Here is a 55,016-nt window from a genome sequence, read left to right as displayed (position 1 = left end):
CCAAGCCTAAAGAAGGCCGTTGGATCAACATCGGGCGCCTGGACATCAACACCACTGGCTTGCTGATGTTCACCACCGACGGTGAACTGGCCAACCGCCTGATGCACCCGTCCTATGAGATGGACCGCGAATACGCCGTGCGTGTACGTGGCGAAGTCGATGACGAGATGATTGAGCGCTTGAAAGCCGGTGTGGTCCTCGAAGACGGCCCGGCCAAGTTCACCGACATCAAGCAGGCTCCAGGCGGCGAAGGTTTCAATCACTGGTACCACTGCGTGGTGATGGAAGGCCGTAACCGTGAAGTCCGTCGCCTGTGGGAATCCCAGGGCCTGGTGGTCAGCCGCCTGAAGCGCGTGCGTTTCGGCCCGGTGTTCCTGAACTCCGACCTGCCGATGGGCCGCTGGCGCGAAATGAGCCAGTACGAAGTCGACATTCTCAGCGCCGAAGTCGGCCTGACGCCGGTCGCCATGCCGCAGATGAACGCCAAGAGCAAAGACAAGCTTGAGCGTATGCAGCGTAAATCGTCGCGTCCTGTGGCGCGTACCGAGCGTGTTGCGCGCACGCTGCGCCCAGCGTTGAATGCACCGGCCACCGGCGGTCGTATCTCCCGTGAGCCGCACATCGAAGGCGAGCGCCGCCCAACCGCGCCATCGCGTCAGGAAGGCGAGCGCGCTCCACGTGCACCGCGTCCGGCTCCGACGGGTGGTCGCAGCAACCGTGGTGAAGCCGAGCGCCCGGCCGACAACGCCAGCACCAAGCGTCCAGCCAAGCCGGCGGCGAACAAGCGCCCTGGCCCGAAACTGGTCGCGGACGAGCCGTCGGGCAAGCGCCGTGGCGCGCCGGCCGGTTCGGGCCAGCGTCCTGGTTTTGGTCGCAAGAAGCCGCAGTGATGTTTTAAGCGCGGCCTGAAAACGCCAACCCTCGGGTTGGCGTTTTTTTTTGCCATTCAAAAAATGTGTGTGGGGGCTCCCCAGCGCTGCTGATAGCGGGATTCAGAAGGCAAAGCTGCCATCAAACACCGGCTTGTCATCCAGTGCCAACACCCCGCTGGCGAAGATCAGGTCCAGATGGTGGCTGCCTTTCTGCCCGCCGCCCAAGCCCAGGTGCAAGCCGCAGTGGCGCTCCTCGAAGCCCGCATTGCGCGCATACAGATCCTTGACCCCTTCATTGGTGCCAATCCCCAATTCCTCCACGCGCCGGTTCGACGGGTTGGCGTTCAGGTACTTGTTGAAATCCTCCACCAGCCCCGGCACATCACTGGCCACGCTGCACACCGTCGAATTTTCGATCCACAACTGCAGTGGCGATTGCAGCACGCCGTACTTGCGCGCAAACGGGATGGTGCTGAGGAAAGTACCGACAAACCGTACCTGGCCATTGATGGCTTCGCTGTGGGTGGCGATTTCGCCGGGCGCCAGGTCGTGGTTGCCGACGCCGTTGATATTGGTCCACTTGCGCACGCTGCTCAGCGGCGCCTGAAGGCGTGAACCGTGCTTGTCGGTAAAGCTCAGCACCTGGGCCTGGGACAGGCGCCGGATCAGCGTGGCGTTGAGGTCGGCGATGCGCTGGGGCTCGACGCTGAAGGTGTCGTAGAAGTAGTCGCCGTAATCCTTGAACAGCAGGGACTTCTGCCAGTGCTCCGCCATCACCCCTTGCAGGTCGCGGATAAACGCCGGGCCTTGGGCGCTGGGGTTGGGCAGTGTCGACGAGTCGTACAGGAACAGGTACAGGTCGCAGCTTTCGATGGCCTGGGCCAGGGTCTCGCTGCTGGCCAGATCCAGGCGCTGCACCTGGAAGTTGAAACGCGCCGCGCTGGCGTGGGTGATGGCCAAGGCAATCGCCTCATATCGCGCGGTGTGGCCCAGCAGTACGGTGGGGCAGTTCAGGCCGGTGAGGGCCGGGTGGTGGGCGAGGTAGTAAAGAAAGTGTTCGACAGCGCGGGCCTTGTCCATGACGGGTGTCCTTGTGTGCCTTGGGTAAGGGGGGCAGGTGCCGTGCACAGCACCTGCCAGGAGCCTGTCGGGCGTTACGGCCACATCGCGGTGCCAAACGGCACCACGGCGTCGGCTTGCATCATTTCCACGGCGGCCTCATGGGTAGGGGCTTCAAACCAATCGTCGAGTTGCAGTTCGGTTTCCAGAGCGTTTTCCAGTGTGTGCATGCTGTCTCTCCTTGAAGGCATTTTCGGAATGGCTTGCCGACCGGCAAGTGGTTTGAACCTAGGAGAGAGTGTTTCAGAAAGCAAAAAATTTAATGACACGGTTCCATTGGCGATTTTTGTTGCGGTTTTCCATGGGGATTTTTTCCTGAGGAAATACAGCAGGCTGGCGGTGCTGATTTTGAACCAATCGGCGACCGCCAATTTTTCTAAAACTGACAGCCGTAACGTAGGTTTTCCGCCCTGTAACGATAAATTTACGGGTCTGTGGCGGGTTCATTGGCGTAGCGGTTGCCGTAAGGAATACCTGACAGTTCGTCGCACGCACCATTCGAGAGCGGCCCCAAGCAGTCGAGCGGTGTACAATGCGCCGCGTTTTACTGTGACCCCTCCTTGCGCAACCACGCGAAAGGCCAAGACCTCAGGGTTTGCCTACCCTGATCACTCCGTTTGGCTACGAGCCGGACGGGTTCGATTTCGTCACAGATAAAAACAAACAGGTGACGCATGACCCTTAGAACGACGCTGTACTCCTGGTGCCTGCGCTGGGGTTTGAGCGGGGCTGCTTGAGTCGAGATTCACGGCAGCTACGTGTATTCAACATCATCAAACCTTGCGTGAGACCCTTTTCATGAGTGGACCCCATTCCTCTTCAGGCGAGCTGAAACGCGGCCTGAAAAATCGTCATATCCAGCTGATCGCCCTCGGTGGCGCCATCGGTACCGGCCTGTTCCTCGGCTCGGCCGGGGTGCTCAAATCCGCCGGCCCGTCGATGATCCTGGGCTATGCCATCTGCGGCTTCATCGCCTTCATGATCATGCGCCAGCTTGGCGAAATGATTGTCGAAGAGCCGGTCGCCGGTTCCTTCAGCCACTTTGCCCACAAGTACTGGGGCGGTTTCGCTGGCTTCCTGTCGGGCTGGAACTGCTGGATCCTGTACATCCTGGTGGGCATGTCGGAGCTGACGGCCGTCGGCAAATACGTACATTACTGGTGGCCGGAGATCCCGACCTGGGTCTCGGCGGCGGCGTTCTTCGTGCTGATCAACCTGATCAACCTGGCCAACGTCAAAGTCTTCGGTGAGGCCGAGTTCTGGTTCGCGATCATCAAGGTGGTGGCCATTGTCGGCATGATCGCCCTGGGCAGCTACCTGCTGGTCAGCGGCAGCGGCGGCCCGCAAGCTTCGGTGAGCAACCTGTGGGAACACGGCGGTTTCTTCCCCCACGGCGTTGGCGGCCTGGTGATGGCCATGGCGATCATCATGTTCTCCTTCGGTGGCCTGGAAATGCTCGGCTTCACCGCTGCCGAAGCCGACCAGCCACGCACCGTGATCCCGAAAGCGATCAACCAGGTGATCTACCGCATCCTGATTTTCTACATCGGCGCGCTGGTTGTGCTGCTGTCGCTGACCCCGTGGGACAGCCTGTTGACCACCCTCAATGCGTCCGGCGATGCCTATAGCGGCAGCCCGTTCGTGCAAGTGTTCTCGATGCTCGGCAGCAACACCGCTGCGCACATCCTCAACTTCGTGGTCCTGACCGCGGCACTGTCGGTGTACAACAGCGGCACGTACTGCAACAGCCGTATGCTGCTGGGCATGGCCGAGCAGGGCGATGCGCCCAAAGCGCTGGCCAAGATCGACAAGCGCGGCGTGCCGGTGCGTTCGATCCTCGCCTCGGCGGCGGTGACCCTGGTGGCGGTGCTGATGAACTACCTGATCCCGCAGCACGCGCTGGAACTGCTGATGTCGTTGGTCGTGGCCACGCTGGTGATCAACTGGGCGATGATCAGCTTCTCGCACTTCAAGTTCCGCCAGCACATGAACCGCACCGGCCAGGTGCCGCTGTTCAAGGCGCTGTGGTACCCGTACGGCAACTACATCTGCCTGGCGTTCGTGGCGTTTATCCTGGTGGTGATGCTGATGATCCCGGGCATCCAGGTGTCGGTGTACGCGATCCCTGTGTGGGTGGCGTTTATGGCGGTGTGTTATGGCATCAAGAACAAGCGCAGTGCCGAAGCGGTGCAAGCCTCGGCGAATGCGGCGTTGAAATAAGCCAACGCCTGAAAACACGGAACCCGGCGCTTTGCCGGGTTTTTTGTGGGCGCCGGCAGGTTAGAATCGCGCCTCGTTTTAATGCCTGACCGGCACAGCGGTCCTTTAGACCTGATCGGCTTGGATTTGAGCGGTTTTCGCCTCAATGATGCCAAACTGTTCAAAGGCGCCGTGATTTCCAAAGCCCAGGCGTCGATGTTGTTGTCCCAGTTGGGCTTGTCCGTTGCTTAGGGTGTTTGATTGATGCTGGTGATTTCCAACAATGTGCACTTGCCCGATGCCGAGATCGAGCTGACCGCCATTCGCGCCCAGGGCGCCGGTGGGCAGAACGTCAACAAGGTATCGAGCGCGGTGCACCTGCGTTTTGACATCCCTGCGTCGTCGTTGCCGGAGTTCTACAAGGAGCGGCTGCTGGCGCTGCGTGACAGCCGCATCACCAGCGACGGCGTGCTGGTGTTGAAAGCCCAGCAGTATCGGACCCAGGAGCAGAACCGCGCGGATGCGCTGGAGCGTCTGGTGGAGTTGATCCTCAGTGCCACCAAGGTCGAGAAGAAGCGCCGCCCGACCAAGCCGACGCTGGGCTCGAAAAAGCGTCGCCTCGAATCCAAGACCAAGCGCGGCAACATCAAGGCCGGGCGCGGCAAGGTCGACTTTTAGTCGCCGCGCGTTTCGCGGGCCTTGGGCGCCTGGCGGTACAGGTAAACGCTGAGCAGCAAGCCACCGAGGGCAGCGAGGGCGGCGAACAGGAAGATCGATGCAAAGCCAAAGCCGGCCGCGACCGCCCCAGCCAGCGGTCCGGTGATCCCCAGGGACAAGTCGATGAACAACGAGTAGGCGCCCACCGCCGAGCCACGGCTGGAGGCGGGTACCAGGTTGACCGCCTCCACGCCCAGCGCCGGAAACACCAGGGAAAAACCGAAGCCGCTCAATGCTGCACCCGCCAGGGCCAGGTTGGCGTCCGGCGCCAGCCATAACAGCAGCAGGCCAAGGATCTCCACCGACAGGCAGGCAATCGCCACGCGAAAGCCGCCGATGCGGTTGATCAAGTTGCCAAACAACAGGCGCGCACCGATAAAGCTCGCGCCGAACAGGCTCAGGGCCCACACCGCGTTGTCCCAGTGCTGGGTGGTGTAATACAGGGTGATAAAGGTGGCGATGGTGCCGAATCCGATCGAGCCCAGCGCCAGCGCGCAACCGTGGGGCAGTACGCGGCCCAGCACGTTCATGAACGGCAGGCGCACGCCGGCGACGATGGGCGCGGCTTCCTTCTTCCAGGCCAGCAGCAGGCCGATGACGGCGAGCAGGATGATGCTGACGCCCATGCTCCACAGGCCCAGGCTTTTCACCAGCAACACGCCCAACGGTGCGCCGACGGCCAGTGCGCCATAGCTGGCGATACCATTCCACGAAATGACCTTGGCCGTATTGGCCGCGCCGACACGGCCGATGCCCCAACCGATGGCGCCAGAGCCCACCAGGCTTTCCGCGCTGCCCAGCACCAGGCGCCCGATGAGCAGGCTGCCCAGGCTGATCGCCGGCAGGCTGGAAAACCACGCGGCCAGCAGCATGAACACACCGCTCAGGCCACAGCCGACCAACCCGATCAATACCGCGCGCTTGCTGCCCAGGTTGTCGATGATTTTGCCGGCATACGGGCGGCTCAGCAGGGTGGCCAGGTATTGCAAGCTGATCACCAGGCCGGCGATAACGGCGCCGTAGCCCAGTTCACTGTGGACATAGCCGGGCAATACGGCGAGGGGGATGCCGATATTCAGGTAGCCGATAAAGGTAAACAACACGATGGAAACAACTTGCAGCGTGACCGCCATGGGGCGCTGGGTATCTGGCATGGGAGAGGTCCACAGTCGCAGCAGGTAAAGATAGGCTGCTAATGATACCGATGGTTTGGCCCACGCAGGGCGGTAAATTCCAAAAACGTCAGATCAGAAAGACGTCAGGACTTGGACGGGGCGAGCAATTGGGTGGTGACGAGGGCGGCCAAGGCGTTTTCCTGGGTGCCAAAGCGCTTGAGCAGCAGGGCTTGTTTGTCCGCGCTGAGGCGGTTCCAGACGTCGACCATCTGCAAGGCAGCGTCGAGGACGGCGGTATCCGGGGTATCTGTCATGGCGTCTATCCAGGTCTATTCAGGCAGTGTGGAAAGCGCGCAAAGCTGCGCTTTCCACACGGTCTGGTACGGCGTCAGCCCTGGCTTTTGCCGTCGACTGGTTTTGCTTCTTTGGCCTCAGGCTGCTTTGGGCTGGCCTGCTGCGGTGTTGGCTGCTCAGTTTCGTGCAGGCTTGGGAAGGGGAGATTAGGTATCTCGTGCATCGTCGTCGCTCCTCGCAAGGTCTGTTTTTTCAATCGCAGGTGATTCCGCGCTCTCAAAAAGCCTTGGCAGGATACAGCACTGCAAATGACAAAAAGATTTTTCTGTCGGCGGATGTCAGAACTTTGATCATTTAACGCAAGTGACATGGGGTCACACGTCTAGAACGGGACTTTGCCAAGGATCATGTCGCGATACATCACGAAATCCCCCAATAAGCTGTAGAACGGGTGCTTGAAGGTCGCCGGGAGGTTCCTTTCGAAGAAGAAGTGGCCGATCCAGGCAAAGCTGTAGCCGGCAATCGGTATGGCCAGCAGCAACGCCAATGAGCCCCGACCAATGGCATAGGCCAGGATGCCGATCACCAGGGTGGTGCCGATGAAATGCAGGCGCCGGCAGGTACTGTTGGCATGCTCGCCCAGGTAATACGGGTAGAACTCAGCAAAGCTATTGAATTGCTTGATATTTTCCACGATTGCCGGCCCTTTGATTGTTGTGCCGCCCAACAGATGTTCGGCGGGGAGCTTATTTGAGTCTAGAGTGATCAGTGGTAACGGCCAGTGACAATAGATGCCACTTTAGTATCCTTGGCTTTCCTGGCTGCCGTTTAAGCCTGCTTTATTAAGAAGACGCCATGAGCGAACGAACAACTTCTGCAAGCTGGGCGATGGGGATAGTCAAGGCATTGGAAATGGATGGCCTGGACTGCCGGACGCTGTTCAAGCAACTGGGCCTGGATTACGCCGCCCTGAATGACCCCGATGCACGGTTTGCGCAAGACTCCATGACCCGCCTGTGGCAGCGTGCGGTGGAACTGTCCGGCAACCCGGCAATTGGTCTGAACATGGGCAAGGTGGTGCGCCCGGCCTCGTTTCATGTGGCCGGGTATGCGTTGATGTCGAGCAACACGCTGGCCGAGGGGTTTATGCGCCTGGTGCGTTACCAGCGGATCATTGCCGAAAGTGCCGACCTGAGTTTCCGCCTGCTACCTGAAGGCTATGCGTTGATTCTGACGGTGCATGGCGATCACCTGCCGCCCACCCGGCAAAGCGCCGAAGCCTCGCTGGCCAGTGCTTTGGCGCTGTGCGGCTGGCTCAGCGGCCGCACCCTGCAGCCGCGTAAAGTGCTGTTGCAAGGCGATCACCCGGTGGACCTGGGGCCGTACAAACAAGCCTTCCATGCCCCGCTGGAATTCAACGCGGCCTACGATGCACTGATTTTCGAGCAGGCCGACATGGAGGCGCCACTGCCCACCGCCAACGAGGCCATGGCGCTGCTGCATGATCGGTTTGCCGGTGAGTACCTGGCGCGCTTCTCGGAAAGCCGCGTGACCCACAAGGCCCGGCAGGTGCTGTGCCGCCTGTTGCCCCAGGGTGAGCCCAAGCGCGAAGTGGTGGCGCAGACGCTGCACCTGTCCCAGCGCACCCTGCAACGGCGATTGCAGGAGGAGGGCACCAGTTTTCAGACCCTGCTTGATGACACCCGTCGCGAACTGGCCGAGCAATACCTGGCGCAACCGAGCATGACCTTGCTGGAAATTGCCTACCTGTTGGGGTTTGCCGACCCGAGCAATTTCTTCCGCGCCTTCCGTCGCTGGTTCGATGCCACGCCCGGTGAATACCGGACGCGGTTGCTCGAAGCGTCGACGGTCAGTGGCGCCAAAACGCCGGAATACACAGAACAAAGACCGTAATGATCTCCAGTCGGCCGAGCAGCATGCCGAGCGACAGGATCCACTTGGCCGCATCCGGCAGGCTGGCGAAGTTGCCGGCCGGGCCGATGGTTTCCCCCAGGCCCGGGCCGACGCCGGACACCGTGCTGGCAGCGCCGGTCAGCGCGGTCATCCAGTCCAGGCCGAGCAGCGACAGTGCAAGGGCGATGGCGCAGATGGTGATGGCGAAGAAGAACGAAAAAGTCAGGATCGAGCGTACGATTTCTTCGTCGAGACGGTGGCCGTTGTACTTCTGCTTGATCACCGCGCGAGGGTGAATCAATTGGTTCAAGTTGGCCTTGAGCAGGATGTAGGCGACCTGGAAGCGGAAGATCTTGATCCCGCCCGCCGTGGAACCGGAGCAGCCGCCGATAAAGCCCAGGTAGAAAAACAGCATCAGTGAGAAGTTGCCCCACAGGCTGTAGTCCCCCAGTGCAAAACCTGTAGTGGTCACCACCGAGGTAACGTTCAGCGCCACGTGGCGCAGGGCGTCCAGCCAATGCAGGTCGGTGGTCCACCAGTACCAGGTGCCGAGCACCAGCCAGGTTACCAACAGCAAGCCGAGCAAGCCCTGCACCTGCTGATCCTTGACCAGCGCCTTGCGGTTGCCGCGCAACGTGGCGACATACAGGGTGAACGGCAGGCTGCCGAGGATCATCACCACCACCGCGACCCAGTGCACCGCCGGTTGTTTCCAGTGGGCCAGCGACTCATCGGAGGTGGAGAAGCCGCCGGTGGAAATCGCCGACATCGCGTGGTTGATCGCATCGAACAAACCCATGCCGGCCCACCAGAACGCCAGGCTGCCCAGGATGGTGATGCCCACGTACGCCGCCACGATCAGGCGCGCCACCATGTGTGAGCGCGGCATGACCTTTTCCGAGCGGTCCGAGGATTCGGTCTGGAACAGACGCATGCCACCGATGCGCAGCAGCGGCAGGATCGCCACTGCCATGCCGATAAAGCCGATACCGCCGAGCCAGTGCAGCAGCGAGCGCCACATCAGGATGCCCGGCGACATGCTATCCAGCCCGCTCAATACGGTGGAGCCGGTGGCGGTGATGCCGGACATGCTTTCGAAAAACGAGTCGGTGTAGCTGATGTGCTGGGTCAGCAGGAACGGCAGCGCGGCAAAGATGCATACCACTACCCAGCTTGTGACGGTGAGCAGGTACATGTCCCGTGGGCGCAGGTGCACGTGTTCGGGGCGGCCGGGGATGACCAGGGCCAGGCCGGCGAGAAAGGTGATCATGCTGGCCCACAGGAACGAGGGCAGGTCGCGGGTGCGTTCGAAGATCACCAGGGTGGCCATGGGCACCACCATGGCGATTGCGAGGGTGATCAGGAAGATGCCGATGATGAAACCGATGATGCGTAGGGTCGGCAACGCCATGAAGTGAGCTCGGGTGATTGGGCAGAGGCGCCATTCTACCTGGGGTGCAGGTCTTGTAAACCGGCCCCTTCAGGCGATACCGAGCAAATGTGGGAGTGGGCTTGTGTGGGAGCGGGCTTGCTCGCGAATGCGGTGGGTCAGCCAAATATTCCAGTGACTGATACAGCGCATTCGCGAGCAAGCCCGCTCCCACATGGGGTTTGTGGTGTTTGATGCAGGCATTAAAAAGGCGACCCGAAGGCCGCCTCATTCAACTCGGCGTTGATCAGAACTCGTGATCAGCGTTGTCCGGGTTCAGGTCGCTGATGCCCAGCTTGCCCGCCGCCGCTTCGATCGAACCGGTCTGCTTGACCAGCGCCGCGATGGCGTCACGCACGATCTGGTTGCCCGCATCGTTACCGGCCGCGATCAACTGGTCGTAGTGCTCACCCTTGTTGGCGTGGTCAACCATGACTTGGATCTTCGCTTCGGTCGCTGCCAGGTCTGCCTTCAGCGCGCTGTCGGCAGCCGGGTCGACCTTGGCCACCAGGGACGACAGGCTGGCGCCGGTCAGCTTGGTGCCGTCGGTGCGGGTGTATTCGCCCAGGTAAACGTTGCGGATGCCCTTGGCGTCGTAGAAGTGCGAGTTGTGGGTGTTGTCGCTGAAGCAGTCCTGCTCGTCTTCCGGTGAGTTGGCTTCCAGGGACACTTTCATACGCTCACCAGCCAGTTCGCCGAGGGACAGGCTACCCATGCCGAACAGCATTTTGCGCAGGCCGTCGGTGGCCGGTTCAGCCTCCAGGGTGGCACGGTAGTTGTCGGCGACGTTTGGCTTCCAGTTGCCGACCATTTCTTCCAGGTCGCTCACCAGCAGCTGGGTCACGGCGCTCAGGTAGGCGCGGCGACGCTCGTTGTGGCCGCCCGTGGCGCCGTCGCCGGTCAGGTAGTCCGATGCTGGGCGGTTGCCGGCGCCAGGGCCGGTGCCGTTCAGGTCCTGGCCCCAGAGCAGGAATTCGATGGCGTGGTAGCCGGTGGCGACGTTGGCTTCGGAACCGCCCAGCTCGTTGAGGCTGGCAAGTTTTTCCGGGGTGATTTCCTTCACGTCGACCTTGTCTTCGCCGACCTGGACTTCGGTGTTGGCGACGATGTTGGCGGTCGCGCCTGGGTTACCCAGGGCGTGTTCGTAGGACTTGTCGACGTAGTCGATCAGGCCTTCGTCCAGCGGCCATGCGTTCACCTGGCCTTCCCAGTCGTCGATGATGGTGTTGCCGAAGCGGAACACTTCGCTCTGCAGGTACGGGACGCGTGCGGCAACCCAGGCCGCGCGGGCGGCTTTCAGGGTTTCGTCGTTCGGCTTGGCGAGGAACGCGTCGATGGCGGTCTGCAGGGTTTTGGCGGTGGATTCGGCGTCGCTGTAGACCGCGAACACCATGTCAGCGTAATGCGCGACCACGGCCTTGGCAGCTGCTTCGTCGACTTGGCCGGCAGGGGTGGCAGCCGCTGGAGCGGTAGTGCTGGCAGCCGGGGTCGGCGCCTGTGGCGCGGCGGCCTTGTCTTTACCTTCGCCGCAACCGGCGAGAGAAATGGCAATGGCCAGCAGACTGGCGGTGGCCAGGGGCATACGAATCATGGCGAACATCCTGCTTCGGTTGTTGATAGGGCGCGCGGGGGGAGCGCAAAACTGCGACATAATGCGAAAGATTTGCATTTTGTGTAAAGGCTTAAACGCGGGAAATATTCAGTATCGTTTTCTCGGTTCAAAGAATCGCGGCGTTATTGCGCTCTGACTGTTTCAGATACGCGGCCAATTCCCGCGCCGGCAGCGGTTTGCTGTAGTGATAGCCCTGCCCCTCATGGCAACCCTCGGAGATGATGTAGGCCTCTTGTTCCGCGGTTTCCACGCCTTCGGCGATCACCTGCATGCCCAGGCTTTTACCCAACTGGATAATCGCCCGCACGATGGTGGCATCGTCGTCGTCATCCAGCAGGTCCTGGACGAAGCTCTTGTCGATCTTGATCTTGTCCAGGGGGAGGCTTTTCAGGTAACTGAGGGATGAATAGCCGGTGCCGAAGTCGTCAATCGCGATCAACGCTCCGGAGCGGCGCAGGCTCAGCAGGTGTTGGGCGGCGGTGCTGATGTCTTCCATCAGGCCGGTTTCGGTGACTTCCAGCTCCAGGCTGCGCGGCGGCAGACGGTAGATCTGCATCAGGTTGTTGACCACTCGCGGCAACTCGGTGTGGTGCAACTGCACGGTGGACAGGTTGACCGCCATGCGCAACTCGGTGAAACCCAGGTCATGCCATTCGCGCAACTGCCGGCAGGCCTGGTCCAGCACCCATTCGCCAATCGCGATGATGGTGCCGTTCTGTTCGGCCAATGGGATGAACAAGTCAGGCGGCACCAGGCCATGTTCCGGGTGCTGCCAGCGGATCAACGCTTCGACGCCCACCACACGGTGGTCGCGGTAGCTGATTTGCGGTTGGTACACCAGGTGGAACTGGTTGCGACTCAAGGCGTCGCGCAGGTCTTTTTCCAGTTCGCGGCGGCGGCGCATTTCGCTGTCGACGCTGGCGATATAGAACTGGTAGCGGTTGCGTGACCGGCTCTTGGCCAGGGTCATGGTCTGTTCGGCTTTTTGCAGCAGCTTCTCGGTGCTGTCGCCATCTTCCGGAAACAGGGTGATGCCTATAGTGGCGCGCAGTCGGATCTGTTCGTGGTCGAGGGCGAATTCCGCTTCGAGGTCATCGAGGATGCTTTGCGCCAACTCCGCGGCTTCGTAGGGTTGGTCGATGTCGGCCTGCACCAGGGCGAACTGGTCGCCCCCCAGGCGGGCGAGGGCGCCGAGGCGGCCGCTATGGGCGCGCAAACGGTCGGCGAGGGCCAGCAGCAATTGGTCGCCGGCCTGGTAGGTGAACTGCTCGTTGACGCTCTTGAAGTCGTCCAGGCCCACGCACAACACCGCCACGCGGCGCTGCCGGCGGCCGGCGTCGATGAGGATCTTGTCCAGTTGTTCCTGCAGCTTCTGGCGATTGGGCAACCCGGTCAGGAAGTCGTACTGCGCCATGCGCCGCAGGCTGCTCTCGGCCTCGTGACGCAGGTGGGTGTTGCGCTCGATGGATTCGAGCAACTGGTTGGCGGTATTGATCCACAGCCCCAGTTCATTGCGTTCATGGCCTTTGAGCTGGGGGATCTTGTGTTCGCTGGGCCGGTCCGGGTTGATCGACGTCAGGTGCTCGATGATCCGCGACAACGGCTTGGTCAGCAGCCAGTGGTAGACCAGGTACAACACCAGGCCCATCGCCAGGGCCCGAAGCACTCCGGAGATAAAGATAATCACCGAGCTGACAATAAAATCCTTGCCGTACGTGGCGGTGTCGAGGGTGATGCTCAGGTCGCCGTAGTACTCGCTGTAGGGACCTTTGCCCACCAATGCCGTGGTGAACGTGCGTTCCTGGCCAAGAATCAGGTCGGTCAGCCAACGGCTGGGGGATTGCTGCAGGGCGCGGCTTTTTTCCGCGAGCATGGTTTCGTTGGGATGGCCGATGGACGCCATGCGTACCGCATCGTCTTGAAACAGGCCCTCAATGACCTGCATTCCCATCTCGCGGTCCAGGCTGTAGACGGCCTGGGTCGAGGGGTCGCGGAACATGTCGAGGATGCGCTGGGCATCGCTGGCCACGGCCTGGCGCGTTTTGTAGGCATCAAAGACGATCTGCGCCACGCTCAGCGCTACACCCACGACCAAGGCCGACAGCAGCACGACCCGTAGCAACTTCACCGACAAGCTGTTTTTGAGTTCCAGCTTCAAAGGGGGATTCCTTGTTCCATGCGGGTAGCCTCAATATGCCATGAGTATTGGCAATCTGAGGGTGGCAGTCAAAGGGACATTCGGTTAAGCGGGAAATGTTGAGAAAAGTGGAACCCAGCTCGCGGAAATTGCCACCCACGCGGTGAGGGGAATGAGCCTCTCGTTGAATACTGGAGTACTTATTTATGTTGACGGCATTGGCAGGCGTAGCGGTGCCTGCAGTGGTTGCGGCTGCAGCCCCTGTGGTTGGGCAGGGTTTGAAAATGTTAGGGGATGTTGGCGAGCAGGTCGTAAAAGGCGCGATGGGCGCAGTCTTGGGGGGGGCGGGTCTAGGGCAGTCAAATCCAACAATCAACTTTGGGGGCAGCAACAATCGCAATAACGTACTGGAGCAAATAGGCCTCCAAATGTTGGCGAATGCCGTGAAGCGTTAAGCCCACATATTCCCTGGCATGCCCCGTGCGATAGCGGAGTCAAAAGCCGCAGGAGCAGGAGCGGTCCCGCTCCTGCCCTGGCGCTATCGTTTATTTAATGAAACTGATCGTCTGCTTAGCCTTGTTGGTCAGGGCGGCAAACTGTATCGGTTCGCTGGATTCGCTCTTTGGACTCTCTGCGCCGATTTTCTTTGCTACTGCGTCGGCAAAGGGTTGGATCAGTGGTGCAATAGCTTTTACCACTTCGCCAACGACAGGAATTGCGGCTTTCAATAGATCGCCACCCAGCGAGATTGCGGAGGCTGCGCTTATTGTCATTGTGATTTCTCCGATAGGTTAAGGGGGCGTATCCCCTCACCGAATAAGTGGCGGCTGACGCTGTGAGAGTTCCTCGTGGGGTTTGCGCTAACCATGAAAAAGCCCGGCAATTCAGGCTGTGTGAAAACCTAGCAATCTGCCGCCCGGTTTAAGAAAAATGCCCGTATCGAAAGATACGGGCATTTTTCTTATGCGCTACATCCAAGGTGAAGACCGTATCCAAGGCATTCTGTTTCCAGTCTCACTGGACGAACTCATTCCCGAAAAAATGCCCGGTTCCTGTTTCGCCAACTCGACGGAACACGAACGGAAATGGCGCTAGCGATGCAGGTGTACAACCTGAAAAGAGCCATAAACGTGTTGGGTGTGCGAAAAATGATGGAGTTGATGGGCTGAAAAGCCCTTTTTTGCTATCCGAAACCGCAAAAGCAAATGCCCCGACAAGTCGGGGCATTTGCTTTAGACCGGTGTGGGCTGCGTTTTCACACAGCCTGCATTGCCGGGCTTTTTTTACTGCAAGGGCTGCTTAGGCAGTGAAGGTCTTGCCTTCGAACTGCTCAGCCACGAACTTCCAGTTGACCAGGTTCCAGAACGCTTCCACATACTTTGGACGCGCGTTGCGGTAGTCGATGTAGTAGGCGTGTTCCCACACGTCGCAGGTCAGCAGCGGGGTGTCGCCGCTGGTCAGCGGGTTGCCGGCGCCGATGGTGCTGGCCAGGGCCAGGGAACCGTCAGCCTTTTTCACCAGCCAGCCCCAACCGGAACCGAAGGTGCCGACGGAGGTCTTGGTGAACTCTTCCTTGAACTTGTCGAACGAACCGAACGCAGCGTTGATGGCTTCAGCCAGCGCGCCGGTTGGTTGACCGCCGGCGTTTGGCGCCAGGCAGTTCCAGTAGAAGGTGTGGTTCCAGACCTGGGCAGCGTTGTTGAAGATGCCGCCCGAAGAGGACTTGACGATCTCTTCCAGGGTCTTGCCTTCGAACTCGGTGCCTGGCACCAGGTTGTTCAGGTTCACGACATAGGTGTTGTGGTGCTTGTCGTGGTGGAATTCCAAGGTTTCCTTGGAGATGTGCGGCTGCAGGGCATCGTGTGCGTAGGGCAGCGGCGGCAATTCGAAAGCCATGATGATTCTCCTAATCAGGTCAGTTGCGGTGAGCGCAAGGCCGATCACGGGCGGCCAAACAAGCGCCGGGGAGTTTGTACTCTTTGCGGCGCAGGGTCCGGATCATAGCACCGGGGGTGCGGCAAAACCACGCAACAACTGTGTGGGATAGAGGTTCCAGAGCGTTTTGGAATATTCGTCAGGCGGCGATCAATTGATAGGCCACGCTGAACATCATCACCGCCACCAACAGGTCCAGCAGGCGCCAGGTGGCCGGGCGTGCCAGCCACGGCGCCAACCATGCCGCACCGAGGGCCAGGGTGGCGAACCACAGGAAGGACGCACTGGCCGCCCCGGCCACGTAGGCACCGGGTTCGGTTTGTTGCGCGCCCAGTGAGCCGATCAGCAATACCGTGTCCAGATACACATGGGGATTGAGCAGCGTCACCGCCAAGGCACTGAGCATCACCGCGCGCAACGAACGCACCTTGAGGTTGCCGCCCTGCTCCAGGCTTTGACTCGAAAATGCCCGACGCAGTGCCAGGGTGCCATACCACAACAGGAATGCCGCGCCGCCCCAGCGGGCAATCGCCAGCAGCAGCGGGTTTTGCGCCAGCACCGTGGCCAGGCCGAACACCCCCGCGGCCACCAACAACGCGTCGCATACCACGCACAACACCGCGACGGGCAAATGGTGTTCGCGGCGCAGGCTTTGCGCCAGCACAAAGGCGTTCTGGGTGCCGATGGCCATGATCAAACCGAGGGCCACCAACAGGCCGTTCACATAGCTTTGCCACATAGGATTTACTCCGCGTCCGCCGCCAGTTGCCGTAATACCTGCAAGGCACGCTCGGCATCGGCGCGGCCGACGAACAGGTGATCGTGGTAATAACCGGCAATCACATTGCAGCTGATTCCGGCCTGGCCCAGCGCGCTGGCAAAGGCGGCGGTGAGGCCGACAGCCTCCAGGGACGAATGCACGTTCAAGGTGATCCAGGCGGCCACGTAGTCGAACTGCAATCCTGCCTGTTCGGCTTGCTCGCGCTTAACAATCAGCGTCAGGCCTTCCTGTTCGCGAAAGCTGCCGATCACTTCACAGCCCGCCGGGATGCGGTGGTCGGGCAGGGTGCAGAACACATAGTCGCCGTCATTCAACTGCGGGCTCATGCTACTTAGCAGGGTCGCCAGGGCGGTTTCGCCAGTCATGTGAGAATTCCTTGAATAGAGAGAAGCAATGCTGGTCATTCTCACGGGCGAAGCTGTATAAGAAAAACCAATATTGCTGATCGCTCATTAGAGAAACTGATGTTCGACTATAAATTGCTTTCCGCCCTGGCAGCGGTGGTGGAACAGGCCGGCTTTGAACGCGGCGCCCAGGTGCTGGGGTTGTCGCAATCGGCGATTTCCCAGCGCATCAAGCTGCTTGAAGCACGCATCGGCCAGCCGGTGCTGGTGCGAGCCACGCCGCCGACGCCCACCGACATCGGCCGGCGCCTGCTTAACCATGTGCAACAGGTGCGCCTGCTGGAGCGCGACCTGCAAAGCCAGGTGCCGGCGCTGGACGCAGAGGGCATGCCCGAACGCCTGCGCATCGCCTTGAACGCCGACAGCCTTGCCACCTGGTGGGCCGAGGCGGTCAGCGCGTTTTGCGCCGAGCAGCATTTGCTGCTGGACCTGGTGGTGGAGGATCAGACCGTCGGCCTCAAACGCATGCGCGCCGGTGAAGTGGCGGCCTGTATCTGCGCCAGCGAGCGCCCGGTAGCCGGGGCCCGCAGCCTGTTGCTCGGCGCCATGCGCTATCGTGCGCTGGCCAGTCCGGCGTTTATCGCCCGGCACTTTCCCGGAGGGGTACGTGCCGATCAACTGGCGCGCACTCCGGCGCTGGTGTTCGGTCCGGATGATTTCCTGCAACACCGTTACCTGGCTTCGCTTGGTGTGGACGGTGGTTTCGAACACCATTTATGCCCATCTTCCGAAGGCTTCATCCGCCTGACGGAGGCCGGGCTCGGTTGGGGCCTGGTGCCGGAATTACAGGTGCGCGACCAGTTGGAAAAGGGCGTGCTGGTGGAGTTATTGCCAGATAAGCCCATCGATGTGCCGCTGTACTGGCATCATTGGCGCAGTGGCGGGCAATTGCTGGGCTTGTTGACCGACCATCTGGCCCAGGCGTGTGGCCAATGGCTGGTGCCGTTGGACTGACAGCGGGCGTCAAGGCAACAGCGATGAAAAATGAAAGAACATGGGGTAATACATGAAAATTCTGGTCACCGGCGCAAGCGGCTTCATCGGCGGACGCTTTGCGCGTTTCGCTCTGGAGCAGGGCCTCGACGTGCGGGTCAACGGGCGACGCGCCGAAGGTGTGGAGCACCTGGTCAGGCGCGGTGCCGAGTTTATCCAGGGTGATTTGAATGATGCCGACCTGGTACGCGAACTGTGCCGCGACGTTGAAGCCGTGGTGCATTGCGCGGGCGCCGTCGGGTTGTGGGGCAAGTATCAGGACTTCTACCAGGGCAATGTGCTGGTGACTGAAAACGTCGTCGAGGCCTGCCTTAAACAGCGTGTCGGCCGGTTGGTGCACCTGTCGTCGCCGTCGATCTACTTTGATGGGCGCGACCACCTGGGGTTGACCGAAGAGCAAGTCCCCAAACGTTTCAAGCATCCTTACGCCGCGACCAAATACCTGGCCGAGCAGAAGGTGTTCGGCGCCCAGGAGTTTGGCCTCGAAGTGCTGGCGCTGCGCCCGCGTTTCGTGACGGGCGCCGGCGACATGAGTATCTTCCCGCGCCTGTTGAAAATGCAGCGCAAGAACCGCCTGGCCATCGTCGGCGACGGTTTGAACAAAGTTGATTTCACCAGCGTGCACAACCTCAACGAAGCGCTGCTCAGCAGTTTGCTCGCCACAGGTTCGGCGTTGGGCAAGGCCTACAACATCAGCAACGGTGCCCCGGTGCCGGTGTGGGATGTGGTGAACTATGTGATGCGTCAAATGGAACTGCCGCAGGTGAAGCGTTACCGGTCCTACGGTTTGTCCTACGGCGTTGCGGCGTTGAACGAAGCGTTCTGCGCGATGTGGCCCGGCCGCCCGGAACCGGCGCTGTCGCGCCTGGGCATGCAAGTGATGAACAAAGATTTCACCCTCGACATCAGCCGTGCCAGGCATTATCTGGACTACGAGCCCAAGGTCAGCCTATGGACTGCCCTCGACGAGTTCTGCAGCTGGTGGAAGGCCCAGGATTCGGGGCTCAAGTAAGGTCACAACAGGCAACACATCGGGAACCGAATTCGTGGTTCCGGGTCGATCAGAGCGACAGGACTGCGGTTTATACTCCCTTCGCTCGCCACCTCACCGATTCAGGGTTGATTCATGCGTAACGATGCCAAAGACGATTTCGACGACGTTCCCAGCCTGCGCGCCGATGTAGGGGATGACGATGATTTCGAACCGACTCCCGCCACCTCGGTGCGTTCGCGCAACACGAAGGTGGTCAAGGTCAAGAGCGCCAGCACCGGGCCATTGTGGGCCCTGATCGGCGCGCTGCTCTTCGCCTTCGCCGGGCTGGCCTGGTGGAGCTTCCAGCAGATTTCCCTGATGGGTCAGCAACTGGTCGCCACCCAGGAAAGCTTTGCGCGCATCAGCGAAGAAGCGGCGGGGCGCCTGCAGGATATTTCCGGCAAGGTCGTCGCCAGTGAGGCCAGTGTGAACAACGGCAGTGAAGCGTTGAAGTTGCAGATCCGCCAGTTGGAGACCCAGTTGCTGGAGCAGGGCAAGCAGCAGGTCGGCGTGGCCGGCCAGGCCACCGAGCTCGACAAGCGCCTGGCGACCATGACCGCCAGCACCACCGAACTGTCGAGCGCCAACAGCAAGCTGCAAGGCCAGGTGCAGGCTCTGACCGACGCCGTGGCAACCCTGAAAGCGGCGCAAGGTGATGCAACCAAGCGCGATGCCGAGTTCAAGGAGCTGGCCGCCGATGTGGCTGCACTGAAGAAACAAGGCAACCCAAGCGCGGCCATTGCTCGTCTGGAGCAGGACCTGGTGGTGCTCAAGAGCGCCCAGGAAAACCAGCCGGCCAGCAGCGATGCGCCGACCAATAAAGAGTTTGATGTGTTCCGCATCCAGACCACCCGCAACATCACCACCTTGCAGAGCCAGGTGCAGAACCTGCAGCAGCAACTGAATGCACCGGCCAGGGTCACCCCGCTGGGGCAGTGATCACACCTGAGACAACAGGCCTGTAAACCGATCCAAATGTGGGAGCGGGCTTGCTCGCGAAAGCGGTGAATCAGCCAATGAATCCGTTGACTGACCCACTGCTTTCGCGAGCAAGCCCGCTCCCACATTTTGCACTGGGGCCAGGAGTTAAATAGTGCTCTTGGTCTCATTGTCACCGCCTGGTGACATTTCCCATCCCCTTCGTTACTTGCCCCCACGGCCCCCTTGTTTAGACTCCGGTCACCCCATAAACAATAATAAGGGCCACCCATGACCACCCAACCACTGCCTGCCAGCAGTTGGCTGAACGCGCCTGCCCATCACGCCTGGCTTGCCGCCGAAGGCCAGCGTCTGTTGGCATTCGCCAAGGCCGCGCGCCTGCCCGACGGTTTCGGCAACCTGGACGACAGAGGCCAATTGCCGGCCGATGCCCACGCCGAAACCATGAACACTGCCCGTATGACCCACAGCTTTGCCATGGCCTACGCCCTTGGCCTGCCGGGTTACGCCGAGTGGGTGGCCCACGGTGTCGCGGCCCTCAATGGTCCGCTGAAGGATGCGCAGCACGGTGGCTGGTTCGCCACGCCCCGCGCCCTCGATGGCAACCGTGGCAAGGCTGCTTACCTGCACGCCTTTGTCGCCCTGGCCGCCAGCTCCGCAGTGGTGGCCGGCGTTCCCGGTGCCCAGGCCCTGCTAAACGATGCGATCCACATCATCGACCAGTGCTTCTGGAACGAGGAGGAGGGCGTCATGCTCGAAACCTTTGCCCAGGATTGGAGTGGCGTCGAAGCCTATCGCGGCGCCAACAGCAACATGCACGCCACCGAGGCCTTCCTCGCCCTGGCCGATGTAACCGGTGACACGCGTTGGCTGGACCGCGCGCTGCGGATCGTCGAGCGGGTGATCCACACCCACGCCGCCGGCAACCAGTACATGGTGATCGAACATTTCGACGCCCACTGGCAGCCCCTGCTGGATTACAACGAAGCCAATCGCGCCGACGGCTTCCGCCCCTACGGCATCACTCCTGGCCATGGGTTCGAGTGGGCGCGGCTGGTGCTGCACCTGGAGGCCTCGCGCCTGCGCGCTGGGTTGGTCACGCCGGACTGGTTGTTGACCGACGCCAAAGGCCTGTTCGCCAGCGCCTGCGAATACGCTTGGGCGGTCGATGGTGCGCCCGGCATCGTCTACACCCTGGACTGGAACCAGCGCCCGGTGGTGCGTGAGCGCCTGCACTGGACCCACGCCGAAGCCAGCGCCGCAGCCCAGGCCTTGCTCAAACGCACCGGTGAGTTGCACTACGAAACCTGGTATCGGCGTTTCTGGGAGTTCTGCGAAACCCATTTCATCGACCGCATCCACGGCAGCTGGCACCACGAGCTCAGCCCGCGCAACCAACCCAGCAGCACGATCTGGGCTGGCAAGCCGGACCTGTACCATGCCTGGCAAGCGGTGCTGCTGCCTGCGCTACCGTTGGCGCCAAGCATGGCCAGTGCATTGGGGGCGGGGTCTTATGTCACCAGCTGGTGACATTTGTACGTCCCTTTGTTACCTGCGCCCTAAATATCCATGTTTAAACTCCGTGCAGCGCAAGCTCTAGACTTGCATGCATAACAACAAAAAAAGGTACTCAGATGAACGCGATTAATCGCCTCGCCGTCGCTATTTCCATTGCCTCGTTGTTTCCCCTCAGTGCATTTGCCGCCGACTCCAAAGGTACGGTTGAAGTGGTGCATTGGTGGACCTCTGGCGGTGAGAAAGCGGCAGTGGATGTCCTGAAGGCCCAAGTTGAGAAAGACGGTTTCACCTGGAAAGACGGTGCCGTCGCCGGTGGCGGTGGTGCCACGGCCATGACTGTGCTGAAAAGCCGCGCAGTTGCGGGCAACCCGCCCGGCGTTGCCCAGATCAAAGGTCCCGACATCCAGGAATGGGCGTCCACTGGCCTGCTCGACACCGACGTCTTGAAAGGCGTGGCCAAAGACGAAAAGTGGGATTCCCTGCTCGACAAAAAAGTCTCCGATACCGTGAAGTTCGACGGTGACTACGTCGCCGTACCTGTGAACATCCACCGCGTCAACTGGCTGTGGATCAACCCGGAAGTCTTCAAGAAAGCCGGCATCACCAAGAACCCGACCACCCTCGAAGAATTCTACGCAGCCGGCGACAAGCTCAAGGCTGCCGGTTTCATTCCGCTCGCCCACGGCGGCCAGCCTTGGCAGGACAGCACCGTGTTCGAAGCCGTCGTCCTGTCGGTGATGGGAGCCGACGGCTACAAGAAAGCCCTGGTCGACCTGGACAACGCTGCGCTGACGGGCCCGGAAATGGTCAAGTCGCTCACCGAGCTGAAAAAAGTCGCGACCTATATGGACGTCGACGGCAAAGGCCAGGACTGGAACCTCGAAGCCGGTAAAGTCATCAACGGCAAGGCCGGCATGCAGATCATGGGTGACTGGGCCAAGTCCGAGTGGACCGCCGCCAAGAAAGTCGCGGGCAAGGACTACGAGTGCGTCGCCTTCCCGGGCACCGAGAAAGCCTTCACCTACAACATCGACTCCCTGGCGGTGTTCAAGCAGAAAGACAAAGGCACTGCCGCTGGCCAGCAGGACATTGCCAAAGTCGTGCTGGGTGAAAACTTCCAGAAGGTCTTCAGCATCAACAAAGGCTCGATCCCGGTGCGTAACGACATGTTGAACAACATGGACAAGCTCGGCTTCGACTCCTGCGCCCAGACCGCTGCCAAGGACTTCCTGGCCGACGCCAAGACCGGCGGCCTGCAGCCAAGCATGGCGCACAACATGGCCACCAACCTGGCGGTGCAAGGCGCGTTCTTTGATGTCGTGACCAACTTCCTCAACGACCCGAAAGCCGACCCGGCCGACACCGCCAAGAAACTGGGCGCTGCGATCAAGTCGGCCAAGTAAGCGACAAGCTGCAAGTTATTAGCTGCAAGTGGTCTGCAACCTCTCTTGCCGCTTATAGCTTGTAACTTGCAGCTGCCCTCACTCTTTCATTGGATTTCCCCATGAGTTCTGTTGCTGTGTTCAGCAAAGCCTCGCCGTTCGATGCACTGCAGCGCTGGCTACCGAAACTGGTGCTGGCGCCGAGCATGTTCATCGTACTGGTGGGCTTCTACGGCTACATCCTGTGGACGTTTGTGCTGTCGTTCACCACATCCACTTTCCTGCCCAGCTACAAGTGGGCGGGGTTGGCGCAATATGAGCGCCTGTTCGACAACGACCGCTGGTGGGTCGCAAGCAAAAACCTGGCGCTGTTTGGCGGCATGTTTATCGGCATCACCCTGGTGATTGGTGTTCTGCTGGCGGTGTTCCTCGACCAGCGTATCCGTCGTGAAGGTTTTATCCGCACCATTTACCTGTACCCGATGGCGCTCTCGATGATCGTTACGGGTACGGCCTGGAAGTGGCTGCTCAACCCGGGCATGGGCCTGGACAAACTCCTGCGGGACTGGGGCTGGGAAGGCTTCCGTCTCGACTGGCTGATCGACCCGGATCGCGTGGTCTATTGCCTGGTAATCGCCGCGGTGTGGCAAGCCTCGGGTTTCATCATGGCGATGTTCCTCGCGGGCCTGCGTGGGGTGGATCAATCGATCATCCGCGCCGCGCAGATCGATGGCGCGAGCCTGCCGCGCATCTACTGGAGCGTGGTGCTGCCCAGCCTGCGTCCGGTGTTCTTCAGTGCCGTGATGATCCTGGCGCACATTGCGATCAAGAGCTTCGACCTGGTGGCGGCGATGACCGCAGGTGGGCCGGGCTACTCGTCCGACCTGCCGGCGATGTTCATGTACTCGTTCACCTTCAGCCGTGGCCAGATGGGCATGGGCTCGGCCAGTGCCATCCTGATGCTCGGTGCGATCCTTGCGATCATCGTGCCTTACCTCTACTCCGAGCTGAGGACCAAACGCCATGACTAGTCTCGCTTCCAAACCTGCCATCAGCTTGAGTCGCGTCGCGATCTACGCGGTGCTGATCCTCGCGGTGCTGCTCTACCTGGTGCCGCTGGTGGTGATGTTGCTCACCAGCTTCAAGACCCCGGATGACATCAGTAACGGCAACCTGCTGAGCTGGCCGACCGTGGTCACCGGCATCGGCTGGGTCAAGGCCTGGGCCACGGTGGATGGTTACTTCTGGAACTCGATCAAGATCACTGTGCCGGCCGTGCTGATCTCCACCGCCATCGGTGCGTTGAACGGCTATGTGCTGTCGTTCTGGCGCTTCAAAGGTTCGCAGTTGTTCTTCGGCTTGCTGTTGTTCGGCTGCTTCCTGCCGTTCCAGACCGTGCTGCTGCCGGCGTCGTTCACCCTTGGCAAGATGGGCCTGGCCAGCACCACCACCGGCCTGGTGTTTATCCATGTGGTCTACGGGCTGGCGTTCACCACGCTGTTCTTCCGTAACTACTACGTGAGCATTCCGGATGCGCTGGTGAAGGCTGCACGCCTGGACGGTGCAGGTTTCTTCACCATCTTCCGTCGGATCATTCTGCCGATGTCGACCCCGATCATCATGGTCTGCCTGATCTGGCAATTTACCCAGATCTGGAACGACTTCCTGTTCGGCGTGGTGTTCTCCAGCGGCGACTCCCAACCCATCACGGTGGCGCTGAACAACCTGGTCAACACCAGCACCGGGGCCAAGGAATATAACGTGGATATGGCGGCGGCGATGATCGCCGGGCTGCCGACCCTGCTGGTCTATGTGATCGCAGGCAAGTATTTCGTGCGCGGCCTCACGGCCGGCGCGGTCAAGGGGTAATCATGGCTACGCTTGAACTTCGCAATGTAAACAAGACCTATGGCCCCGGCCTGCCCGACACCTTGAAGAACATCGAACTGTCGATCAAGGAAGGCGAATTCCTCATCCTGGTCGGCCCTTCGGGTTGCGGTAAATCCACGCTGATGAACTGCATCGCCGGCCTGGAAACCATCACTGGCGGCGCGATCATGATCGGCGACCAGGACGTCAGCGGCATGAGCCCCAAGGATCGCGACATCGCCATGGTGTTCCAGTCCTACGCGCTGTACCCGACCATGAGCGTGCGCGAGAACATCGAATTCGGCCTCAAAATCCGCAAGATGCCCCAGGCCGACATCGACGCCGAAGTGGCGCGCGTGGCCAAGCTGTTGCAGATCGAACACCTGCTCAACCGCAAGCCGGGCCAACTGTCCGGTGGCCAGCAACAGCGTGTGGCCATGGGCCGCGCCCTGGCACGTCGGCCGAAGATCTACCTGTTCGACGAACCGCTGTCCAACCTCGACGCCAAGCTGCGCGTCGAGATGCGCACCGAAATGAAACTGATGCACCAGCGTCTGAAAACCACCACCGTCTACGTCACCCACGACCAGATCGAAGCGATGACCCTGGGCGACAAAGTGGCGGTGATGAAGGACGGCATCATCCAGCAGTTCGGCACGCCGAAAGACATCTACAACAACCCGGCCAACCAGTTCGTGGCGAGCTTTATCGGTTCGCCGCCGATGAACTTCGTGCCCCTGCGTCTGCAACGCAAGGACGGTCGTCTGGTGGCCCTGCTCGACAGCGGCCAGGCCCGTTGCGAGCTGGTGCTGAACGTGACCGACGCCGGTCTTGAAGACCGTGACGTGATCCTTGGCCTGCGCCCCGAGCAGATCCTGCTGGCGGCGGGTGAGGGTAACGGTTCGAGCATCCGCGCCGAAGTGCAGGTCACCGAACCGACCGGCCCGGACACCCTGGTATTCGTGCAACTCAACGACACCAAGGTCTGCTGCCGCCTGGCGCCCGACGTGGCCCCGCAGGTGGGCGAGACCCTGACCCTGCAATTTGATCCATCCAAGGTATTGCTGTTCGACGCCAATACCGGCGAGCGTCTGGGCACTGCTTCTTCATTGCCCGCACAGGGGCATGCCGACAATGTGGCCCAATTCAAAGGCCGTTGAAGCAGATAAGTTGTTGTTTTAAATAAAAAAGTAACCCGCGTTAGATAAAAACAGTTTAATAACAATAAAGACGAGGATGTAGGGATGAAAAAGCAACACAACACTACCCGGCTGATCTGCCAACTGTCAGCGGCAGCAGCCCTGGTTTTGTCCGCCAATGCGATGGCGGACGAAGCATTCAGCGCCGATTCCAAGTGGATGACCGGCGATTGGGGCGGCGAACGGACCAAGCTGATCGAGCAAGGTATCGATATCAAGGCTGACTACGTAGGTGAAATGGGCTACAACGCCCACGGCGGCTACAACACCGACAAGACCGGTCGCTACTCCGACCAGTTCGGCTTGGGCGTCGCGCTGGACCTGCAAAAACTGTGGGGCTGGGACAACACCCAGGCCAAGATCCAGTTGACCAACCGTAATGGCCAGAACATCTCCAACGATCGTATCGGCGACCCGCGTGCCGGCACGCTGAGTTCGTCGATGGAAGTCTACGGCCGTGGCCACATGGTGCGTCTGACCCAGTTCTGGATCCAGCACCAGATGTTCGACAACAAGTTGGACGTGAAGCTCGGTTACTTCGGTGAAGGCGAAGACTTCAACACCTTCCCGTGCGACTTCCAGAACCTGTCGTTCTGCGGTTCCCAGGTCGGTAACTATGTGAGCACCTGGTACAACTGGCCGGTCAGCCAGGCTGCGATCCGCGTGAAGTACCACATCACGCCTGAGCTGTACGCGCAAATCGGTGCGTACAACCAGAACCCGTCGCAGCTGGAGCACGGTAACGGCTTCAAGCTCAGCGGCAGCGGTACCAAGGGCACTGTAATCCCGGTGGAATTGGTCTGGTCGCCGAAGGTCAACAACCTGCCGGGCGAATACCGTGTGGGTTACTACAAAAGCGCCGCCGAGGCGTCCGACGTGCGTGAAGACGTGAACGGTAACGATGCGGCGACCACACGCGCGGACTACCGCACCCACAGCAGCAAGAAAGGCTACTGGTTCGTTGCCCAACAGCAACTCACCACCCATAACGGCGACGCTTCCCGTGGTCTGAACATCGCGGCCAACGCCACGTTCCACGACAAGGAAACCAACACCGTCGACAACTACCAGTCGTTGATGCTGGTGTACAAAGGGCCGTTCGACGCGCGTCCAAAAGATGACGTCGGCATCGGTGCGGCGCGTCTGCACGTCAACAATGACGTGAAGAAAAACGCTGAGCTGCTCAACGCCTCCAACGGCGTGAGCGACTACGATAACCCGCTGTACACGCCGATCCGCGAGACCGAGTACAACTTCGAAATCAACTACGGTTTCCACGTCACCAACTGGCTGACCGTGCGTCCTAACCTGCAATACGTCGTGCAACCTGGCGGCGTGGATAAAGTCGACAACGCGTTGGTGGCTGGCCTGAAAATTCAGTCTACGTTCTAACGTTGTTGCGATAAGCTCCTTCTCTCTGTGCGCATTTTGCGGGTAGCCATGGCTATCCGCTTTTTTTTGCGCAGCACTGTGAAGACCTTCAGGACAGTGGCAAATGCATGAGCAACCGCTGCAACGCTTTTTCAAATCCCTGCGCGAACGTCCAGTGTTCGCCTGGGAGCGCTTTCAGATGCGCGACGTATTGGTGATCGACCACCCGCTGTGCCAGGCGGTGTTCAGTCGTCAGGGCGCGCAACTGTTGCACTTTCAACCCACGGGGCAAAAACCCTGGCTGTGGTGTGCGGCGAAGTGGCCGCAAGTCGGCGCGATCCGTGGTGGCGTGCCGGTGTGCTGGCCGTGGTATGGCCGTCATCCCAGCGAGAACGCGTGGCCATCCCACGGCTGGGCGCGGCTGATCGACTGGAAACTGCTCGACAGCAGCACCGACGACGACGGTGTGCGTCTGCACTGGCAACTGCAGTTGTGTGATTGGCAGGTCGACCTGCACGCACACCTGGGCGACACCCTGGAACTGCGCCTGAGCACCGAGCATCAGGACGAACTGCCGTGTCAGTTGAGCCATGCTTTGCACGCCTACTGGCGTATTGGTCACGTTGATGAGGTAGCGCTGTCTGGGCTCGACGGCGCGCAAGGTTATGACCAGCTCAGTCGCCAGGCTTGCCAGCAGGAAGGTGAGTTGCGGGTGGACGGTGGATGCCAGCGGGTGTTCCAGCATGATGGGGAATTGCAGCTCAAGGACCACGCCTGGCAGCGCGAACTGTGCATCGACACCGGCGACAGCGCCGACACCGTGGTGTGGCATCCGGGCAGCCGGCCGCTGTTGGGCGTGAGCTTCAACGAGGCGTCGGGGTTTGTGTGCGTGGAGTCGGCAATGGCCGGCGCGAGCCTGGCGCCGGGGGAACGGGCGCATTTGAGTCTGCAGGCCAGGGCTGGGGTGTAGCGGTGTGGCTGCGGGCCCCTTCGCGAGCAAGCCCGCTCCCACATTTGAATGTGTTCACAAATCAAAATGTGGGAGCGGGCTTGCTCGCGAAGAGGCCGGTACAGCTGGTAGAGATTCCAGCCTTAGTTGAACTCATCGCCAACCGGATACCGGCTGTCATTCAAGCTCTCTTTGATCTTGCGCAGATGGGGCTGGAAATCCACCCCACGGCGCAGCGTCATGCCTGTCGCCAGCACATCCAGCACGGTCAACTGAATGATCCGCGAGGTCATCGGCATATAGATGTCCGTATCTTCCGGCAGTGGAATATTCAGGCTCACCGTACTGGCCTTGGCCAATGGTGAGTTCTCGGCGGTCACGCCCAGCACCGAGGCGCCGTTGCTGCGGGCGATACGTGCCACTTCCACCAGCTCACGGGTACGCCCGGTGTAGGAAATGATCACGAACAGCTCGCCCGTATGCGCCACCGACGCGATCATGCGCTGCATCAGCACGTCCGCGTGGGCGGTGACCGACAGGTTGAAGCGGAAGAACTTGTGCAGCGCGTCCATCGCCACAGGTGCCGAAGCGCCGAGGCCGAAGAAGTGGATCTGCCGCGCCTGGATCAGCAGGTCCACGGCCTTGCTGATCAAGTTCGGGTCCAGGGCCTGGCAGGCGCTGTCCAGGGATGCGATGGCGCTGCCAAAGATCTTCTGGGTGTAGGCCTCGGGGTTATCATCGGCCTCCACGGCGCGGCTGACATACGCAGCACCGCTGGCCAGGCTTTGCGCCAGTTGCAGTTTCAGTTCAGGGTAGCCGCTGACGCCGAACGAACGGCAGAAACGGTTGACCGTCGGTTCACTGACCGAGGCGGCTTGGGCGAGGGCGGCGATAGAGAAGCGGGTCGCCTGCTGCGGGTTGAGCAGGATGACCTCGGCGACTTTTTTCTCGGCCTTGTTCAATTCTTCGAGGCGGTTCTGGATCTGTTCCAGAAGATTTCGCACGCGGTCCATTCAGTCTTTCCTTCGGGCGACGATGCAAATAAGGGTGGCAACCAATCGACCAGTGGTCTTTTGCGGTGGCCTATCCTACTGAGGGTAGCTGAACACCACCACTCGCAATGCGTATTTCGGGAAAATGTTGTGGTTATTACTACATTTTTCCTTGAGTGATGCCTTGAAAAAAGGTATTTGTAGCTTAACTTGATAAAAGAACAAACATCATGCCTTCGATAACCGTAGAACCCTGCACCTTTGCCCTGTTTGGCGCCTTGGGTGATCTGGCGCTGCGCAAGTTATTTCCTGCCCTCTATCAACTCGATGGCGCCGGGCTCTTGCACGACGACACCCGCATCCTGGCCCTGGCCCGTGAAGCCGGGACCGAGCAACAGCACCTGGCCCATATCGAAAAAGAACTGCGCAGCTACGTCGGCAAAGAACTGGACGAAAGCATCGCCCAGCGTTTCCTGGCGCGCCTGACCTACGTTCACGTTGACTTCAAAAACGCTGACGACTACACCGCCCTGGCGGAAAAAGTCGGCAGCGAGCAACGCTTGATCGCCTACTTCGCCACCCCGGCGGCGGTGTACGGCGCGATCTGCGAAAACCTGGCCAAGGCCGGCCTGGCGGAAAACACCCGCGTGGTTCTGGAAAAACCCATCGGCTCGGACCTGGAATCCTCGCGCAAGGTCAACGATGCCGTGGCGCAGTTCTTCCCGGAAAACCGCACCTACCGCATCGACCACTACCTGGGCAAAGAAACCGTCCAGAACCTGATCGCCCTGCGTTTCGCCAACAGCCTGTTCGAAACCCAGTGGAACCAGAACTACATTTCCCACGTGGAAATCACTGTCGCCGAGCAGGTTGGCATCGAAGGCCGTTGGGGCTACTTCGACAAGGCCGGCCAGCTGCGCGACATGATCCAGAACCACTTGCTGCAACTGCTTTGCCTGATCGCCATGGACCCGCCGGCTGACCTGTCCGCCGACAGTATCCGTGACGAGAAGGTCAAGGTGCTCAAGGCCCTGGCGCCGATCAGCCCGGAAGGCCTGACCACCCAGGTTGTGCGCGGCCAGTACATCGCCGGCTACAGCGCTGGCAAGCCGGTGCCGGGTTACCTCGAAGAAGAGAATTCCAACACCCAGAGCGACACCGAGACCTTCGTCGCCCTGCGTGCCGACATCCGCAACTGGCGTTGGGCCGGGGTGCCGTTCTACTTGCGCACCGGCAAGCGCATGCCGCAAAAGCTGTCGCAGATCGTTATCCACTTCAAGGAACCGTCCCACTACATCTTCGCCCCCGAGCAGCGCTTGCAGATCAGCAACAAGCTGATCATCCGCCTGCAACCGGACGAAGGTATTTCCTTGCGTGTGATGACCAAGGAGCAGGGCCTGGACAAGGGCATGCAACTGCGCAGCGGGCCGCTGCAACTGAATTTTTCCGACACCTATCGCAGCGCACGGATTCCCGATGCCTACGAGCGGTTGTTGCTCGAAGTGATGCGCGGCAATCAGAACCTGTTTGTGCGTAAAGATGAAATCGAAGCCGCGTGGAAGTGGTGTGACCAGTTGATCGCCGGGTGGAAAAAATCCGGTGATGCGCCCAAGCCGTACGCGGCGGGTTCCTGGGGGCCGATGAGCTCCATTGCACTGATCACGCGGGATGGGAGGTCGTGGTATGGCGATATCTGATTTGAAACTGCCCCAGGGCGTCACGCCGCACGAGTACCGCACGCCGGTGCTGCTGGCGCAAGGCCTGGCCAATGATGTTGCCGAGCAATTGCGTGCGGCCATCAGCGCCCGTGGCGAAGCCACGTTGGTGGTGTCCGGTGGCCGTAGCCCCGTGGCGTTTTTCCAGAACCTGGCCAAGCAAGGCCTGGACTGGTCCAAGGTGACGATCACCCTGGCCGACGAACGCTGGGTGCCGGTGGAACACGCCGACAGCAACGCCGGTCTGCTCAAGCAATACTTGCTGCAAGGCCCGGCGGCCAAGGCCAAATTCCTGAGCCTGTACAGCGCCGCGGCCAATCTTGAAGACGCTGCCGAGCAGGCCGATCGCCTGCTGGCGGAATTGCCGGCGATTGACGTGTTGGTGCTGGGCATGGGCGATGACGGTCACACCGCGTCGCTGTTTCCCAACAGCCCGAACCTGAGCGAAGCCTTGCAGCCGGACGGCACGCGCCGTTGCTGGCCGATGCTGGCGCCGACCGTACCCCACCAGCGCCTGACCATGAGTCGCGCGCTGCTGGCTTCGGCGAACTACACCGTACTGTCGATTTCCGGCAGTTCGAAATTGACGACCTTGAGCGCTGCACTGGCCGGTGACGACATCGCTGCCATGCCGATTCGCGCGTTTTTGCAACCCACATTAGAGATTTACTGGTGCCCATGAGCCAAGGATCAGCCGCTATGAAAAGCCCTCAACCGACCGTGTCCATGGCGGATAAAGTTGCCCTGATCGACAGCCTCTGCGCCAAGGCGCGGATCCTGCCGGTGATCACCATCGCCCGCGAACAGGACATCCTGCCGCTGGCCGATGCCCTGGCCGCCGGTGGTTTGACCGCGCTGGAAGTGACCCTGCGTTCGCAGTTCGGCCTCAAGGCCATTCAGGTGCTGCGCGAGCAACGCCCGGAACTGTGCACCGGTGCTGGCACCGTGCTGGATCGCCATATGCTCGAAGCGGCCGAAGTCGCCGGCTCGCAATTTATCGTCACCCCAGGCATCACCCGCGACCTGCTGGAAGCCTCGGTACACAGCGCAATCCCGCTGCTGCCGGGCATCAGCAACGCCTCCGGGATCATGGAAGGCTATGCGCTGGGTTATCGCCGCTTCAAGCTGTTCCCGGCTGAAGTCAGCGGCGGCGTCGCGGCAATCAAGGCCCTGGGCGGCCCGTTTGGCGAAGTGAAATTCTGCCCGACCGGCGGCGTTGGTCCGGCCAACATCAAAAGCTACATGGCGTTGAAAAACGTGATGTGCGTGGGCGGTAGCTGGATGCTTGATCCTGAGTGGATCAAGAACGGCGACTGGGCCCGCATTCAGGAAGTCACCGCCGAGGCGCTGGCGCTGCTGGATTGATCTGATTCATCGAATCGTTGTTGCTGTGCTTGACGGCATTTTTGCGGTGCACTTGGTCGGTGTACCGCTTTTTTTTGCCTGCAGAAAACCTCTCAGGTCGGCGTAACTCCTTGAGTTGGAATGGGTTTGTGTGGGAGCGGGCTTGCTCGCGAATGCGGTGGTTCAGCTTGCAGATGTATTGCTGACACACCGCATTCGCGAGCAAGCCCGCTCCCACAGTTTTAATCGGCGTTGAGTTCGGCGATGGCGGTGACCAAGGCATTGATGTCCGCGGCCGACGTGACCAACCCCGGCGTCACCCGAATGCAGGTCCCAAACGCCGCGCCCACCCGTGTGGTGGTAAACAGGTTGTAGTCCTTGAGTAAACGATCTGCCATCACCTGCTGGTCCCTTCCGACAAACTTGAACGCCGTAATCCCGCAATACAGGCGCGGATCATCCGACGTCAGCACCTCAACCCCCGCCAACGGCCGCACCTTGCTCACCCACAGGTCACGCAGGTAATTCACCCGCGCGCCCTTGGCCGCCGAGCCTCCCAGGCTTCGATGCTCCTCAAACACCAAGGGCAAGGTCATCAGCGCCGGAAAATTCGGTGTGCTGTAGGACGTGCGTGCGCGCACGTCGCTGGGCGGGTAGTGAAACTCGCCCATGTCCGGGTCGATGTCGGCCAGGCGCTCGGGCGCGATGTACAGAAAACCCAGGGTCAGCGGCGCGCCGATCCATTTGTGCAGATTGAAACCGGCGAACTGAATGCCCAGTTCGGCGAGGTTGAAGTCGATCTGGCCCAGGGCGTGAGCGCCGTCGAGGATCACATCCACATCATATTCACGCGCCGCCTTGGCGATCGCCTCGACCGGCATCACCAGGCCAGTGCGATGGGTGACGTGGGTCAGCGCCATCAGCTTTAAACGTGGGTATTGCGCGAACGCATCGCGGTATGTGCGCAGCAGGCTGTCGAAACTCGCCGGGTGCGCGTGGGACAGTTCGATCACCTCCACGCCGCGAACCCCGGCCAACCAGCGCATGGCGCCTTTGACCGTGTCGTACTCCAGGTCACTGATCAACACCTGATCCCCCGGCGCCAGGCGGTTGTAGTTACGGATCAGCGACTGCAAGGCCTCGGTGGCGTTGCGGGTGAAGGCGACCGACTCGGGGTCGACGTTGATCAGCCCAGCCAGTTGGCGGCGGATCTCGACGTTTTCGCCCTGCTCGAAACGCTGGCGCACATGCAGGGAATTGCTGCGGTTGATAAACGCCACGTGTTCCAGATACTGCGCGCGCACGACGCGGCTCATGCGTCCGAAATAGCCGTTTTCCAGATTGATCGGGCCAGGCTCCAGCTCATAGCGCCTGGCGATGGCGGTCCAGTGTTGCTCGTTATCGGCATTCCTTGGCATGGCGGGGTTCTTTCTTAATGGCGGGGGGCGGGCTTGCCGTGTTTTACGCGCAACGGTTCGAGCAATTCGGCCAGGCCGTTGCTGTCGATTTCCTGCATCAATGCCAGCAGCCCGCCCAGTTCGCCGTGGGGGAAACCTTCTCGGGCAAACCAGTTCAGGTAGGGGCCGGGCAGGTCGGCGATGATCCGGCCCTTGTACTTGCCGAAGGGCATTTGGCGGGTGATCAGCAGTTCGAGTTTTTCGGGGTTCATGGGGCTTCAGACGAATGAGTCGAGAGCCCTGAAAATACAGGCATTCTGCATGAAGGCCAATTGACAGATCATGCAAATAACGTACATACAGATGGTTCAAATATTTTTAAGTTATTGAAAATAAAAGAAAAGTTGTTATTGAAAAAACTGGCACGGGCGCTGCAATCATTAAGACAACCTCTTAACCCGTACAAGGAATTGAAAAATGACTGACATCACTAAAGAATCGATCTCCGTACTGAACGACCTGATTGAAACCAGCATCGACGGTCAAAAGGGTTTCAAAGAGTGCGCTGAAGACATCAAGCACCCAGAGCTCAAAGCGCTGTTCGCCAAGCGTTCCGCCGACTGCGCCACCGCTGCTGCCGAGCTGAAGACTGCCGTGCGTGCCTTGGGTGGCGATCCGGAAGATTCCGGCAGCGTTGCCGGCGCACTGCACCGTGGCTGGGTCGACGTGAAGTCGATGCTCACCGGCAAGGATGAAGAGGCGGTACTGAACGAAGCCGAGCGCGGTGAAGACCACGCACTGAAGGCTTACAAAGAAGCGATCGAGAAGATCAACAAGCACAACCTGTTGGGCATTCGTGACCTGGTTGAGCGTCAGTACCACGGCGTGCAACGTAACCACGACCAGGTGAAGGCGCTGCGTAACCAGGCTCGCGCCCAGTCGTAAGCCTTACGCTGTAACGAATGTGGGAGCGGGCTTGCTCGCGAATGCGGTCTTTCAGTCACAGTGTTGGTGACTGATCCACCGCTTTCGCGGGCAAGCCCGCTCCCACATTTGTATTGTGTAGATTTCAGCCAATGCTGATCGGCGGCAATTCGGTCAGCGTCACCACCTGCTGCTTGCGCGGCGCCAGAATCTCCGCTTCACCATCCACCACCAACTCATCGCGCTGGTTGAACACCCGCGTGGCGATGCGTACGCGGAATTTCGGCAGTTTTTCGAGAATTTCCAGGCGCACGGTCAGGGTGTCGCCGATCTTCACCGGCTTCTGAAAGCTCATCTGCTGGCCGATATAGATAGTGCCCGGCCCAGGCAATTCGCAGGCTACCGCCGCGCTGATCAGGGCACCGCTGAACATGCCGTGGGCGATACGCTCCTTGAACATGGTCGCCTTGGCGTATTCGGCGTCCAGGTGCACCGGGTTGTGGTCACCGGACATCGCGGCGAACAGCTGGATGTCGCGCTCTTCCACCAATTTGCTGTAGCTGGCGGTCTGGCCGACTTCAAGGGCTTCGTACGGGGTGTTGGTTACCTGGGTCATCTAAAGGTGCATCCTGTGGCTAATCGGTAATTTAATCGGCTGATTCTAAAGCAAACATTATTCGCAGCGGGCCGGCCTGTGCAGGGTCAGGGCCTGGTCGAGCCACGTCAGCAGGTCGGCGGTGACTTGGTCACGGTTGGTTTCGTTGAACACTTCATGGCGCGCCTGCGGGTAGATCGTCAGCTGCACGTGGCGGCAGCCGGCTTCACGCAGGGCGTTGGCCAGATGGGTGAGACGCTTGCCCTCACTCACCGGATCACATTCGCCGCCGGTCACCAGGATCGGCAGGCCCGGATCGATCTGCGCGAGATTGGACGCTTTGCTGATTTGCTGCAAGCCGCCGAGCAGGTCGACCCACAGCTGGTTGGTGCAGCGGAAACCGCAGAGCGGGTCGTTGATGTACTTGTCGACTTCCGCCGGGTCGCGGCTGAGCCAGTCGAAGGCCGTACGGTTGGGTTTGAACGCTTTGTTGAATGAGCCGAACGACAGGAAGTCGATCAACGCACTGCGCCCGCGCAGGCCCTGACGGGCCCGCTCGATGCGCGCGATCACCCGGGCGGCGCGGTACAGCGCCACGGGTTGGAAATTCGAGCCGCTCAGAGCCGCGCCGCTCAGGCTGGCGCTGTGATGCAGCAGATAGGCCTGGGCGATGTAGCTGCCCATGCTGTGGCCCAGCAGAATGATCGGCACCCCCGGATGCTGCTGGCCGATATGCTGGTTGAGGCTGGCGAGGTCGCCCACCACTTTGTTCCAGCCGTCGTGCTCGGCGTACAGGCCCAGGGTGCCTTCGTCGGCGGTGCGGCCGTGGCCACGCTGGTCCGGTGCGTACAGGCCGTAGCCCGCCGCACACAGTGCCTGCGCCAGGCGCGCATAGCGCCCGCTGTGCTCGGCCATGCCGTGGGACAGCATGATCATCGCCTTGGCGGGGCCGTCCGGCAGCCATTGATTGACATACAGGCGGCTGTGGTCATTCGCGGTCAGCCAGAAGGTGCTGTGGTTCATGGCGGTTCCTTTGCTCGGGGTCGTTGCAGTGTATAGCTCATCCCACGGTAAGCGTCTGATCAGTGCAGGGCCTTGTAGGAAGATTCACGCAATTAATGACGCTCTTTCCTGTATTTGCCTGTTTGGCCATAGCTGCTAACGTCCCCAAAGCTCCGCTTTGTATGCAGTGCAAAAGCGGCCGGACACACTCAGGTAAGAGGACAAGAATAATGCAACCTGATTTCTGGAATGACAAACGCGCCGCGGGCGTTCCCAATGCCATCGACCTCACCTCTTACAAGTCGGTGATCGAAGTCTTCGAGCGTTCCTGCAAGACCTTTGCCGACCGTCCGGCGTTCAGCAACATGGGTATCACTCTGACCTACGCCGAGCTGGAGCGCCAAAGTGCGGCGTTCGCCGGCTACCTGCAACAGCACACCGACCTCAAGCCCGGCGAGCGCATTGCGGTGCAGATGCCCAACGTGCTGCATTACCCGATTGCCGTGTTCGGCGCCCTGCGCGCCGGGCTGATCGTGGTCAACACCAACCCGCTGTACACCCCGCGCGAGATGCGCCACCAGTTCAAGGACGCCGGCGTGCGTGCGCTGGTCTACCTCAACCTGTTCGGTTCGCGGGTGCAGGAAGTGTGCGCCGATACTGAGATCGACTACCTGATCGAAGCCAAGATGGGCGATTTCATGCCCGCCGCCAAAGGCTGGCTGGTCAACACCGTGGTCGACAAGGTCAAGAAAATGGTCCCGGCCTATAGCCTGCCGCGCGCCGTTTCCTTCAAGCGTGCGTTGCGCATGGGCGCAGGCCTGGGCGTGATCCGCCATCCCGTGACCCTGGACGATATCGCAGTGCTGCAATACACCGGCGGCACCACCGGCCTGGCCAAGGGCGCGATGCTCACCCACGGCAACCTCGTGGCGAACATGCAGCAGGCGCGGGCGTGCATGTCCCAGGTCAACGACGACGGTCAACCGCTGGTGCGCGAGGGGCAGGAAGTGATGATCGCGCCGCTGCCGCTGTACCATATCTATGCATTCACGGCGAACTGCATGTGCATGATGGTGACCGGCAACCACAACGTGCTGATCACCAACCCGCGCGACATCGGCGGCTTTATCAAGGAGTTGAAGAAGTGGCGCTTCTCCTGCCTGCTGGGGTTGAACACGCTGTTTGTGGCATTGATGGATCATCCGGACTTCAAGACCCTGGATTTCTCCCACCTCAAGATCACCAACTCCGGTGGCACCGCGCTGGTCAAGGCCACTGCGGAGCGCTGGAAAGCGCTGACCGGCTGCACTATCGGCGAGGGCTACGGGCTGACGGAAACGTCGCCGGTCGCCAGCACCAACCCCTACGGCAGCCAATCGCGGTTGGGCACCGTGGGCATTCCGGTGCCGGGCACGGCGATGAAAGTCATTGATGACGAAGGCCGCGAATTGCCCTTGGGCGAGCGCGGCGAGTTGTGCATCAAGGGCCCGCAGGTCATGAAGGGCTACTGGCAGCAGCCGGTGGCCACCGCCGAGACGCTCGACGCCGAAGGCTGGCTCAAGACCGGCGACATTGCGGTGATCGACACCGATGGCTTTGTCAGCATCGTCGATCGCAAGAAAGACCTGATCATTGTCTCGGGCTTCAATGTGTACCCCAACGAGATCGAAGATGTGGTGATGGCCCACCCTGCGGTGGCCAACTGCGCGGTGATCGGCGTGCCGGACGAGCGCACGGGGGAGGCGGTGAAGCTGTTCGTGGTCGCCCGCGCCCAGGGTGTGAGCCTTGAGGAATTGAAGACGTACTGCAAGACCAACTTCACCGGCTACAAGGTGCCCAAGCATATTGTGTTGCGTGAGTCGTTGCCGATGACGCCTGTAGGGAAAATCTTGCGGCGGGAACTGCGCGACATCGCCTGACCCTGAGTTGAAATGCAATCAAAAAATGTGGGAGCGGGCTTGCCCGCGAATGCGGTGCATCAGTCGACATATCTGTGTGACTGGTACACCCCATTCGCGGGCAAGCCCGCTCTCACATTTGCTGTTCGGTGTCCTCAAAGCCTTATTCCAGAGCCTTTCCCGGGGCAAATTAAGTGCTGTTTATAGTGTGACCAAATATTGTAGGACAGTCGCGAATATGACTGTAGGGCCCGCGTTTGGCTCTAGTCGGCCCTTGGCAAAGCTGCTACTCTCGGCGCGCTTTGTGACGTCTCGGCCTGCTTGAAAGCGCCAGATTCACCTTAAAAAAACATACACCAATAATAATCGCATCAAATGCGATGATGAATTCGCGTCGCTGAGGAGTGGGCTTCCATGAACGAAGACTTTTGGAAGGATAAGTACCCCGCCGGGATTGCTGCAGAAATCAATCCAGACGAGTATCCGAATATTCAGGCGGTACTGAAGCAGTCCTGCCAGCGCTTCGCCAACAAACCGGCTTTCAGCAACCTGGGCAAGACAATCACCTACGGTGAGTTGTACGAATTGTCCGGTGCTTTCGCCGCGTACCTGCAACAGCACACCGACTTGAAGCCCGGCGACCGCATCGCCGTGCAACTGCCCAACGTCCTGCAGTACCCGGTCGCCGTGTTCGGTGCCATCCGGGCCGGCTTGATCGTGGTCAACACCAACCCGCTGTACACCGCGCGGGAAATGGAACACCAATTCAACGACTCCGGTGCCAAGGCCCTGGTCTGCCTGGCCAACATGGCGCACCTGGCGGAAAAGGTCGTGCCCAAGACCGCCGTCAAGCATGTGATCGTCACCGAAGTCGCCGACCTGTTGCCGCCGCTCAAGCGTCTGCTGATCAACAGCGTCATCAAGTACGTGAAAAAAATGGTCCCGGCTTATCACTTGCCCAAGGCGATCAAGTTCAACGACGTGCTGGCCAAGGGGCAGGGCCAGCCGGTCAGCGACGCCAACCCCGCCAGCAGTGATGTGGCCGTGCTGCAATACACCGGCGGCACCACCGGCGTGGCCAAGGGTGCGATGCTCACCCACCGCAACCTTGTCGCCAACATGCTGCAATGCAAGGCGCTGATGGGCTCGAACCTCAATGAGGGCTGCGAGATCCTGATCACGCCGCTGCCGCTGTACCACATCTATGCGTTCACCTTTCATTGCATGGCGATGATGCTGATCGGCAACCACAACATCCTGATCAGCAACCCGCGCGACCTGCCGGCGATGGTCAAGGAATTGTCCAAGTGGAAGTTCAGCGGTTTTGTCGGCCTGAACACGCTGTTCGTGGCGCTGTGCAACAACGAGGCGTTCCGCAAGCTGGACTTCTCTGCGCTGAAGGTCACCCTGTCGGGCGGCATGGCCCTGCAACTGGCCGCCGCCGAGCGTTGGAAGGACGTGACCGGTTGTGGCATCTGCGAAGGCTACGGCATGACCGAAACCAGCCCCGTGGCGACCGTGAACCCGATCCAGCATATCCAGATCGGCACCATCGGCATTCCCGTGCCGTCCACCGTGTGCAAGGTCATCGCCGATGATGGCACCGAGTTGCCGCTGGGCGAAACCGGCGAGCTGTGCGTGAAGGGCCCACAGGTGATGAAGGGCTACTGGCAGCGTCAGGACGCCACCGACGAGATGCTCGACAGCGAAGGCTGGTTGAAGACCGGCGACATCGCGATCATCCAGCCGGATGGCTACATGCGCATTGTCGACCGCAAGAAGGACATGATCCTGGTCTCGGGCTTCAACGTGTACCCCAATGAGCTCGAAGACGTACTGGCCGGCCTGCCGGGCGTACTGCAATGCGCGGCCATCGGTGTGCCGGACGAGAAGTCCGGTGAGATCATCAAGCTCTTTATCGTGGTCAAACCGGGTGCCACGTTGACCAAGGATCAGGTGATGGAGCATATGCGCGCCAACGTCACCGCCTACAAGGTGCCCAAGCTCGTGGAATTCCGCGATGCCTTGCCGACTACCAACGTGGGCAAGATCCTGCGGCGTGAGTTGCGTGATGAAGAGCTGAAGAAGCTCGGCCTCAAGAAGTAACCCCATAAAAAACCCCGCGAATGCGGGGTTTTTTACGCCTGCTGATTTCCAGGATTGGAATCCAATCCAATGCGGGAGCTCCCACAGTTTTTGAACCGGGTTCTTACAGGGCGAACTGGGCGAAGCTGATACCCGCACCGGCTGGCCGCACATCCTTCAGGAAGGAATCCTTGTCTGCGCTCAGCTCCAGGGTGATCTCCGGCTTGCGCTTGCCCGCATTGCGCACCACCAGGCCTTCGATGTGTTCGCGCAAAAACGCCGTCGGCACCTTCAGGTGCAGCAACTGGTCGGTCTCGGCGTTGTGCATCAACAGGTGAATCCACTCGTACTGGCCCACCGCAATACGGCCCACCGGCAGATCGAACCACCAGATGTTGCGTTTGCGGTCCAGGTCGGTGAAGTGGCAGTTGTTGACGCCGAGTACGGCACCGCCCAGTTCGGTGTTTCTGCGGGCGATGGCCTGTGCTTTATTGAGTTTCATAACCTTCCTACGGGATCTGTTATTCAGCGTTATAGCCTGAATGTGCCGGGCATTCTCGTGGGTTGGCCACAAAACATAAAGCCAAACCTGCGCCCGGCGATGAAATGTCCGTGGAAAATAATTGAAACTCTGCCGGACAGCCCCGGGTCAATTTCTACGTAATGACCAAAACCCTTGATTGTTCTTCTGGAGAAATACCATGGGCAGCACAGCGGATAAGGCAAAAGGTTTGAAAGACGAAGCCGTCGGCAACATCAAGCAAGGCATCGGCAAAGTCACCGGAAACGACAAACTGCGCGCTGAAGGCGTGGTGCAGGAAAAGAAAGGCCAGGTTGAAAAGGCCATTGGTGACACCAAGGACGCGGTCAAGAAAGCCGTCAAATAAGGCAGCACTTGAGCAGTCGGAGCGGCCATCCACGGATGGCCGTTTTTTTGTCACCGGATGCGGTTAAAGTTTCGAAATTGTTTCAAGGTCGCCAAATAAGCTACCTTGATGTAGAAAACGGCCCCTGAGTCGCCCTTGAACTCATCTTTTGCGGCGAAAGGAGACGCTATGATTTTTCCGGTCCTTGATGGCCTCAAGCTACATAAAGTGTTGGTGCGCACCGTCAAAGAGTTCGTCGATGACGAAATGTCCACCTACGCCTCGGCGCTGGCCTACCAGATGCTGTTTTCGCTGTTTCCCTTCCTGCTGTTCCTCATCGCCCTGATTGGTTTCCTGCACCTGCCCGATTTCTTCACCTGGCTGCGCCTGCAGTCGGAGCTGGTATTGCCGCCCCAAGCCCTGGAGCAGGTCAACCCGGTGATCGACCAGCTGCAGCAATCCAAGGGTGGGCTGCTGTCGGTGGGTATCGTGATTGCGCTGTGGACCGCTTCAGCGGGTGTGCGCCTGATGATGAGCGCAATGAACGCCGCCTACGACGTCGTCGAAGGCCGGCCGATCTGGAAGCGTTTTCCGCTGTCGATTTTCTACACCGTCGGCATTGCCGGCATGCTGCTGGCCGCTGCGGCGCTGATGGTGCTCGGCCCACAAGTGATGGAATGGGTGGCGGGCCAGATCGGCATGCAGGAGTTCGTGGTCACCCTGTGGACCATCCTGCGCTGGCCGCTGATCGTGATCCTGCTGATGTTCGCCGTGGCCCTCATGTACTACGTGATGCCCGACGTAAAACAGAAATTCCGCTTCATCACCCCAGGCTCGGTATTGGCGGTGGTAGTGTGGATTGTCGCGTCCCTGGGCTTTGGCTACTACGTCAAGACGTTTGCCGACTACAACGCCATGTACGGCAGCATCGGTGCGATCATCGTGCTGCTCCTGTATTTCTACATTTCCGCCGCCGTGCTGCTGCTGGGGGCAGAGATGAATGCCGTAATCGAACACATGTCGGCTGAAGGCAAGGAGCCTGGCGCGAAGGATTTCGACCAGCCAGCCCATGAAAAACAGCATGTCTCCGGCCTCGGCCGGGACCATTCCAAGCCCACTACTGATGAAGTCTGATCGATGATCCGTGAAATCCTGAAAATGGGCGACGAGCGCCTGCTGCGTATCGCGCCACCGGTGCCGCCGGAGATGTTCGACAGCCCCGAGCTGTGGCAATTGATCGACGACATGTTCCAGACCATGGAGCACGTCGGTGGTGTCGGCCTGGCCGCCCCGCAGATCGGCGTTGACCTGCAACTGGTGATCTTTGGTTTCGAGGCCAGCGAACGCTACCCGGACGCGCCGCCGGTGCCGCAGACCATCCTGATCAACCCGTTGATCACGCCGCTCAGTCCGGTGTTGGAGGAGGGGTATGAAGGCTGCCTGTCCGTGCCCGGCTTGCGTGGTGCGGTGAACCGTTACCAGCAGATTCGCTACGAGGGTTTCGACCCCAAGGGCGAGCCGATCGTACGGGTTGCCGACGGGTTCCATGCGCGGGTGGTGCAGCATGAATGCGACCACTTGATCGGCCGGTTGTACCCGTCGCGGATTACCGATTTCAGCAAGTTCGGATTTATCGAAGTGATGTTCCCCGACATGGACCCCACGGCTGACGATTAGCTTTCAAGCCCAATGAGGCAAAACTGTGGGAGCGGGCTTGCTCGCGAATGCGGTGTTTCAGCCGACATATCAGGTGACTGGTACACCGCATTCGCGAGCAAGCCCGTTCCCACAGTTGGAATGCACTTCAAATAGGTTTATTTGGCTGGTTTGACGAACCGCAACGTCAGCCGATCCGACTCGCCAATTGCCACATACCTGGCCTTGTCCTGTTCGCCCAACTTCAACGTCGGCGGCAAAGTCCACACCCCCGCCGGATAATCCTTGGTGTCCTTGGGGTTGGCGTTCACTTCACTCTGCGCCGCCAGCTTGAACCCGGCATCGGTGGCCAGTTTCACCACCTGGGCGGTGGTCAGGTAGCCGCTGTCCTTGATTGCTTCCAGGTCTGCTCCGTCCTTGGCCCGGTGATCTTCCACGCCCAGTACGCCACCGGGCTTGAGCACCTTGTAAAACGCGCTGAAGGTCGCGTCGGCGGTGCCCGCCAACACCCAGTTATGCACATTGCGAAAGGTCAGCACCGCATCCGCCGAGCCCGGCTTGCCGAACACCGGCGCCTTGGGATCGAACTCGAGGACTTCGGCCTTGCCATACCGCGTCGGGTCTGCGGCGAATTTCTTCTTCAGGTTCTCTTCGGACGTACGCGCGTAGGCGCTGCTGCTCGCGGCCTGTACGGCAGCGATGTAATGCCCGTGGTCCTTGAGCAGCGGCGCCAGCAGCTCGCTGTACCAACCGCCGCCCGGGGTGATTTCGATCACGCTCTGTTTGGCGCCCAGGCCAAAGAATTCCAGGGTCTGTTGTGGATGGCGATAACCGTCGCGGGCGCTATTGGCCGGGTCACGCCAGCTGCCGGCGAGTACGCTTTGGTACTGCTTGGCGCTGATCGGCGCGTCGGCGGCCTGGCTGAGGGGCGGGACGAGGAGGGCGGTGAGGCAGAAAGCTGCAAGCGTCGTTTTCATGATCATCCTGTGAGGGGGCCACTGTGTCGCCGAGGCTAGCATGGGCCCTGTACCCACGGATCACACATTATCCGAGGTCAACCTCACTAACGGTTCTAAGCCCATGGCGATCATCGGCTTGTTGCGTTTGTAGCGCACCAGACGTTCGCTGAGGGATTGCGGTAGCAGTGTGTCCTGAGTGAACCCCATGCGTTGATACAACCCTTCCAGGTCCGGATGGCACAGCAGCCATACGGTGCCTTCGCACGCGGCCACCGCCTGCAGAATCAGGGTTGCCGCCAACCCCCGGCCGCGATAGGCCGGGTCTACAAACACCCCGGTCAACCACTGCCCGCCCACCACCGGCGTCAGGCACAGGCCCGCGACAATCTCGCCGTCGCGTGCGACCCACAAACGCCCGCCCTTGAGCGCTTTCATCGAGCAATTGTGGCTGCGATAGAACTTGTTCAGCAGCGGCCACAGGGGTTCTGCCAGTAGATCGATGGTCAACTCGGGCATGGTGTTCAGACGACGTGATGAAGGGGACGCGATTATAAGCCCCTTCTGTCGGGCAATAGGTGGTATACCCAGTGTCACGTTCCCTGACAGTGGAGTACGCATCATGGCCAAAGGTATGGATTCAAAGAAAGCCGCGAAGAAAAAACCGGCAAAAACCGCCGATGAAAAACGCGCCGACAAGAAAGCCAAGAAATCCGAGGGTGGTTTGTTCGGCCATTGAGTTTCAAGCCTGATGTGGGAGCTGCCTGGCTCCCACATGCTCATCCCATTTCAGCTCATTGAGCTTCTGCCGCCAGTGCCGCAATCACTGCCGGCCGCTGCCCGACCCTTTGTTCAAACGCCTGCAGCGCCGGCCATTCGCGCAGATCAATAGCGTGGAACGCCGCCCAGCGCTGCACCACGAACAGATAAGCATCCGCCACCGAATACTGCGAACCCAGCAGATAGTCCTGGCGCTCCAACGTCTGCACCAGAATCGCAAAGCGCTTGAACAGTGTGGCCTGGAACATCGCCCGCACTTCGCCTTGGATCGCGCCGTTGAAGAACACCGCCAGCCCGCCATGGATCTCGGTGGCAATAAAATTCAGCCATTCCTGCAAGCGTACCCGCTCCCAGCTGCCATTGGCCGGGGCCAGTCCGGCGGCGGGTTTCAGGTCCGCCAGGTATTGCAGGATCGCGCTGGCTTCGGTCAACACCTGGCCGTTGTCCAGTTGCAGTGCCGCCACGTAGCCCTTGGGGTTGATCTGTAGGAAGTCCTCACCGTTGGCCGTGGTTTTTGCCTGGTTATCCACCTTCACCAACTCAAATGGCAGCGCCAACTCCCGCAGCACGATGTGTGGGGCGAGGGAACAGGCGTGAGGGAAGTAATACAGTTTCATCGAGGGCAACTCCGTTGGATTTGCGCCAGTCTCGCGGGCATGACACCGTGCGTAAAATTAAACCTTCAGAGCCCTGCCATAAGGACAGCTACTGCCATGATGAACCTGATGCACTGGCGCCTGCTGGTGGCCGTTGCCGACCACGGCAGCATCACCGCCGCCGCCGAGCGCGTGGGCATGACCCAGTCCGCCGCCAGCCAGGCCATGGCAGGCATGGAGTCGACCCTGGGGGCGCAACTGTTTACCCGCGCGCCGCGCCAGACCTTGCCCACCGCCCTGGGCCTGAGTGTGATCGAGCAGGCGCGGGTGATGCTCGGCGCCTTGCAGGCGATTCGCAGCACCGTCGACGAAGCCAGGCCGATGTTGCGTGGAAGTCTTCGCATCGCCAGTTTCCCCATGGTGCTGGCGACGTTTCTGACGCCGCTGTTGCAGCGTTTCGCTCAACTGTACCCAGGCATCTACGTCACCACCCTGGAAGTCACCGACAACGAAGTGAACACCTTGCTCGACGCCGGCCTGATCGATCTGGGCGTGGTGCTCAACCCCAAGCCGGAGCGCAATGCCACGGTGTTGGGGCGCGACAACTGGCTGGCGGTGTTGCCGCAGGCGCATGCGCTGGCCCAGCGTCCGGCGGATGCCACGCTGACGCTGGAGGAGTTGTTGCAACAGCCGTTTGTACTGGCCACTGGCGGCTGCACTGCCAATGCCCGCAGCCTGGCCGCCGAGGCGGGGCTGACTTTGGCTGATATTCGCGTGCAAGTGCGCGAATGGAGCAGCGCCTTCAGCCTGGTGCGTGATGGCATCGGCGTGACCCTGGTGCCCGAAGTGACACTGCCTGTCCAGCGCCAGGGCCTGCGGGTGATGCCACTGGCCGTGCCCCTGCACCGTGAGTTCTCTTTGGTCGCCTCGCAAACCTGCCCGCCCTCCGCAGCCGCCCGCGCGTTGTTGAAAACGCTGGCTGACTAGTGGCCTTGCGTAGCGCCGAGCCCTGTCTATGCTCATCCAAAACCGATGATGACACTTGGCATATAAAACGTTTCGGATGGTTTGTTCCCCATGAAAAGCGTGCCAGCAGTATCCAACTGATGAATGGAATGCGCCTTCCAGGCGCCGGGACTCAAGGGTGATCTGACCATGTTCAACCGCCATCACAAAGCCGATCTGCGCGAAATCGAACGTTTCTCCTGCGCCCTGACCGAAGCCAACGCCAAACTCGCCGCCATCAGCCGTTCGATGGCGATGATCGAGTTCGATCGCAATGGGGTGATCCTGGATGCCAACGACAACTTCTGCAAAACCATGGGTTACAGCGCCGAGGAAATTCGCGGCAAGCATCACCGGATTTTTTGCGACGAGGCCTACACCCAAACCGAGCCCTACGCCAAGCTCTGGCGCGACCTGGCGAGGGGGGATGCCATCAGTGGCACCTTCATGCGCTTGAACAAGCACGGCGAGGAGGTCTGGCTTGAAGCCAGCTACATGCCGGTGCTGGACAGTGACAATCAGGTACAGAGTGTCATCAAGGTGGCGTCGGATATTTCCGCGCGGGTCCACCATGAACACGAAAACCAGAGCCTGATCGATGCCATCGGCCGCTCCATGGCGGTGATCGAGTTTACTCCGCAAGGGCAGATCCTCAACGCCAACGACAACTTCCTGCGCACCGTGCAGTACTCCCTGGACGAAATCATCGGCCAGCATCACAGCATGTTCTGCCACCGCAGCGAGGTCGAATCGCCCGCCTATAAGGCGTTCTGGGCGTCGCTGAACCGCGGCGAATATCACTCTCACCGCTTTGAGCGCAAAAACAAATACGGCAAGACGCTGTTTCTGGAAGCGTCCTACAACCCGATCTTCGACGCCAATGGGCGCCTGTACAAAGTGGTGAAGTTCGCCAGCGACATCACCGACCAGGTCTCGACCCTACGCAACGCTGCCGATTCGGCCCACGCCACATCGGTACAAAACGACGCCTGCGCGCGCAAAGGTTCGGAGGTGGTGCAGCAAACCGTGCAGATCATCGAAGAAATTTCCCAGGACTTGAACCAGGCCGCCGTGAGTATCGACGCGGTGAGCAAGCAGTCGGACATCATCGGCGCCATCGTGCAGACCATCCGCAGCATTGCCGAGCAGACCAACATGCTCGCGCTCAATGCCGCCATTGAAGCCGCCCGGGCAGGTGAGCATGGGCGCGGCTTTGCGGTGGTGGCCGATGAAGTGCGCAGCCTCGCGGGGCGCACCAGCCAGGCGACGGTGGAGATTGTCGACGTTGTACGCAAGAACCACGACCTTTCGCTGAGCGCGGTGTCGAGCATGCAATCGAGCCTGAGCCGCACGGGGCTGGGTGTGGAACTGGCGAATGAGGCAGGGCAGGTGATCCTGGAAATCCAGGAAGGGTCACGGCACGTGGTGGATGCGATCAGTCAGTTCAATTCGACCCTGCAACTGCAATAACACCCGTAGTGAGCGGGCTTGCCCGCGCTGGGCGGCGAAGCCGCCCCAAATCCAGGCACCTCGGTCTTCCTGATCCACCGCGGCGATCTGTTTGGGGCGGCTTCGCCGCCCGGCGCGGGGCAAGCCCGCTCACTACAGGTTGCGTTTTAGATTGCGGCGAGGGTTTCTTTTACGCTTTGAGCCGGGTCAGTGGCCTTGGCGGCAACCTGCTGCTCTTGCTGCTGCTTCAAACGCTCGGCCACTTGCTTGGAAATCGCGTCCTGCTTTTCCTGCGTCATGTTCTGCACATCCGCTTCGGTCAAACCCTGTTCCTTGAGCAATTGTTCACGGATACGCTCGGCCGGAGTCTTGCTCATGTAGTCGGTGAATTCCGAACGTGCCGCCGACGTGGCATTGACCGCTGGAACATCCGTGGTTGCCGCCTGCAACTGCACGCGGGTCTTGGCGAAGGCTTCGTCGATACGGTCGGCGGCCTTGTCCAGTTCCTTCTGCGCGGCCGGCACGGTAATGCTCTGCTGCGCCGCTTGCACCGCACCGCTGTACAGCGCGCTGGCGGCGGCGTTGGCGGGGTCCATGTCGGAGCGCTTGAGCTGCTGGAGGGTCGTCACAGCTTGGGTGTTGTTGTTAACCAGCATGATCGGTCACCTGGGGAAATGTTCGTGTGCCACAGGTGGAGCAAATAGCGTGCCGAGGTTTATTCCCTTTGCCGCGTGGCTTCTGGCCGGCGGGAGCGGCAATGAATGGCCCATGCAGGGCTGTTCATTGCCGCTTGTGCTGCAAAGTATTGCCTGGGTTTAGGCTTTGATATCGAAGTGGCCCGCGAGTGTGTAGTCAGTATTTTCTACGGTGACGACGACATCGAACTTGCCTGAAGCCTCAGCATTGGCTGTGCTGAAGCTTTCCAGCGTCAATGTCCCACTCTTCGCTGGAAAAGACTGCCTGGCGCTGCCCACTTGGCGGAAGTAGTTCACCGAGTAGGTATCGGGAAAGCCTTGGGGAATGGTGTGTTGACCCAAGCTCGCGGAACTGGGGAAATCAATTTGCACGCCCCTCGAGCTGCCATTGGTTTCAGGCTGCAAGCCGTCCAGCGTAATGTTTCGGCCGCCGTTGCCCCATTGGCGATACGAGGTGGTGACGGCGTCAATAGGGCCATCAGGCGCACTTGTAGCAATCAGAGTTTTTCCGGGTAGTCCCTTGGTATTGGGCATGTCCAGCTCCTCTTTCGTCATCGGAGGGCGGCCCGAGCTGGGCTCGCCTTCCGAGAGTAGATACCCGGGGGAATTAGGGCGGTACTGTCATAATTAACAGTTATGACGCCTGGCTGACGAATGGCAGTGGTGTGCTTTCCATGGGCATTGATTGCTTTAAGTGATGGGGATTTCAAAAGTCTGGAAGGCATCGTCCACCGGTTGATAACCCAGCACCCGCGTGGTTTCGCTCAAATCCAGGCGCTTGAAGCGGTTGTTGGAGATGCCATGGGCGATCAGGTGCCTCACACCCTCGGTTTCTACCGAGCGTTGCAGCAGCTGCACCGCATCGCGCGGGCTGAGCCAGGCGCTGAGGTCGCGGGCGTTGTTGAGGTCGTGGGTTTCGACAAACTCGAAGGCGCCAATGCGCAGGGCAATCGTCGACAGCGGGGTTTTCGCTGCGTAGTAGGCACACAGCGCCTCACCGTAGCATTTGCTCACGCCATACAAGTTGGCCGGCATCACCTGCATGCCGGGGATAATCTGGCGGTCCACCGGGTAGCCTTCGATGGTCTGCGCGCTGCTGGCGAAGACCAGACGTTTGACCCCGGCGGCCACGGCGGCTTCAAACAGGTAGGTGGTGGCGAGGATATTGTTCGGCAGCAATTCGTCGAACGAAGCGCTGGCGTGGGGGATGCCCGACAGGTGCACGATCACGTCGATGCCGTCGAGCAGCGCCGCCAGGCCGGTTCTGTCACTGAGGTCGGCGTGTACGAAACGGTGTTCGCCGAGGGCAAAATCCGGGGCGATGCGGTCGGTGAGAGTGAAGCGGTAATGGTCTTTCGAGGCGTCGAAAAACGTCTTGCCGATTCTGCCGCAAGCGCCGGTGAGCAGTACGTTGAGTCCTTTCATGTGACCTCCGGTTAGATAGAAGTTGTGAGCTTCGGGCTTCGAGCTGCAAGCTTCAAGCTGAGAGGCTGTTACTTGCGGCTTGTAGCTAAAAACTTGACGCTGCTTCTATTCAATCATGGCCGTCGAGGGCGAAGGTCTGGAAACCGGGGCGCTGGCTGAGGCGCTGATAGTAAGCCTCGACAGCGGGGTAGGGCGGATGCTCCAGCGGGGCGTTGCGCCAGCGGTGTACCGAGAGGCCCACGAGGATATCGGCCAGGGTAAATTCATTGCCAGCGACAAAGGCGCCGGTCTTGAGCAACTGTTGTTCGAGCAGGCCCATCTTGCTGTTCCAGGCTTGCACGCCGGCCTGGATACGCTGCGGGTCCTGGTAGTCGGGGTTCTGGCGTACCAGTGCATGGAACGCGTAGCCCCAGGACGGGTTGAGTTCGGTGGCTTGCCAATCCATCCATTGCTCGACGCGCGCCCGTGGCGCGGGTTCGGCGGGCAGCAGGTCATGGCGTTCGTAGAGGCCCACGAGGTAACGGCAGATGGTGTTGGATTCCCACAGCACACCGTGATCGTCGATCAGCACCGGCACCTGGGCGTTGGGGTTCAGGGCGAGGAACTCGGGGGATTGGGTGGGGGTGTAGCCGATGCCCCAGTCTTCGCGCTTGTAGTCGATGCCGAGTTCCTGGCAGGTCCACAGCACTTTGCGCACGTTGATGGAGGAGGTGCGGCCCAAGATTTTCAGTGAGTGTCCCATGGTGCTTCCCTTGCGGTGGAGAGCAGCCAATCTAGCAGTGGACAACAGCGACGGCGAGTGCATGTTGTTTATTTCTTTCTCACTGGAACTCAGATCCTTTAACTATTGTTTACGGATGCGCTCGGGATGGATGTTCTCATGCCGTCTATGAGTTCGGAGTGCATTGAGGGATGTGGCGCGATGATTTCGGCAAGACGTGTCCTGTCGGTGGCCACGTCTTATTGCCAATAGTCATATAGTTTAGCGAGGTTGCGACGTGCTTGATAAACTGAGTGTCGCTACTCTCATCTGATAAAGGCATTGTTGAAAAGATGCTTGTGTTTCTAAGTGGGCGTAATGTTGTACTCGGCTTCAAACTCATTATCAGTCCCGGCGCTGTTTGATATGAAGTTGAGTTTTCCCGTTAGGTGCGATGCCTTTTCGATGTAAATCATTTCGTAAGAGCCAGAGTCGGCGTTATAGAAAACTCCACCGCCATTACTGTCGATACGAATGCCAAAGGCCCACGGCCTGCCATCGCCATCGGTCACTTGGAAATCTCCCTTAGACGTACCATGCGCGAGTACGACGTTGAGTTCAATCAGGATCTTATCGCCAGATGGAAGTGTTGTTGATCCCGTCACGATCATGACCCCACTGGCCATGAAATAATATTCTGTAGCACTAAAAGAGCCGAAGGGCGATTTAGTTACGTTGAAGTAACCTCTGAACTTAGGGTTTTTGTTTGGTGTGGTGTTCATGGTGGATCTCTCTTATGCTTTTTATGGGGGTTTATCTCTATTGGGAGATGGTGCGAGTATAGGCGGCGAGCGTGGTGTGTCTACTGTCATACTTGACAGTGGTAGCCACCTGTCTCTTACCGTATGGTTTAAGGTTTTTATATGTGAGTGGGTGGTGGTGCTTTTTTATTTAACTATTGCAAGTTTCTATTGGCTGCTTTTAGTGCTCGGGTGAGTCAGGAGGTGATGAGACTCTAGCGCTTAGAAATGAATCCAGTGGTTGATGCAAGCCGCGCCAGCGCAGCCGACGGCGCACTAAGCGGTGGGTCAAGTATCTGGTGCAGTGACGGATACTCAGCACTCGGCGGCAAGTACCCTCCCACAGGTTTAGTGTGCTCGGCTTTTGAGCGTCAGGTACTTTCGCGCACCTGCAGCTCAAAGCCCATATCCACCACCGGCTTGGCCACCTTGTTGCCCGCCATGATCGTCAACAGATGCTCCGCTGAACGCCGACCAATCGCTTCACGCGGCGTGCTGATGCTGCTCAGGCGCGGCACCATGAACGATGACGACGGCAAGTCGTTGAAACCCAGCACCGCCACGCGTTCCGGCACCTTGATGCTGTGGCGCAGGGCTTCGAGCAGAGCGCCCTGGGCCAGGTCGTCATTGCCGAAGAAGATCGCGTCCACATCGGGATGGGCGGCCAGCAACTGCAGGAACAGTTCGCCGCCCAGGCCCACGGAGGACGGGCGTGGCGTCAGCACTTCCAGCGCCGGGTCGTACAGGCCGGCCTGTTGCAGCGCGCGGCGGAAACCTTCGCCACGCAGCAGGGTGCGTTGGTCCAGTTGCGCGCCTATATACGCCAGGCGCTTGCGCCCACGGGCCAGCAGGTGCGCAGCCGCCGTTTCACCGGCTGCCAGTTGCGAGAAGCCTACGCAGTTCACGCCGGCGTTGGGGTCCAGGTCCATCATGTAGACGCAGGGAACATTGCTGCTCTCGACCATCCGTCGGGCGCTCTCGGTCCGGTCGAAGCCGGTCAGCAGCAAACCCCGTGGCTGGTAGGCCATGTAGTTGCGCAGCAGGTTTTCTTCTTCGTCGCGCGAATAGTGGGAGTTGCCGATCAGCACTTCAAAACCCTTGGGCCGCAGCACTTGGTGGATGGCTTCGAGGGTTTCGATAAACAGCAGGTTGGACAGCGACGGCACGATCACCACCACCGAATGGCTCTGGGCCGAAGCCAGGGCGCGGGCGGCGGGGTTGACCACGTAATTCAACTCGGCAGCGGCGTGCTGGACTTTTTCGACCAGCTCAGTCGCTACGGTGCTGATGCCGCGCAGGGCGCGGGAGGCGGTAATCGGGCTGACGCCAGCGAGGCGGGCGACTTCGTTGAGGGTCGGGCGACCCGTGGTGCGCAATTTTTTATCGTTCTTGGAGGTCATCAGGCGGCTTGCCAAACAAAAATCGAGGCACTAAGGTAGCGCTGTCTCCAAAAGGCTGCAAATTCTTGAACAAAGGGTTGCCTGATCCTGTTCAAACGCTTGGAGCGGATGCACGCGTCACTCCATAAAAAAAGACAAGACGGCGCGGGAAAAGCCTGTTTTTGCACTAGCCTTACAGCGTGCAAAGGTAGCGCTATCTGCGTCCTGAGGTGTTTCATGAGTCAACCTGTTACTGCCCTGGTCATCATGGGTGTTGCTGGCTGTGGCAAGACCAGCGTCAGCGAAGCCGTGTGCCGTCTGAACGGCGCTACCGCCATCGAAGGCGACAGCTTCCACCCTGCCGCCAACATCGAAAAGATGAGCGCCGGCCACCCCCTCAACGACGACGACCGCGCCGGCTGGCTCGACATCCTTTGCGATGAACTGCGCCGTTCGCTAAAAGCCGGCGAACACCCGGTGCTCACCTGTTCAGCCCTCAAGAAGAAATACCGCGACCACCTGCGCGAAGCCGCGCCGGGCCTGGGTTTCGTGTTTCTGGAGTTGAGCCGTGAAGTGGCGTCCGACCGCGTGTCCCATCGCCCCGGCCATTTCATGCCGGCCAGCCTGATCGACAGCCAGTTCGCCACCCTTGAGTCACCCGTGGGCGAGCCGCTGACCCTGGCCCTCAACGCCAGCGTCGACAGCGTCGAGCAATTGGCCGAGCAGACCCATGCCTGGTGGCTGCAACACGGCTTCGAACCTTCCAAGTGATTTTTTGCCGGAAAAGATAGCGCTATCTACGGCAGGAAATTCAACACCCGCTTTAATAACAACAACAAACAGGAGAGACCCCCCATGTTTGGCATGTCCCACGAGTCCTACCTGCTGCTAGATGCAGTGGTCACTATCATCGGGTTGATCGTTCTGATCACCAAGTTCAAGGTTCATCCGTTCATTGCACTGATCATCGCGGCCGGCTTCCTCGGCCTGACCTCGGGCATGCCCGTGGACAAGATCATCAAGGCGTTCCAGGACGGCTTCGGCGGGGTGCTCGGCTTTGTCGGCATTATCCTCGCGCTGGGTACGATGCTCGGCAAGATGATGGCTGAATCCGGTGGTGCCGATCAGATCGCCCAGACCCTGATCCGTGCCTTCGGCAAGGAAAAGGTCCAGTGGGCCATGATGTTCGCCGCGTTCCTGGTGGGCATCCCGCTGTTCTTCGAGATCGGTTTTGTACTGCTGATCCCGCTGGTATTCATCGTCGCGCGCCGCACCGGCGTGTCGCTGATCAAGATCGGCATCCCGCTGCTCGCCGGCCTCTCGGCGGTGCACGGCCTGGTGCCACCGCACCCGGGCCCGCTGCTGGCCATCGGCGTGTTTGGCGCGGACATCGGCAAGACCATCCTGTACGGCCTGATCGTGGCACTGCCGACCGCCATCATTGCCGGCCCGATCTTCGGTACGTTTATCGCCAAGTACATCCCGGGCAATCCGTCCCAGGAACTGGTCGATCAACTGGCCCGCGAGTCGCAACACAAGTCGCTGCCGAGCTTCAGCATCACCCTGATCACCGTGCTGCTGCCGGTGTTCCTGATGTTGCTGAAAACCTTTGCCGACATCGGTCTGCCGGACGGCCATATCGTGCGCAACTGGATGGACATGATCGGTCACCCGATCTCCGCGCTGTTGCTGGCGTTGCTGCTGTCGCTGTACACCTTTGGCCATCGCCAGGGCATTCACTCCAAGCAGATCCTCAAGTTGCTCGACGCCAGCCTTGCGCCGACCGCCGCGATCATCCTGATCATCGGTGCCGGTGGTGGCTTCAAGCAGATGCTGGTGACCAGTGGTGTGGGCGACGTCATCGGCCATATGGCGGTGAACGCACAGATCAACCCGATCCTGCTGGCGTGGCTGGTGGCGGCGGTGATCCGCGTGGCGACCGGTTCGGCGACCGTGGCGACCATTACTGGCGCGGGCATCGTGGTGCCGGTGGTGGGGATGATTCCAGGGGTTAACCGTGAGCTGCTGGTGCTGGCGACGGGGGCGGGGTCGTTGATCCTGTCGCACGTCAACGATGCGGGCTTCTGGCTGGTGAAGCAGTACTTCAACATGACCGTGGCGGAAACGTTCAAGACGTGGACGGCGATGGAGACGATCCTGTCTGTGGTCGCGCTGATCTTCATCATGCTGTTGTCGCTGGTGGTGTAACAGGTACACCACAAAGATAGGGTTCAAACCCAATCCAAATGTGGGAGCGAGCAAGCCCGCTCCCACAGTTTTGACCCTATTCCTACAGGTTGATCGGGTCAGGCTTTAGGGCCTAGGCCATCAGCCCTGAACATCCCGCGAATCCCCCGCACCGCCTGCCGTATCCGGTCTTGGTTCTCGATCAGCGCAAAGCGCACATGATCGTCGCCATACTCACCAAAGCCGATGCCCGGCGACACACACACCTTCGCCTCCAGCAGCAGCTTCTTGGCAAACTCCAGCGAACCCATTTCGGCATACGCCTCGGGAATCTTCGCCCAGACGTACATCGACGCCTTTGGATTTTCCACCATCCAGCCCAGTTCATGCAGGCCCTTGACCAGCACGTTGCGGCGCTGGCGATACTGCTCGGCAATGTCCTTCACGCACTGTTGGTCGCCTTCCAGCGCGGCAATCGCCGCCACTTGCAGCGGGGTGAAGGTGCCGTAGTCGTGGTAGCTCTTGATGCGCGCCAGGGCGTTGACCAGTTCCGGGTTGCCCACCATGAAACCAATGCGCCAGCCGGCCATGTTGTAGCTCTTGGACAGGGTGAAGAACTCCACCGCAATGTCCTTGGCACCAGGCACTTGCATGATCGACGGGGCTTTCCAGCCGTCGTAGACGATGTCGGCGTAGGCCAGGTCGTGGATCACCAGCACGTCATATTGCTTGGCCAGGGCGATCACGCGCTCGAAGAAGTCCAGCTCCACGCACTGCGCGGTGGGGTTG

At 60.1% G+C, this 55,016-nt stretch carries 57 protein-coding genes and 1 pseudogene (2 of these 58 running past the window's edge); 28 read left to right on the top strand and 30 right to left on the bottom strand.

Annotated features, from left to right (window positions below; all coding sequences use genetic code 11):
* Window positions 1–890 carry the 3' portion of a 23S rRNA pseudouridine(2605) synthase RluB gene (gene rluB, locus OPU96_RS07355; protein WP_192299399.1) on the top strand. The gene continues 322 nt to the left of window position 1, outside the view, so only the last 890 of its 1,212 coding nucleotides appear in the window; the start codon falls outside the window, past its left edge; its stop codon occupies window positions 888–890.
* Between the two features lie 102 nt (window positions 891–992).
* Here rluB and OPU96_RS07350 read toward each other — a convergent pair whose 3' ends face one another.
* From OPU96_RS07350 to OPU96_RS07340, 3 genes are all read right to left on the bottom strand, one after another.
* A complete protein-coding gene (locus OPU96_RS07350) occupies window positions 993–1,952 on the bottom strand; it encodes a M29 family metallopeptidase (protein ID WP_226456232.1) in 960 nt (319 codons plus the stop codon).
* A 74-nt stretch (window positions 1,953–2,026) separates the two neighbouring features.
* Entirely contained in the window at window positions 2,027–2,161 is a 135-nt protein-coding gene (locus OPU96_RS07345) for a hypothetical protein (RefSeq protein WP_263864820.1), read from the bottom strand.
* A gap of 73 nt (window positions 2,162–2,234) precedes the next feature.
* Window positions 2,235–2,438 carry a hypothetical protein gene (locus tag OPU96_RS07340; protein ID WP_498558920.1) on the bottom strand — a complete coding sequence of 68 codons (204 nt, stop codon included), beginning with the start codon at window positions 2,436–2,438 and terminating at the stop codon, window positions 2,235–2,237.
* A gap of 351 nt (window positions 2,439–2,789) precedes the next feature.
* Here OPU96_RS07340 and OPU96_RS07335 point away from each other — a divergent pair, with 351 nt between their 5' ends.
* Together OPU96_RS07335 and arfB are read left to right on the top strand one after the other, a co-directional pair.
* Window positions 2,790–4,211, top strand: coding sequence for an amino acid permease (locus tag OPU96_RS07335; RefSeq protein WP_192299397.1), 1,422 nt, complete (start codon window positions 2,790–2,792; stop codon window positions 4,209–4,211).
* Between the two features lie 243 nt (window positions 4,212–4,454).
* A complete protein-coding gene (gene arfB / locus OPU96_RS07330) occupies window positions 4,455–4,868 on the top strand; it encodes an alternative ribosome rescue aminoacyl-tRNA hydrolase ArfB (protein ID WP_192299396.1) in 414 nt (137 codons plus the stop codon).
* On the opposite strand, the gene OPU96_RS07325 is transcribed toward arfB, so the two are convergent.
* The 4 genes from OPU96_RS07325 to OPU96_RS07310 all read right to left on the bottom strand — a co-directional run bounded on the left by OPU96_RS07325 (window position 4,865) and on the right by OPU96_RS07310 (window position 7,010).
* Window positions 4,865–6,061, bottom strand: coding sequence for an MFS transporter (locus OPU96_RS07325; RefSeq protein WP_226456231.1), 1,197 nt, complete (start codon window positions 6,059–6,061; stop codon window positions 4,865–4,867). The genes arfB and OPU96_RS07325 overlap by 4 nt on opposite strands.
* Window positions 6,062–6,165: 104 nt before the next feature.
* Entirely contained in the window at window positions 6,166–6,336 is a 171-nt protein-coding gene (locus OPU96_RS07320; protein ID WP_226456230.1) for a hypothetical protein, read from the bottom strand.
* A gap of 74 nt (window positions 6,337–6,410) precedes the next feature.
* Complete coding sequence (locus OPU96_RS07315) at window positions 6,411–6,686, bottom strand: hypothetical protein (RefSeq protein WP_192299578.1); 276 nt, start codon at window positions 6,684–6,686, stop codon at window positions 6,411–6,413.
* A 12-nt stretch (window positions 6,687–6,698) separates the two neighbouring features.
* Window positions 6,699–7,010, bottom strand: coding sequence for an Mpo1-like protein (locus tag OPU96_RS07310; protein WP_498558919.1), 312 nt, complete (start codon window positions 7,008–7,010; stop codon window positions 6,699–6,701).
* A gap of 161 nt (window positions 7,011–7,171) precedes the next feature.
* On the opposite strand from OPU96_RS07310, the gene OPU96_RS07305 reads away from it, so the two are divergent.
* A complete protein-coding gene (locus OPU96_RS07305; RefSeq protein ID WP_192299392.1) occupies window positions 7,172–8,230 on the top strand; it encodes an AraC family transcriptional regulator in 1,059 nt (352 codons plus the stop codon).
* Here the strand turns inward: OPU96_RS07305 and OPU96_RS07300 are convergent.
* The 7 genes from OPU96_RS07300 to OPU96_RS07270 all read right to left on the bottom strand — a co-directional run bounded on the left by OPU96_RS07300 (window position 8,187) and on the right by OPU96_RS07270 (window position 16,489).
* Window positions 8,187–9,641: a TrkH family potassium uptake protein gene (locus OPU96_RS07300; RefSeq protein ID WP_192299391.1), complete on the bottom strand. Its 1,455-nt coding sequence runs from the start codon at window positions 9,639–9,641 to the stop codon at window positions 8,187–8,189. The two genes, OPU96_RS07305 and OPU96_RS07300, sit on opposite strands and share 44 nt — an antisense overlap.
* Before the next feature lie 265 nt (window positions 9,642–9,906).
* Complete coding sequence (locus OPU96_RS07295; protein WP_226456229.1) at window positions 9,907–11,250, bottom strand: imelysin family protein; 1,344 nt, start codon at window positions 11,248–11,250, stop codon at window positions 9,907–9,909.
* Window positions 11,251–11,377: 127 nt separating this feature from the next.
* Complete coding sequence (locus OPU96_RS07290; RefSeq protein WP_192299389.1) at window positions 11,378–13,429, bottom strand: putative bifunctional diguanylate cyclase/phosphodiesterase; 2,052 nt, start codon at window positions 13,427–13,429, stop codon at window positions 11,378–11,380.
* A gap of 524 nt (window positions 13,430–13,953) precedes the next feature.
* The gene (locus tag OPU96_RS07285; RefSeq protein WP_226456228.1) at window positions 13,954–14,181 is read right to left on the bottom strand and encodes a hypothetical protein; all 228 of its coding nucleotides are present in this window, start codon (window positions 14,179–14,181) and stop codon (window positions 13,954–13,956) included.
* A gap of 526 nt (window positions 14,182–14,707) precedes the next feature.
* Window positions 14,708–15,304, bottom strand: coding sequence for a superoxide dismutase (locus OPU96_RS07280; RefSeq protein WP_192301010.1), 597 nt, complete (start codon window positions 15,302–15,304; stop codon window positions 14,708–14,710).
* A 178-nt stretch (window positions 15,305–15,482) separates the two neighbouring features.
* Window positions 15,483–16,082 carry a LysE/ArgO family amino acid transporter gene (locus OPU96_RS07275; protein ID WP_498558918.1) on the bottom strand — a complete coding sequence of 200 codons (600 nt, stop codon included), beginning with the start codon at window positions 16,080–16,082 and terminating at the stop codon, window positions 15,483–15,485.
* 5 nt (window positions 16,083–16,087) lie between these two features.
* Entirely contained in the window at window positions 16,088–16,489 is a 402-nt protein-coding gene (locus OPU96_RS07270) for an ACT domain-containing protein (protein WP_192301012.1), read from the bottom strand.
* A gap of 99 nt (window positions 16,490–16,588) precedes the next feature.
* Between OPU96_RS07270 and OPU96_RS07265 the strand changes: the two genes are divergently transcribed.
* The 10 genes from OPU96_RS07265 (at window position 16,589) to OPU96_RS07220 (ending at window position 27,802) form a co-directional block, all read left to right on the top strand.
* Window positions 16,589–17,482, top strand: coding sequence for a LysR family transcriptional regulator ArgP (locus OPU96_RS07265; RefSeq protein ID WP_192301013.1), 894 nt, complete (start codon window positions 16,589–16,591; stop codon window positions 17,480–17,482).
* A gap of 52 nt (window positions 17,483–17,534) precedes the next feature.
* On the top strand, window positions 17,535–18,533 hold the full coding sequence (locus OPU96_RS07260) for an NAD-dependent epimerase/dehydratase family protein (protein WP_498558917.1): 999 nt from the start codon (window positions 17,535–17,537) through the stop codon (window positions 18,531–18,533).
* A gap of 114 nt (window positions 18,534–18,647) precedes the next feature.
* A complete protein-coding gene (locus OPU96_RS07255) occupies window positions 18,648–19,493 on the top strand; it encodes an ATPase (RefSeq protein WP_498558916.1) in 846 nt (281 codons plus the stop codon).
* Window positions 19,494–19,763: 270 nt separating this feature from the next.
* Window positions 19,764–21,023 (top strand): D-mannose isomerase, encoded by a 1,260-nt coding sequence (locus tag OPU96_RS07250; protein WP_498558915.1) that lies wholly within the window; start codon window positions 19,764–19,766, stop codon window positions 21,021–21,023.
* Window positions 21,024–21,127: 104 nt separating this feature from the next.
* Complete coding sequence (locus OPU96_RS07245; RefSeq protein WP_226456223.1) at window positions 21,128–22,414, top strand: ABC transporter substrate-binding protein; 1,287 nt, start codon at window positions 21,128–21,130, stop codon at window positions 22,412–22,414.
* Window positions 22,415–22,515: 101 nt separating this feature from the next.
* On the top strand, window positions 22,516–23,424 hold the full coding sequence (locus OPU96_RS07240) for a carbohydrate ABC transporter permease (protein ID WP_192301018.1): 909 nt from the start codon (window positions 22,516–22,518) through the stop codon (window positions 23,422–23,424).
* A complete protein-coding gene (locus tag OPU96_RS07235; protein ID WP_124524882.1) occupies window positions 23,417–24,262 on the top strand; it encodes a carbohydrate ABC transporter permease in 846 nt (281 codons plus the stop codon). Before OPU96_RS07240 ends, OPU96_RS07235 begins: the two co-directional genes overlap by 8 nt.
* Before the next feature lie 2 nt (window positions 24,263–24,264).
* Window positions 24,265–25,422, top strand: a complete 1,158-nt coding sequence (locus OPU96_RS07230; RefSeq protein WP_192301019.1) for an ABC transporter ATP-binding protein — start codon at window positions 24,265–24,267, stop codon at window positions 25,420–25,422.
* 84 nt (window positions 25,423–25,506) lie between these two features.
* On the top strand, window positions 25,507–26,853 hold the full coding sequence (locus tag OPU96_RS07225) for a carbohydrate porin (protein WP_017737958.1): 1,347 nt from the start codon (window positions 25,507–25,509) through the stop codon (window positions 26,851–26,853).
* A gap of 103 nt (window positions 26,854–26,956) precedes the next feature.
* Entirely contained in the window at window positions 26,957–27,802 is an 846-nt protein-coding gene (locus tag OPU96_RS07220; protein ID WP_226456222.1) for a D-hexose-6-phosphate mutarotase, read from the top strand.
* Between the two features lie 122 nt (window positions 27,803–27,924).
* Here OPU96_RS07220 and OPU96_RS07215 read toward each other — a convergent pair whose 3' ends face one another.
* Complete coding sequence (locus OPU96_RS07215; RefSeq protein ID WP_177413991.1) at window positions 27,925–28,785, bottom strand: MurR/RpiR family transcriptional regulator; 861 nt, start codon at window positions 28,783–28,785, stop codon at window positions 27,925–27,927.
* A gap of 218 nt (window positions 28,786–29,003) precedes the next feature.
* Between OPU96_RS07215 and zwf the strand changes: the two genes are divergently transcribed.
* The 3 genes from zwf to OPU96_RS07200 are packed head-to-tail and all read left to right on the top strand — an operon-like array spanning window position 29,004 to window position 31,853.
* Window positions 29,004–30,470, top strand: a complete 1,467-nt coding sequence (gene zwf / locus OPU96_RS07210; protein ID WP_305391426.1) for a glucose-6-phosphate dehydrogenase — start codon at window positions 29,004–29,006, stop codon at window positions 30,468–30,470.
* On the top strand, window positions 30,457–31,170 hold the full coding sequence (pgl, locus tag OPU96_RS07205) for a 6-phosphogluconolactonase (RefSeq protein WP_192301023.1): 714 nt from the start codon (window positions 30,457–30,459) through the stop codon (window positions 31,168–31,170). Before zwf ends, pgl begins: the two co-directional genes overlap by 14 nt.
* A 17-nt stretch (window positions 31,171–31,187) precedes the next feature.
* The gene (locus tag OPU96_RS07200) at window positions 31,188–31,853 is read left to right on the top strand and encodes a bifunctional 4-hydroxy-2-oxoglutarate aldolase/2-dehydro-3-deoxy-phosphogluconate aldolase (protein WP_192301024.1); all 666 of its coding nucleotides are present in this window, start codon (window positions 31,188–31,190) and stop codon (window positions 31,851–31,853) included.
* Between the two features lie 221 nt (window positions 31,854–32,074).
* Here OPU96_RS07200 and OPU96_RS07195 read toward each other — a convergent pair whose 3' ends face one another.
* Together OPU96_RS07195 and OPU96_RS07190 are read right to left on the bottom strand one after the other, a co-directional pair.
* Window positions 32,075–33,250 (bottom strand): aminotransferase class V-fold PLP-dependent enzyme, encoded by a 1,176-nt coding sequence (locus OPU96_RS07195; RefSeq protein ID WP_498558914.1) that lies wholly within the window; start codon window positions 33,248–33,250, stop codon window positions 32,075–32,077.
* A gap of 14 nt (window positions 33,251–33,264) precedes the next feature.
* On the bottom strand, window positions 33,265–33,501 hold the full coding sequence (locus OPU96_RS07190) for a DUF3820 family protein (protein ID WP_135289383.1): 237 nt from the start codon (window positions 33,499–33,501) through the stop codon (window positions 33,265–33,267).
* 205 nt (window positions 33,502–33,706) lie between these two features.
* On the opposite strand from OPU96_RS07190, the gene OPU96_RS07185 reads away from it, so the two are divergent.
* Window positions 33,707–34,174 carry a ferritin-like domain-containing protein gene (locus OPU96_RS07185; RefSeq protein WP_192301026.1) on the top strand — a complete coding sequence of 156 codons (468 nt, stop codon included), beginning with the start codon at window positions 33,707–33,709 and terminating at the stop codon, window positions 34,172–34,174.
* A gap of 124 nt (window positions 34,175–34,298) precedes the next feature.
* On the opposite strand, the gene OPU96_RS07180 is transcribed toward OPU96_RS07185, so the two are convergent.
* The gene (locus OPU96_RS07180) at window positions 34,299–34,769 is read right to left on the bottom strand and encodes a MaoC family dehydratase (RefSeq protein ID WP_010208208.1); all 471 of its coding nucleotides are present in this window, start codon (window positions 34,767–34,769) and stop codon (window positions 34,299–34,301) included.
* Window positions 34,770–34,826: 57 nt separating this feature from the next.
* Window positions 34,827–35,771, bottom strand: a complete 945-nt coding sequence (locus OPU96_RS07175; protein WP_305391424.1) for an alpha/beta hydrolase — start codon at window positions 35,769–35,771, stop codon at window positions 34,827–34,829.
* 209 nt (window positions 35,772–35,980) lie between these two features.
* On the opposite strand from OPU96_RS07175, the gene fadD2 reads away from it, so the two are divergent.
* On the top strand, window positions 35,981–37,669 hold the full coding sequence (gene fadD2 / locus OPU96_RS07170; RefSeq protein WP_192301028.1) for a long-chain-fatty-acid--CoA ligase FadD2: 1,689 nt from the start codon (window positions 35,981–35,983) through the stop codon (window positions 37,667–37,669).
* A gap of 393 nt (window positions 37,670–38,062) precedes the next feature.
* Window positions 38,063–39,754, top strand: a complete 1,692-nt coding sequence (gene fadD1 / locus OPU96_RS07165; protein ID WP_226456216.1) for a long-chain-fatty-acid--CoA ligase FadD1 — start codon at window positions 38,063–38,065, stop codon at window positions 39,752–39,754.
* A gap of 103 nt (window positions 39,755–39,857) precedes the next feature.
* On the opposite strand, the gene OPU96_RS07160 is transcribed toward fadD1, so the two are convergent.
* Window positions 39,858–40,235, bottom strand: coding sequence for a hypothetical protein (locus OPU96_RS07160; RefSeq protein ID WP_226456215.1), 378 nt, complete (start codon window positions 40,233–40,235; stop codon window positions 39,858–39,860).
* 199 nt (window positions 40,236–40,434) lie between these two features.
* Between OPU96_RS07160 and OPU96_RS07155 the strand changes: the two genes are divergently transcribed.
* The 3 genes from OPU96_RS07155 to def all read left to right on the top strand — a co-directional run bounded on the left by OPU96_RS07155 (window position 40,435) and on the right by def (window position 42,276).
* A complete protein-coding gene (locus OPU96_RS07155; RefSeq protein ID WP_192301030.1) occupies window positions 40,435–40,620 on the top strand; it encodes a CsbD family protein in 186 nt (61 codons plus the stop codon).
* 168 nt (window positions 40,621–40,788) lie between these two features.
* Window positions 40,789–41,733, top strand: coding sequence for a YihY/virulence factor BrkB family protein (locus OPU96_RS07150; protein ID WP_305391423.1), 945 nt, complete (start codon window positions 40,789–40,791; stop codon window positions 41,731–41,733).
* A gap of 3 nt (window positions 41,734–41,736) precedes the next feature.
* The gene (gene def / locus OPU96_RS07145; protein WP_226456213.1) at window positions 41,737–42,276 is read left to right on the top strand and encodes a peptide deformylase; all 540 of its coding nucleotides are present in this window, start codon (window positions 41,737–41,739) and stop codon (window positions 42,274–42,276) included.
* A gap of 137 nt (window positions 42,277–42,413) precedes the next feature.
* On the opposite strand, the gene OPU96_RS07140 is transcribed toward def, so the two are convergent.
* The 3 genes from OPU96_RS07140 to gstA form a co-directional block, all read right to left on the bottom strand.
* Window positions 42,414–43,232: a class I SAM-dependent methyltransferase gene (locus tag OPU96_RS07140; protein ID WP_226456212.1), complete on the bottom strand. Its 819-nt coding sequence runs from the start codon at window positions 43,230–43,232 to the stop codon at window positions 42,414–42,416.
* A 60-nt stretch (window positions 43,233–43,292) separates the two neighbouring features.
* Window positions 43,293–43,730, bottom strand: coding sequence for a GNAT family N-acetyltransferase (locus OPU96_RS07135; protein ID WP_192301034.1), 438 nt, complete (start codon window positions 43,728–43,730; stop codon window positions 43,293–43,295).
* Window positions 43,731–44,005: 275 nt separating this feature from the next.
* Window positions 44,006–44,608 carry a glutathione transferase GstA gene (gene gstA, locus OPU96_RS07130; protein ID WP_498558913.1) on the bottom strand — a complete coding sequence of 201 codons (603 nt, stop codon included), beginning with the start codon at window positions 44,606–44,608 and terminating at the stop codon, window positions 44,006–44,008.
* Between the two features lie 96 nt (window positions 44,609–44,704).
* Here gstA and OPU96_RS07125 point away from each other — a divergent pair, with 96 nt between their 5' ends.
* The 3 genes and pseudogenes from OPU96_RS07125 to OPU96_RS07115 all read left to right on the top strand — a co-directional run bounded on the left by OPU96_RS07125 (window position 44,705) and on the right by OPU96_RS07115 (window position 47,062).
* Window positions 44,705–45,574 (top strand): LysR family transcriptional regulator, encoded by an 870-nt coding sequence (locus tag OPU96_RS07125; RefSeq protein WP_498558912.1) that lies wholly within the window; start codon window positions 44,705–44,707, stop codon window positions 45,572–45,574.
* Between the two features lie 123 nt (window positions 45,575–45,697).
* Window positions 45,698–46,516: pseudogene (locus OPU96_RS07120) on the top strand (PAS domain-containing protein); the annotation flags it as partial.
* Window positions 46,490–47,062, top strand: a complete 573-nt coding sequence (locus OPU96_RS07115) for a methyl-accepting chemotaxis protein (protein WP_442962217.1) — start codon at window positions 46,490–46,492, stop codon at window positions 47,060–47,062. The pseudogene OPU96_RS07120 and the gene OPU96_RS07115, both read left to right, overlap by 27 nt.
* A gap of 146 nt (window positions 47,063–47,208) precedes the next feature.
* On the opposite strand, the gene OPU96_RS07110 is transcribed toward OPU96_RS07115, so the two are convergent.
* From OPU96_RS07110 to gntR, 6 genes are all read right to left on the bottom strand, one after another.
* Window positions 47,209–47,697, bottom strand: coding sequence for a hypothetical protein (locus OPU96_RS07110; protein ID WP_226456209.1), 489 nt, complete (start codon window positions 47,695–47,697; stop codon window positions 47,209–47,211).
* A gap of 159 nt (window positions 47,698–47,856) precedes the next feature.
* Window positions 47,857–48,270 carry a hypothetical protein gene (locus tag OPU96_RS07105; RefSeq protein ID WP_226456208.1) on the bottom strand — a complete coding sequence of 138 codons (414 nt, stop codon included), beginning with the start codon at window positions 48,268–48,270 and terminating at the stop codon, window positions 47,857–47,859.
* Window positions 48,271–48,426: 156 nt separating this feature from the next.
* The gene (locus OPU96_RS07100) at window positions 48,427–49,161 is read right to left on the bottom strand and encodes an NAD-dependent epimerase/dehydratase family protein (protein WP_498558911.1); all 735 of its coding nucleotides are present in this window, start codon (window positions 49,159–49,161) and stop codon (window positions 48,427–48,429) included.
* 109 nt (window positions 49,162–49,270) lie between these two features.
* The gene (locus tag OPU96_RS07095; RefSeq protein ID WP_498558910.1) at window positions 49,271–49,903 is read right to left on the bottom strand and encodes a glutathione S-transferase family protein; all 633 of its coding nucleotides are present in this window, start codon (window positions 49,901–49,903) and stop codon (window positions 49,271–49,273) included.
* Between the two features lie 323 nt (window positions 49,904–50,226).
* Window positions 50,227–50,643 carry a hypothetical protein gene (locus OPU96_RS07090; RefSeq protein ID WP_305391418.1) on the bottom strand — a complete coding sequence of 139 codons (417 nt, stop codon included), beginning with the start codon at window positions 50,641–50,643 and terminating at the stop codon, window positions 50,227–50,229.
* Between the two features lie 389 nt (window positions 50,644–51,032).
* On the bottom strand, window positions 51,033–52,064 hold the full coding sequence (gntR, locus tag OPU96_RS07085) for an HTH-type transcriptional regulator GntR (protein ID WP_498558936.1): 1,032 nt from the start codon (window positions 52,062–52,064) through the stop codon (window positions 51,033–51,035).
* Between the two features lie 213 nt (window positions 52,065–52,277).
* On the opposite strand from gntR, the gene OPU96_RS07080 reads away from it, so the two are divergent.
* Together OPU96_RS07080 and OPU96_RS07075 are read left to right on the top strand one after the other, a co-directional pair.
* A complete protein-coding gene (locus tag OPU96_RS07080) occupies window positions 52,278–52,811 on the top strand; it encodes a gluconokinase (protein WP_192301042.1) in 534 nt (177 codons plus the stop codon).
* A gap of 84 nt (window positions 52,812–52,895) precedes the next feature.
* Window positions 52,896–54,248, top strand: a complete 1,353-nt coding sequence (locus tag OPU96_RS07075; protein ID WP_192301043.1) for a GntP family permease — start codon at window positions 52,896–52,898, stop codon at window positions 54,246–54,248.
* A gap of 98 nt (window positions 54,249–54,346) precedes the next feature.
* On the opposite strand, the gene alaC is transcribed toward OPU96_RS07075, so the two are convergent.
* Window positions 54,347–55,016: the 3' portion of an alanine transaminase gene (alaC, locus tag OPU96_RS07070; protein WP_192301044.1), read on the bottom strand. It continues 542 nt past the right edge of the window; 670 of the gene's 1,212 nt are visible here — the last part of the coding sequence; its start codon lies beyond the right edge, outside the window; its stop codon occupies window positions 54,347–54,349.

Source organism: Pseudomonas sp. RP-B7, from assembly GCF_059803535.1.
This window is presented reverse-complemented; position numbering and strand designations above follow the sequence as displayed.

Excerpts from the sequence above, each read along its gene's own strand:
- OPU96_RS07315 (WP_192299578.1), bottom strand. The coding sequence starts at position 6,686 with ATGTCACTTGCGTTAAATGATCAAAGTTCTGACATCCGCCGACAGAAA.
- arfB (WP_192299396.1), top strand. The coding sequence starts at position 4,455 with ATGCTGGTGATTTCCAACAATGTGCACTTGCCCGATGCCGAGATCGAG.
- OPU96_RS07275 (WP_498558918.1), bottom strand. The coding sequence starts at position 16,082 with ATGTGGCAAAGCTATGTGAACGGCCTGTTGGTGGCCCTCGGTTTGATC.
- OPU96_RS07090 (WP_305391418.1), bottom strand. The coding sequence starts at position 50,643 with ATGAACACCACACCAAACAAAAACCCTAAGTTCAGAGGTTACTTCAAC.
- def (WP_226456213.1), top strand. The coding sequence starts at position 41,737 with ATGATCCGTGAAATCCTGAAAATGGGCGACGAGCGCCTGCTGCGTATC.
- OPU96_RS07185 (WP_192301026.1), top strand. The coding sequence starts at position 33,707 with ATGACTGACATCACTAAAGAATCGATCTCCGTACTGAACGACCTGATT.
- OPU96_RS07155 (WP_192301030.1), top strand. The coding sequence starts at position 40,435 with ATGGGCAGCACAGCGGATAAGGCAAAAGGTTTGAAAGACGAAGCCGTC.
- OPU96_RS07295 (WP_226456229.1), bottom strand. The coding sequence starts at position 11,250 with ATGATTCGTATGCCCCTGGCCACCGCCAGTCTGCTGGCCATTGCCATT.
- OPU96_RS07320 (WP_226456230.1), bottom strand. The coding sequence starts at position 6,336 with ATGACAGATACCCCGGATACCGCCGTCCTCGACGCTGCCTTGCAGATG.
- OPU96_RS07345 (WP_263864820.1), bottom strand. The coding sequence starts at position 2,161 with ATGCACACACTGGAAAACGCTCTGGAAACCGAACTGCAACTCGACGAT.
- OPU96_RS07160 (WP_226456215.1), bottom strand. The coding sequence starts at position 40,235 with ATGAAACTCAATAAAGCACAGGCCATCGCCCGCAGAAACACCGAACTG.
- OPU96_RS07150 (WP_305391423.1), top strand. The coding sequence starts at position 40,789 with ATGATTTTTCCGGTCCTTGATGGCCTCAAGCTACATAAAGTGTTGGTG.
- OPU96_RS07240 (WP_192301018.1), top strand. The coding sequence starts at position 22,516 with ATGAGTTCTGTTGCTGTGTTCAGCAAAGCCTCGCCGTTCGATGCACTG.
- OPU96_RS07280 (WP_192301010.1), bottom strand. The coding sequence starts at position 15,304 with ATGGCTTTCGAATTGCCGCCGCTGCCCTACGCACACGATGCCCTGCAG.
- OPU96_RS07325 (WP_226456231.1), bottom strand. The coding sequence starts at position 6,061 with ATGCCAGATACCCAGCGCCCCATGGCGGTCACGCTGCAAGTTGTTTCC.
- OPU96_RS07190 (WP_135289383.1), bottom strand. The coding sequence starts at position 33,501 with ATGAACCCCGAAAAACTCGAACTGCTGATCACCCGCCAAATGCCCTTC.
- OPU96_RS07220 (WP_226456222.1), top strand. The coding sequence starts at position 26,957 with ATGCATGAGCAACCGCTGCAACGCTTTTTCAAATCCCTGCGCGAACGT.
- zwf (WP_305391426.1), top strand. The coding sequence starts at position 29,004 with ATGCCTTCGATAACCGTAGAACCCTGCACCTTTGCCCTGTTTGGCGCC.
- OPU96_RS07255 (WP_498558916.1), top strand. The coding sequence starts at position 18,648 with ATGCGTAACGATGCCAAAGACGATTTCGACGACGTTCCCAGCCTGCGC.
- OPU96_RS07340 (WP_498558920.1), bottom strand. The coding sequence starts at position 2,438 with ATGAACCCGCCACAGACCCGTAAATTTATCGTTACAGGGCGGAAAACC.
- OPU96_RS07105 (WP_226456208.1), bottom strand. The coding sequence starts at position 48,270 with ATGCCCAATACCAAGGGACTACCCGGAAAAACTCTGATTGCTACAAGT.
- OPU96_RS07110 (WP_226456209.1), bottom strand. The coding sequence starts at position 47,697 with ATGCTGGTTAACAACAACACCCAAGCTGTGACGACCCTCCAGCAGCTC.
- OPU96_RS07230 (WP_192301019.1), top strand. The coding sequence starts at position 24,265 with ATGGCTACGCTTGAACTTCGCAATGTAAACAAGACCTATGGCCCCGGC.
- OPU96_RS07285 (WP_226456228.1), bottom strand. The coding sequence starts at position 14,181 with ATGACAATAAGCGCAGCCTCCGCAATCTCGCTGGGTGGCGATCTATTG.
- OPU96_RS07100 (WP_498558911.1), bottom strand. The coding sequence starts at position 49,161 with ATGAAAGGACTCAACGTACTGCTCACCGGCGCTTGCGGCAGAATCGGC.
- OPU96_RS07305 (WP_192299392.1), top strand. The coding sequence starts at position 7,172 with ATGAGCGAACGAACAACTTCTGCAAGCTGGGCGATGGGGATAGTCAAG.
- OPU96_RS07235 (WP_124524882.1), top strand. The coding sequence starts at position 23,417 with ATGACTAGTCTCGCTTCCAAACCTGCCATCAGCTTGAGTCGCGTCGCG.
- fadD2 (WP_192301028.1), top strand. The coding sequence starts at position 35,981 with ATGCAACCTGATTTCTGGAATGACAAACGCGCCGCGGGCGTTCCCAAT.
- OPU96_RS07270 (WP_192301012.1), bottom strand. The coding sequence starts at position 16,489 with ATGACTGGCGAAACCGCCCTGGCGACCCTGCTAAGTAGCATGAGCCCG.
- OPU96_RS07260 (WP_498558917.1), top strand. The coding sequence starts at position 17,535 with ATGAAAATTCTGGTCACCGGCGCAAGCGGCTTCATCGGCGGACGCTTT.
- OPU96_RS07245 (WP_226456223.1), top strand. The coding sequence starts at position 21,128 with ATGAACGCGATTAATCGCCTCGCCGTCGCTATTTCCATTGCCTCGTTG.
- OPU96_RS07075 (WP_192301043.1), top strand. The coding sequence starts at position 52,896 with ATGTTTGGCATGTCCCACGAGTCCTACCTGCTGCTAGATGCAGTGGTC.
- gstA (WP_498558913.1), bottom strand. The coding sequence starts at position 44,608 with ATGAAACTGTATTACTTCCCTCACGCCTGTTCCCTCGCCCCACACATC.
- OPU96_RS07300 (WP_192299391.1), bottom strand. The coding sequence starts at position 9,641 with ATGGCGTTGCCGACCCTACGCATCATCGGTTTCATCATCGGCATCTTC.
- OPU96_RS07140 (WP_226456212.1), bottom strand. The coding sequence starts at position 43,232 with ATGAAAACGACGCTTGCAGCTTTCTGCCTCACCGCCCTCCTCGTCCCG.
- OPU96_RS07175 (WP_305391424.1), bottom strand. The coding sequence starts at position 35,771 with ATGAACCACAGCACCTTCTGGCTGACCGCGAATGACCACAGCCGCCTG.
- OPU96_RS07335 (WP_192299397.1), top strand. The coding sequence starts at position 2,790 with ATGAGTGGACCCCATTCCTCTTCAGGCGAGCTGAAACGCGGCCTGAAA.
- OPU96_RS07135 (WP_192301034.1), bottom strand. The coding sequence starts at position 43,730 with ATGCCCGAGTTGACCATCGATCTACTGGCAGAACCCCTGTGGCCGCTG.
- pgl (WP_192301023.1), top strand. The coding sequence starts at position 30,457 with ATGGCGATATCTGATTTGAAACTGCCCCAGGGCGTCACGCCGCACGAG.
- OPU96_RS07180 (WP_010208208.1), bottom strand. The coding sequence starts at position 34,769 with ATGACCCAGGTAACCAACACCCCGTACGAAGCCCTTGAAGTCGGCCAG.
- OPU96_RS07250 (WP_498558915.1), top strand. The coding sequence starts at position 19,764 with ATGACCACCCAACCACTGCCTGCCAGCAGTTGGCTGAACGCGCCTGCC.
- fadD1 (WP_226456216.1), top strand. The coding sequence starts at position 38,063 with ATGAACGAAGACTTTTGGAAGGATAAGTACCCCGCCGGGATTGCTGCA.
- OPU96_RS07350 (WP_226456232.1), bottom strand. The coding sequence starts at position 1,952 with ATGGACAAGGCCCGCGCTGTCGAACACTTTCTTTACTACCTCGCCCAC.
- OPU96_RS07195 (WP_498558914.1), bottom strand. The coding sequence starts at position 33,250 with ATGCCAAGGAATGCCGATAACGAGCAACACTGGACCGCCATCGCCAGG.
- OPU96_RS07265 (WP_192301013.1), top strand. The coding sequence starts at position 16,589 with ATGTTCGACTATAAATTGCTTTCCGCCCTGGCAGCGGTGGTGGAACAG.
- OPU96_RS07080 (WP_192301042.1), top strand. The coding sequence starts at position 52,278 with ATGAGTCAACCTGTTACTGCCCTGGTCATCATGGGTGTTGCTGGCTGT.
- OPU96_RS07200 (WP_192301024.1), top strand. The coding sequence starts at position 31,188 with ATGAAAAGCCCTCAACCGACCGTGTCCATGGCGGATAAAGTTGCCCTG.
- OPU96_RS07095 (WP_498558910.1), bottom strand. The coding sequence starts at position 49,903 with ATGGGACACTCACTGAAAATCTTGGGCCGCACCTCCTCCATCAACGTG.
- OPU96_RS07225 (WP_017737958.1), top strand. The coding sequence starts at position 25,507 with ATGAAAAAGCAACACAACACTACCCGGCTGATCTGCCAACTGTCAGCG.
- OPU96_RS07125 (WP_498558912.1), top strand. The coding sequence starts at position 44,705 with ATGATGAACCTGATGCACTGGCGCCTGCTGGTGGCCGTTGCCGACCAC.